Genomic DNA, 43,853 nt, shown 5'->3' with positions numbered 1-43,853 from the left:
TGGTGATGTAGCGCTCGAGGTTGGCCTCGTCGTACACGATCTCCATGCCGCGGCCGCCCAGCACGTAGGACGGCCGGACCAGCACCGGGTAGCCGATGGAGTCGGCGATGGCCTTGGCCTCGGCGAAGGACACGGCGGTGCCGTTCTTTGGCGCGACGAGCCCGGCGTTATCCAGCACCTGCTGGAAGGCGCCGCGGTGCTCGGCCAGGTCGATGGCTTCCGGCGAGGTGCCCAGGATCGGCACGCCGGCGGCCTTCAGCTCGGCGGCGAGCTTCAGCGGGGTCTGGCCGCCGAGCTGGACGAATACGCCCAGCACGCCGCCGGTTTCCTCTTCGGCGTGGATGACCTCGAGCACGTCTTCCAGGGTCAGCGGCTCGAAGTAGAGGCGGTCGGAGATGTCGTAGTCGGTGGAGACGGTCTCCGGGTTGCAGTTGACCATCACGGTCTCGTAGCCCTCGGCGCGCAGCGCCATCACCGCGTGCACGCAGGAGTAGTCGAACTCGATGCCCTGGCCGATGCGGTTCGGACCCGAGCCGAGGATGATGACCGACTTCTTCTCGTGGGCCGCCACCTCGGTCTCTTCGTCGTACGAGGAGTACATGTACGGGGTGAAGGCCTCGAACTCGGCGGCGCAGGTGTCAACGGTCTTGTAGACCGGGCGCACGCCCAGCGCGTGGCGGATGCCGCGGATCACCGACTCGGACTTGCCGGTGAGCTGGGCCAGCTGCGCATCGGAGAAGCCGTGGCGCTTGGCTTCGCGCAGCACGTGCTCGGGCAGGTGCTTGTTCGAGGCCACCAGCTGCGCGACCTCGTTGATCAGCTGCAGCTGGTCCAGGTACCACGGGTCGATCGCGGTGGTCTCGAACAGCTTCTCGATGGACACGCCGGAGAACAGCAGGCGCTGGACCAGCGAGAGGCGTTCGGTCGAGCCCTTCACGATCGAGGCCAGCACTGCTTCATGCTCGGCTTCCGGGATCGGCTCGAAGGACAGCTCGGAGCCCTTCTGCTCCAGGGAGCGCAGCGCCTTCTGCAGCGCTTCGGTGAAGTTGCGTCCCAGGGCCATCGCTTCGCCGACCGACTTCATGGTGGTGGTCAGGGTCTTGTCCGCGGCCGGGAACTTCTCGAAGGCGAAGCGCGGGACCTTCACGACGACGTAGTCCAGGGCCGGCTCGAAGGAGGCCGGGGTCTTCTGGGTGATGTCGTTCGGGATCTCATCCAGGGTGTAGCCCACGGCCAGCTTGGTGGCGATCTTCGCGATCGCGAAGCCGGTGGCCTTGGAGGCCAGCGCGGAGGAACGCGAAACGCGCGGGTTCATCTCGATGACCACGACGCGGCCGGTTGCCGGGTCGATGGCGAACTGGATGTTGCAGCCGCCGGTGTCCACGCCGACTTCGCGGATGACCGCGATGGAGATGTCGCGCAGCTTCTGGTATTCGCGGTCGGTCAGGGTCATCGCCGGGGCGACGGTGATCGAATCGCCGGTGTGCACGCCGACCGGATCGAAGTTCTCGATGGAGCACACGACCACGACGTTGTCGTTCTTGTCGCGCATCATCTCCAGCTCGTACTCCTTCCAGCCCAGGATCGACTCCTCAAGGAGCACCTCGGTGGTTGGCGAGTACTGCAGGCCGGCGCCGGCGATGCGGCGCAGGTCCTCCGGGTTGTAGGCCATGCCCGAACCCAGGCCGCCCATGGTGAACGAGGGACGCACGACGACTGGGTAGTTCAGCTCCTCGACGGCGGCAAAGGCCTCGTCCAGGGTGTGCACGATGACCGAGCGGGCCGATTCGGCGCCGCAGCGCTCGACGACGCCCTTGAACTTCTCGCGGTCCTCGCCCAGCTCGATGGCTTCGATGTTCGCGCCGATCAGCTCGACGTCGTACTTCTGGAGGGCGCCGGACTTGTCCAGCGCGATCGCGGTGTTCAGCGCGGTCTGGCCACCCAGGGTCGGCAGGATCGCATCCGGGCGTTCCTTGGCGATGATCTTCTCGACGACTTCGGGGGTGATCGGCTCGACGTAGGTGGCGTCGGCGAACTCCGGGTCGGTCATGATGGTGGCCGGGTTGGAGTTGACCAGGATGACCCGCAGGCCCTCCTCCTTCAGCACGCGCAGGGCCTGGGTGCCGGAGTAGTCGAACTCGGCGGCCTGGCCGATGACGATCGGACCCGAACCGATGACGAGAACTGATTTCAGATCGGTGCGCTTAGGCATTACTTGCTGTCCTTTTCTGCGGCGGAATCCAACGCGGTCATGAAGCGGTCAAAGAGGTAGGCGGCATCGTGGGGGCCGGATGCGGCCTCTGGGTGGTACTGCACGGAGAAGGCCGGGATGTCCAGGCAGGACAGGCCCTCGACCACGTGGTCGTTCAGCGAGTAGTGCGAGACCTCGACCTTGCCGAAGCGCTCGACCGGCGCGGTGACGGTGCCTTCGATCGGCGCGTCGACGGCGAAGCCGTGGTTCTGGCTGGTGATTTCCACGCGGCCGGTGGCCTTGTCCATCACCGGCTGGTTGATGCCGCGGTGGCCGAAGCGCAGCTTGTAGGTGTCGAAGCCCAGGGCGCGGCCCAGGATCTGGTTGCCGAAGCAGATGCCGAAGTACGGCATGCCGGCGTCGAGCACCGAGCGCACCAGTTCCACCTGCGCGGTGGCGGTGGCGGGGTCGCCCGGGCCGTTGGAGAAGAAGACGCCTTCGGCGCCGGTGGCCTTGATGTCCTCAAGGGTGGCGTTGTAGGGCAGCACGTGCACGCGCAGGCCGCGCTCGGCCAGGCGGTGCGGGGTCATCGACTTCATGCCCAGGTCGATGGCGGCGACGGTGTGCTTCGGCTCGCCGGTGTAGCCGTGGTCGGCCGGCTCGACGATGTAGGCGGTGTCAACCGACACCTCGGCGGAGATGTTGCGCCCGGCCATCGACGGCTGCGCCTTGACCAGTTCCACCAGTTCGGCGTCGGACTTCGCGGCGTCATCGCCGGAGAAGATGCCTGACTTCATGGCGCCGGCGTCGCGCAGATGGCGGGTCAGCGCGCGGGTGTCCACGCCCTGGATGCCGACGATGCCGTACTCGACAAGGTCCTCGTCCAGGGTGCGCTCGCTGCGCCAGTTGCTTGGTCGACGGGCGGCGTCGCGCACCACGTAGCCGGCGGCCCACATGCGGGTGGACTCGGGATCCTCGGAGTTCACGCCGGTGTTGCCGATGTGCGGGAAGGTCTGCACGATGATCTGGTGCGCGTAGGACGGGTCAGTCAGGGTTTCCTGGTAGCCGGTCATGCCGGTGGTGAAGACTGCTTCACCCAGGGTGGTGCCCACGGCGCCATAGCTGCGCCCGCGGAAGATGCGGCCATCTTCGAGTACCAACACGGCTGGTAGGTTGCTCAGGGAATTCACTTATTTGTCTCCTGCTCGGCTTACGTCGTCGTGCGACGCCAGCAACTGATAAATCTTGGGGGTGTCCTCGTGGTAGCGGGGACGGAATCCGGTGTCGAAGGTGAAGCCGTCCTTGTTCCAGGTGATGACGATCAGGCCGTTCTTCTCCACGACCTTGCCGATCATCCCGCTGCTGCGCTTGACCTCTTCGTAGTGCTCCCACGGGATGTGCACGTCGCGCGCTCCGGAACGGATCAGGTGCACGCCTTCGCTGCCCAGTTCCAAGGTGGCGTTGGTGCGCACGCCGAGCTCATGCACGGCAATGCGGTCCAGCCAGTCGTCGAATTTCGTGGTGACCACGTACATGCCGTCGAAGCTGTGCTCCACCTGGTCGGCGAACTCCTTGAACGGCTCGGGAATCGCCGACTGCCGGGCCTTGAGGTTGCGCCAGCCCAGCAGGATCAGCGTCACGGCAGCGACGACCGCGACGATCGTCCAGATGAGCGGCTGAAGTGCTCCCTCAGGCATTGATCGACCTCGGAGTTGCCAGCTGGCCATCGAGCACGGTGGCGTGCCCGTGGAAGAAGGTGGCGCGCACCGATCCGGGCAGCTCCATGCCGGCGAACGGCGAGTTGCGGCCCTTGGTGGCCATGGCTGCCGGGTCGACGATCCAGCGGGCTGCAGGATCCACCAGGGTGAGGTTTGCAGGCTCGCCCACGGCGATCGGGCGGCCCTGGTCGGCGACGCGGCCGATCTGCGCGGGCACTTCGGAGGTGATGCGGGCGACGTCAGCCCAGCCCATCAGCCCGGTGTCCACCAGCGTGTGCTGCACGATGGACAGCGCGGTCTCCAGTCCGGTCATGCCCATGGCCGCCGCGCCCCACTCGCAGTCCTTGGCTTCGGACGGGTGAGGGGCGTGGTCGGTACCGATCACGTCGATGGTGCCGTCGGCGACGCCGGCGCGCAGCGCCATCACGTCTTCCTCGCGGCGCAGCGGCGGGTTGACCTTGAACACCGGGTCGTAGGTGCGGACTTTCTCATCGGTGAGCAGCAGGTGGTGCGGGGTGACCTCCGCGGTGACCTGGATGCCGCGGGCCTTGGCCCAGCGGATGATCTCCACCGAGCCGGCGGTGGACACATGGCAGATGTGCAGCCGCGCGCCGACATGCTCGGCCAGCAGCACATCGCGGGCGATGATCGATTCCTCGGCGACCGCAGGCCAGCCGGGCATGCCCAGGATCGAGGAGACTTCGCCCTCGTTCATTTGGGCGCCTTCGGTCAGCCGCGGTTCCTGGGCGTGCTGCGCGATGACCCCGTCGAAGGCCTTCACGTATTCCAGGGCGCGGCGCATCAGCAGCGGGTCGAAGACGCAGATGCCGTCGTCGGAGAACATCTTCACCGCGGCACGGGAATCGGCCATCGCGCCGATTTCGCTCAGCTGCTTGCCGGCCAGGCCGACGGTGACCGCACCGACCGGGCGGACATCCACCCAGCCGGCCTTGCGGCCCAACTCGTAGACCTGCTCGACGACGCCGGCGGTGTCGGCCACCGGGGTGGAGTTGGCCATCGCGTGCACGGCGGTGTAGCCGCCGCGGGCGGCTGCCTGCGAACCGGTTTCCACGGTTTCGGCGTCTTCGCGGCCCGGTTCGCGCAGGTGGGTGTGGGTGTCGACCAGGCCCGGCAGCAGCACCAGGTCCTTCGCATCGATCACCTGCGCGTCGCCGGCGTCGGCGATGGTGCCCAGCTGGGCGATCTTGCCGTCGGCGATCAGCACGTCGGCGGGTTCGCCGCCGAGGATCGAGGCCTGCTTGATCAAGTAGTTCATGGTTTCTTCCTTCAGATCAGGTCGCCGGAGAGGAGCATGTAGAGGCTGGCCATGCGCACGGCCACGCCATTGGTGACCTGGTCGAGCACGGTGGAGCGCGGCGAGTCCGCGGCGGCCGAGGAGATTTCCAGGCCGCGGTTCATCGGGCCCGGGTGCATGATCAGGGTTTCGGCGCCCGAAGCGTCCAATTCGGCCAGGCGCGCATCGTCCAGTCCCCAGTAGCGCGAGTATTCGCGAGGGTTCGGGAAGTAGGCGGCGTTCATCCGCTCGCCCTGCACGCGCAGCATCATCAGCGCGTCGACGCCCTTGGCGATCATCTCGTCCAGGTCGTAGCTGATGGTGCACGGCCAGGATCCGGCGCCGACCGGCAGCAAGGTCGGAGGGGCGACCATCGTGACTTCGGCACCGAGGGTGTTCAGCAGCCACAGGTTGGAGCGGGCGACACGGCTGTGCAGGATGTCGCCGACGATCGCGACCTTCAGCCCGTCCAGGCCGCGGCCTGCCGGGCTGGCGCCCTCGCGCAGCGCCACCTGGCGGCGCAGGGTGAAGGCATCGAGCAGCGCCTGGGTGGGGTGCTCATGCGTGCCGTCGCCGGCGTTGACGATCGGCAGCCCGATCCAGTCGGTGGCCGCCAGCCGGGCCGGGGCACCGGAATCCGGGTGGCGGATGACCACCGCGTCGGCGCCGATGGCCAGCAGGGTCTGCGCGGTGTCCTTCAGCGACTCGCCCTTGGACACGCTCGATCCCTTGGCCGAGAAGTTGATGACGTCGGCGCTCAAGCGCTTGGCGGCGGCCTCGAAGGAAATCCGGGTGCGGGTGGAATCCTCGAAGAACAGATTCACCACGGTGCGCCCGCGCAGGGCCGGCAGCTTCTTGATCTGGCGGGTTCCCGATTCACGCATCTCTTCGGCGATATCCAGGATGGCGATGGCTTCGTCGCGGGTCAGATCCGCGGTGGAGAGCAGGTGCTTCATGCGGCGCCCTCGATCACTACTTCGTTGGTGCCATCGATTTCTGCCAGGTGCACGCGCACCTTTTCGCTCTTCGCGGTCGGCAGGTTCTTGCCCACATGATCGGCGCGGATCGGCAGTTCGCGATGGCCGCGGTCAACCAGCACGGCCAGGCGCACGATGCGCGGGCGTCCCCAGTCGGCCAGTGCGTCCAGGGCTGCGCGGATGGTGCGACCGGAATAGAGCACGTCGTCGACCAGGACGACAACCTTGCCCTCGATGCCGCCTGCCGGAAGGCGCGTCGGCGCCGGGGTGCGGGTGGTGGAATGGCGCAGATCGTCGCGGTACATGGTGATGTCGAGCTGGCCGACCAGCGATGCCGGGTCGAGATTGCCGTCGGCGGTGGCTGCGATGCGGGCTGCCAGGCGCTGGGCCAGCGGGAATCCGCGGCTGGGAATGCCAAGGAGGACCAGGTCGTCGGTGCCCTTGTTGGCCTCGATGATTTCGTAGGCTACGCGAGTGAGTACACGTTCGATGTCGTCGCCGGTTAATACCGTGCGCGCGGCATCTGGCACTGAATTCTCATCCATGCTGTGCACCTCTCCCTTCTCCGCCTCACGGGACGGGATTTAAAGGAATATTGCTAACTCAAATTATCACGAGCGCGAGGCGATTCCCTAGCGGAAACCTATGCATGACACTGAATAGGCCATGGGATCGATCACAAGGAACCAGCTGGCGGTTCTCGCCGAAGGGCACAACTACGCAGATCCCGTGCACCGACCCTGCCGCAGGCGCGGCAGGTGTTGCGATCGACACATGCGCAAGGTTGCTCGGGCCGTTGGAAGTGTGCTGCGCCATTGGCCCACCCGCCCGTCGATGCATTCGCGCAGCAGGTCTGCATGCCCGCTGTGCCTGGCGTACTCCTCGATGCGGTGGACCATCAGGTCGCGGATGACCACCTGCTCGCGTCCCGCGCGCTGGCCGAGGTCCTCGAAGCCGGCCAGCAGGCGGTCGGTGGCGTCTTGCTCTTCATGCAGGATGCGCAGCGCCTGGGAAGCCTGGGCGGGATCCGGGCGCACCGCCTCGAAATCGGATCCCGCCGGCCCGTAGATCCTGCTTGCAGGCTCGCCCGCGGTGATCCAGTTGCGCCAGTTCCGCTCCACTTCGCCGAGGTGGCGCAACAGGCCCAGCAGGCTGAGCGTGGAGGGCCGGGACCGGGCGCGAGGCCATCTGGGCCGCGTCCAGGCCCTGGCATTTGAGTTCGATGGTGAGCCGGTAGTCGCGCAGGTAGCGTTCGCAGGTGGCCCGCTCCCCTGCCGGGTCGCCCCCTGCCGGGTCGTCCCCTGCTTCCCGCGGATCCTGGTCGGGATCAAGCCACATGTCCGGCACGTTCACGGATTTGCTCCAGCGTTCGGGCTTCTGGTTCATGCACCCTAGCCTCGCCGTCGCACGCCCCGCGGGCAATGGCTGCGCAAAAAAGCCCGGGCCGGAACCCCGCAAAAGGGTTCCGGCCCGGGCTCGGAAACGTGAGGATCGAATTAGTCGACCAGGGTGTCCTTGACGCTCTGGATGCGGCCCAAAACGCCATTGACGAACTCCGGCGATTCATCGGTGGACAATTCCCGCACGTTCACCACGGCTTCGGCCACGGCGACAGCGTCGGGAACGTCATCGTTGTACAGCAGCTCCCACACGCCGATGCGCAGTGCGCTGCGGTCAACAGCTGGCATGCGCTCGATGGTCCAGTCCTTGACGTAGCTTTCGAGGACTTCGTCAATGCGGGCCAGGTGGGCGGTCACGCCTTCGATGATCGCCAGCGAGTACTCGTTGAGTACGATGTCCGAGTTTTCCCGTCGTGCGATGGCTACGGCCAGCGGATCTGCATCGCGGGCCTCGGCTTCGAACAGGAACTCAAGGGCTCGGCGGCGGGCTTTGGCGCGGGCTCTCACTAGTTGACACGACCCAGGTAATCGCCGGTGCGGGTGTCAACCTTCACCTTGGTGTTCTGCTCGACGAACAGCGGCACCTGGATTTCCTTGCCGGTTTCCAGGGTTGCCGGCTTGGTGCCAGCCGAAGAGCGGTCGCCCTGAAGGCCCGGCTCGGTGTAGGTGATTTCCAGGACGACCGATGCCGGCAGTTCCAGGTACAGCGGGCTGCCGTCGTACATGGCGATGGTCAGGTTCTGGTTCTCCAGCAGGAAGCCGGCGGCATCGCCAACGGTGGCGCCGGGAACGGTGAGCTGGTCGTAGTCTTCCAGGTTCATGAAGACGTAGTCTTCGCCATCCTGGTAGAGGTACTGGTAATCGCGGCGGTCAACGGTGGCCAGTTCGATCTTGGTGCCTGCGTTGTAGGTCTTGTCCAGGACCTTGCCGGAGATGACGTTGCGCATCTTGGTGCGCACGAATGCGCCGCCCTTGCCTGGCTTGACGTGCTGGAAGTCGATGATGGTCCACAGCTGGCCATCGATCTTGATGACCTGTCCATTCTTGATGTCAGTTGTATCCGCCACGTTTCCTCAATCCTCTATTTTCGCCAGCGGCAGCCGGCATTATCAAAAATCCATGTTCAAGCTTACCCTACGCGCCGTGGGGCACAAAGGGTTGGGCACGGTGGCGCGCATTACTGCGCGGCGCGTTCCTCGGCGATTTGCATGCAGGTGCTGGCCGCGTTGACCAGGTATGCGTCGTCGTCCAGCTCGATGCGCAGCTCCAGGGCCTTGCGGAATCGGGTGGCCGCCGCCTTGTAGTCGCCCTTCGCGAAGAAGGACAGGCCTGCATGGTAGTGCATCAGCGGCTCGTACGCGGTGCCGGCGAATTCCTCGGCCAGCTTGCGCAGGCGGTTGATCGCACGATCGAAGTCGCCCTGCATGCGGGTCAGCTCGGTGTCCAGGACGCGCAGGTGGGCGTTGGTCGGATCGACGAAACGCGATTCCGCGATCAGCTCGCCGGCCTTGGCCAGCTCGCCACGGGCGAGCAGCACCATTACCTGGTCGGTGGGCGAACCGACCAGCAGCTGCTGCTCGGCGGCCGCCTCGTCGGCAATGTAGGGCTTGAGCGTCTCGGGATCGATCAGCACGCCTTCAACAGCTGTGCCGACACCCTCGCGGTTTACCGATGCGACGTCAATGGCGTATGCGGTGTAGTCGACCATGTGCCTACTCCCCGATTTCCTGGTAGGCGGCGAAGAGCAGCGAGTTATCAGGGACTTCGTAGATGCGCGGCTTGCCGATTTCTTCCAGCACGACGAAGCGCAGCTGGCTGCCGCGGGCCTTCTTGTCGCGCTTCATGCCGTCGAGCAGCGCCGCCCAGCGGTCATTGCGGTAGGTGGTCGGCAACCCGAGGGACTTCAGGATCGCGACGTGGCGGTCGGCCACGGCGTCGGAGGTGTAGCCCACCGAGCGGCCCAGTTCGGCGGCGAAGGCCAGGCCGATGGACACGGCTGCGCCATGGCGCATCTGGTAGCGCTCGGCCAGCTCGATGGCGTGGGCCAGGGTGTGGCCGTAGTTCAGGAATTCGCGGTCGCCGGATTCCTTCAAGTCGCGCGAGACCACGTCGATCTTCACGGCGATGGTGCGCTCGACCAGCTCGCGCAGGCGGTCACTGGCGGGATCGACGGCATCGGCCGGATCCTCTTCGATCAGCTCCAGGATGCGCTCGTCGGCGATGAAGCCGCATTTGACGATTTCAGCCATGCCGGTGACCAGCTCGTTCTTCGGCAAGGTGGCCAGCGCGTCGAGGTCGGCGAGCACAGCGGCCGGCGGATGGAAGGCGCCGACGAGGTTCTTGCCCTCGGCGGTGTTGATCCCGGTCTTGCCGCCCACGGCAGCGTCGACCATAGCCAGCAGCGAGGTGGGAATATGGATGACCTTCACGCCGCGCAGCCAGGTGGCAGCGACGAATCCTGCCACGTCGGTGACGGCCCCGCCGCCCACGGAAATGACTGCATCGGAGCGGGTGAAGTCGTTCTTGCCCAGCACTTCCCAGCAGAAAGAGGCAACCTGGATGTGCTTGCCTTCTTCGGCATCCGGAATTTCCGCGGTCAATGCCTCCAGGCCGGTCTTCGCCAGTTCGTCGCGGACCACATCGCCGGTGGCGCGCAGGGCTCGCGGGTGGATGACCAGGACCTTCTTGACCCCGGGGCCAAGCAGGTCGGGCAGTTGGCCCAAGAGGCCGTTGCCGACCATGACGGGGTACGACTCCGCGGGGGTGCTTCCGGTGACCTTCATGGTGGTCGGTGCGATAGGCATCAGTCTAGCTTCCTCCTGATGGTGGTGATTTTTCTAGCGTACGCGTGAGCCCGGCCAGAAGTTGCATCTCGTGAGGCTAATCACAGCCGTTCCAGCTGCGGCAATACCTCGTCGAGAATTTGCGAAACGGACTTTCCATCCACGAGAACATGCACGTCAGCGAGCATTTCATAAATTGGGCGGCGCTTTTCGTAGACGGCGATCCAGCTCTTGAGGGCTTCGTCACCAGCCAGCAGCGGGCGGTGCCCGTCGCCCTTGATGCGCTCGGCGGCAGCCTGTTCGCCGAGTTCCAGGTAGATTACCGTGCCGCGCGAGAGCAGCTGCTGGTTCTCCTCGCGCAGCACCGCGCCGCCGCCGGTAGCGACCACGCCGGTGCGCAGCCGGCACAGCGCCTGGACTTCCAGGTCGCGGAAATGCGCTTCGCCATGTTCGGCGAAGATCTGCGCGATGGTTCCGTGGTGGGCGACGATGGCCGCGTCGGAATCCGCGAAGCTGGTAGAAAGGGCCGTGGCCAGTGACTTGCCCACGGTGGACTTGCCACTGGCCATCGGACCAATGAGGTAGATCATTGAAGCGTGCTTCCTAGACGCCGGTCGAACCCAGATTGCCCGGGATGCTGGCCAGGTAGGACTCGATATTGCGCTTGGTTTCGGCCACCGAATCGCCGCCGAACTTCTCCAGCAGCGACTGGGCCAGCACCAGGGCGACCATGGCCTCGGCGACCACGCCGGCAGCCGGCACGGCGCAGACATCCGAGCGCTGGTGGTGCGCGGTGGTGTCCTCGCCGGTGGCGGTGTCCACGGTGCGCAGGGCGCGGGGCACGGTGGCGATCGGCTTCATGGCGGCGCGCACGCGCAGCACCTCGCCGATGCTCATGCCGCCCTCGATGCCGCCGGCGCGGTTCGAGTTGCGCTTGATGCTGCCGTCTTCGGCGTGCACGATCTCATCGTGCGCGGCCGAACCGCGGCGCGCGGCGGTGGCGAATCCGTCGCCGACCTCGACGCCCTTGATTGCCTGGATACCCATCAGGGCGGCGGCCAGGCGCGCGTCCAGGCGGCGGTCCCAGTGCACGTAGGAGCCGATGCCCGGAGGCAGGTTGTAGGCGAGGACCTCGACGACGCCGCCCAGGGTCTCCCCTGCCTTATGCGCGTCGTCGACCTCGGCGACCATGGCTTCGCTGGTTTCTGCGTGGAAGCAGCGCAGCGGGTCGGCGTCCAGGGCGTCGACATCGGCAGCGGCAGGCAGCGGCGCATCGGCCGGGGCGGCCACGGCCCCGATGGCCGTGGTGTGCGAGACGAGCTGGATGCCCAAATCATTGAGGAATCGGGAGGCCACCGTGCCCAGGGCGACGCGGGCCGCGGTTTCGCGGGCGCTGGCGCGCTCGAGGATCGGGCGGGCGTCCTCGAATCCGTACTTCTGCATGCCGGTGAAATCGGCGTGGCCCGGACGCGGGCGGGTCAGCGGCGCGTTGCGCGCCAGCGAGGCCAGCTCATCGAGATCCACCGGATCGGCGTTCATCACGCGTTCCCACTTGGGCCATTCGGTGTTGCCGATTTCGATGGCTACCGGGCCGCCCTGGGTCTTGCCATGGCGGACGCCACCGAGGAAGGTGACCTGGTCCTTTTCAAACTTCATGCGCGCGCCGCGGCCATAGCCGAGACGGCGGCGTGCCAGTGCCTCCCGCACTGCTTCGCTATCCACCGATACTCCGGCAGGTAGCCCTTCAAGAATTCCAACGAGTGCCGGGCCATGCGATTCGCCCGCGGTCAACCAACGCAACATGTCATCTATTTTGCCATGACACGAACTGATTACTGGTGTCGGGCCAGACCCAAAGAGTCATACATCGCATTTGTGACGTCCCCGCGGCGCGATTCATCCCACGCTCCGGCACCGAAGAATCGCACTTGTTCCACGGCTTGGTGCACGAGCATGTGGATTCCGGAGATTACGGTGCCGCGCCAGGCTTGTGCCAACGCAGAGGGCCAGGGGTCGTAGGCGACATCCAGCAGGATGCCGTTGCCTGCGCCGATCACCGGCTCCCAATCGTCGGCGGCACGCGGCGGCAGCGTGGAGAACACGAGCGGGATGCGGTTCAGCGTCTTGGACAATGCCGCATCGATGCCCGAAATCTCGTGGACGGTCGTTTCCATCCCGAGCTGGTGGGCCAGATCGACGGCCCGGGAAGCCCGCGAGGCGGCACGCACGACAAGCGCCAGCTGGCGCACGCCGACTTCCGCGGCGGCCTCGATCGCTGCCAACGCGGTGTTGCCCGAGCCCAGGATCATCGCCTGCGCGCACTGGGCGAGCCCGAAATCGGCGAGGGCCTGGACCAGGCCGTCGACGTCGGTGTTTTCCCCGTAGAGGGTGCCGTCGTCGCGGACCACGATGGTGTTCAGCGCGCCGAGGCGCTGCACGCGTGCGGACAGCTCGTCCATCAATGGCACGAATGCGTCCTTCAGCGGCATGGTCACCGAGCAGCCGGCCCAGTTGCCTGCGCGAAGCGCGGCTGCATGCTCGGCAGCCTGGCCCGGTTCCATGTCGATCGCGCTGTAGCTGATCGGCGCGCCGAGCAGCTGGTAGGCGGCGCGGTGCAGCACCGGCGATTTGGAGTGGCTGATGGGGTGGCCGAGGACGGCTGCCTGCTTCATTTTCTTCATGGACTTCCTGCTGGTAATTGCCCGGCCCTGGGGGCGGCAACGCGTCTTTCGTTCGCGGGCTTGCGCTAGCAGACGTCTGGATGCTCGTCGCACCAGGCGTCGAATTCGGCCTTGTACCGCTGGTGCTCTTCGTAGGTCGAGGCGAACTTGGTCTCGCCGGTTTCGATGTTGACGGTCACCCAGTAGTAGTAGCCGTTGTCTTCCGGATTGGCGGCGGCCTCGATCGCAGGATTCGCTGGCGAGCCGATCGGAGTTGGCGTCAGGCCCTTGTGCACGTAGGTGTTGTATTTGTTCGACGCGTCCTGCTTCTCCTGCGCGCTGAACTGCAGCGAGTAGCGGCCCAGCCCGTAGATCACCGCGGAGTCGACCTGCAGCAGTCCGTGGGTTTCGCGGTTGCCCGGATCCAGCCGGTTCTCGATCGCTCCGGCGACCGTGGCGTAGTCCGGGGTGCGTGCCTCTGCCTGCAGGATCGAGGCGATCTTCAGGATGCGGTAGCCCTCGTCGAGGTCGGTGATGCCCGCCTGCTCGAGGGAAACCTTGGTGGCCTTGACCAGCTCGGCCAGGACTTCCTTGGTGCTGGTTTCCAGCGGGAAGCGGTACTCCCCCGGGTGCAGCCAGCCTTCGAGGTTCGTCACCGAGTCGGGCAGGCCGAACTCCTGCGGCTTGTTGGCCAGCGCCTGCAGGTCCTTCTCCTTCAAGCCCGAGCCCTTGGCGATTTCCTTGAGCGCGGCATCCATGCGCATATTGGCGTTCAGCGCGAAATAGAAGACCTTGTCCGGACGCTGGTTGATGAGCAGCTCCGCAGCGTCGGCCGCCGGCATCTGCTTCCTGAGCAGGTAGGTGCCGGGGTGGATCAGCTTGTTCTGCTCGTCGGAATTGGCGACGGCGTCGGAGAACAGGCCATCGTCGGAGACGACGTCGAGCTCTTCGAGCTTGCGCGAAATGATGTTCACGCCCCAGCCGTCTTCCACGGTGAATTCCACGGTGGCCCCGCCCGGGCCCGGGTAATCGTCGGGGTTGAACTGCTTGAGCACCGATTTGACGAAGAAGACCGAGCCGGAGACCACCAGCGCGAAGATCAGCACGGTGGCCAGCATCACCAGGTTGCGTTTGCGCTTGGTGCGCTTGCGCCGCTGGGCCTTGTAGTCGGCTGCCTGAGGGTCTTGGGGTTCGTCGCCGAAGACAACTGCCGGCTGTACGGCGTGCGCTTCCTCGGTGTAGTCCTGCTCTTGGGCGTCTGCAGGATCGTCGGATTCCTGCATTTCGGGGGCAGCGGCCGCTTGGTCGGGGAGGAACCTGGTGTGGTTGTCTTCCCCGCCCAAAGCGTCGGGTTCCGCGGTGGCCGCTAGCGATTCGCGGTAGTGCTCGGCGCCGGCCAGTTCCGGTTCAGAGGGTTGTGCGATCGGCACGCCAGTTCCGGCGGCAAAGCGTTCATATAGCGCGCGATGCGTTTCGCGTTGCCTTTCGCGGCGGGCTTCTTCTCGCATCAACTCTCATCTCTCGGGTCGTTGTGGAGCACTAGCGGTGGTGGGCTAGCGCAGCACAATCCGGCTGGCTTGCACGCGGACGTTGTTGCGCCGCATTTCCAGCACTTGCTGCAGGATCTCGGTGGCTGCGACCTGGTCGACCACCTTGCGGTGCTCTGCCATCTTCTTGCCCGAGGCGTGCAACGACCGATGCGCGTTGACGGTGCTCAGGCGTTCGTCGACCAGGAAAACCTCAAGCTCGATATTAGCGCTTGCGGCTTCTTCCGCCAAGGCAATCGCGTAGTCACGTGCCATTTTGGTGGATTCGGTCGAGTTGCCGGCCAGCGATTTCGGCTCCCCGACGAAGACCTCGGTGACGCCGCGATCGGCAATGATGCGCAAGAGCATCCGCAGATCCGAATTCTTCTTGGCATCCCGTCGCAGGGTCATCACCGGAGTGGCGAGGATTCCCGAGGGATCGGATGCGGCGACGCCGACGCGGGCCAGGCCCACGTCGACGCCGAGAGCGGCATTAGCCATTGGCCAGTGCCGCCTGGATGGCAGCCAGCGCGTCGTCGATCTTCGACGCGTCCTGGCCGCCGCCCTGGGCCATGTCGTCCTTGCCGCCGCCACCGCCGCCGAGCACGCCGGTTGCGGTGCGGACCAGGGCGCCGGCCTTGAAGCCGTTGGCGCGGGCCTCCTCGTTGGTCACCGCCAGCACCAGCGGACGGCCGTTGGACACGCCGATCAGCATGATGACTGCGGCTTCGGAGCCCAGCTTGCCGCGCAGGTCCAGCGCCATGGTGCGCAGCGCATCAGCGGAGTCGACCTCTCCGGCGTTGTGGGCCAGCAGGCGGGTGTCGCCGATGGTGACAACCTTCTGCAGCAGCGACGCGGACTGGGCCAGCATTGCCTGGTTCTTGAGTTCGGCAATCTGCTTCTCAGCGGCCTTGAGCTTGGCAACGGTATCGTTGACGCGCTCGGAGACCTGGCTGGATGGAACGCGGAACAGGCCGGAAAGCTCGGAGACCAGGGCGCGCTCGGCAGCGCCGTGGCGGAAGGCTTCCATGCCCACCAGCGCCTCGACGCGGCGGTTGCCCGAACCCACCGAAGCCTCGGAGAGCAGGGTCAGCTGGCCGATGCGGGCGGTGGTATCCACGTGGGTGCCGCCGCACAGCTCGCGCGACCAGGCGCCGTTCATCTCCACCACGCGCACGTCGTTGGCGTACTTCTCGCCGAACAGGCTCATCGCGCCCAGCTTCTTCGCCTCGGACAGCGCCATCTCGTTGGTGATGACCTGGTGGTTGGCGGCGATGGCAAGGTTGACGACCTCTTCGACCTCGCTGCGCGCGGCAGCGGACAGCGCCTCGGCCCAGGAGAAGTCGAAGCGCAGGTAGCCTGCCTTGTTGAAGGAGCCGGCCTGGGTGGCGGTCGGGCCAAGCAGCTCACGCAGGGCGGCATGCACCAGGTGGGTAGCCGAGTGCGCCTGCTCGCCGGAGCGGCGGCGAACGGCGTCGACCTGGGTGCGCACCAGTGCCTCGGCAGGCAGTTCGCCTTCGCGCACGATGACCTTGTGGACGCTCAGGCCCTTGACCGGGGCCTGCACATCGGTGACTTCCAGCACGAATCCGTCGCCGGTGATCAGGCCGCTGTCGCCTGCCTGGCCGCCGGATTCGGCGTAGAACGGGGTTTCGTTGAGCACCAGGTCGATTTCCTGGCCCTGCTCGGCGAACGGCACGACCTGGCCATCGCGGACGATGCCGCGGATGGAGGATTCGCCTTCGAGGGTGTCGTAGCCGGTGAAGTGCACGTTGCCGGCCTCGGCCAGCTTGTTGTACACCGACAGGTCGGCGTGGCCGGCCTTCTTGGCCTTGGCGTCCTTCTGGGCGCGGGTGCGCTGCTCGTTCATCAGTTCGCGGAAGCGCGACTCGTCGACGGACAGGCCAGCCTCGGCGGCGATCTCCAGGGTGAGGTCGATCGGGAAGCCGTAGGTGTCGTGCAGGGTGAAGGCGTCGTCGCCGGAGAGGTTCTTGCCTTCCTCCTTGGCGTGGTTCAGCGCCTCGTCCAGGCGGGTGGTGCCCGAAGCGATGGTGCGGCGGAAGGCGCGTTCCTCGGCGTAGGCGATGCGGGCGATGCGCTCGAAATCGGCCTCGACCTCCGGGTAGACGCCCTTCATGGCGTCGCGCGAGACCGGAAGCAGCTCAGGGAGCACCTCGGTGTCCACGCCCATCAGGCGCATTGCGCGCACGGCGCGGCGGATCAGCCGGCGCAGCACGTAGCCGCGGCCTTCGTTGCCCGGGGTGACCTGGTCGGAGATCAGCATCAGCGAGGAGCGGATGTGGTCGGCGATCATGCGCAGGCGCACGTCGGTGGCGTGGTTCGGGTCGGCAGGATCCTCGGTGGAGGTGTAGGTGACGCCGGCCAGTTCTGCTGCCTTGTCGAGCACCGGACGGACCTGGTCGGTCTCGTACATGTTCTCGACGCCCTGAAGGATCATGGCCAGGCGCTCCAGGCCCAGGCCGGTATCGATGTTGCGCTTGGGCAGTTCGCCGGCAACGTCGAAGTCGGTCTTGGAGCGCACTGCCGAGAGGCGGTACTGCATGAAAACCAGGTTCCAGATTTCCACGTAGCGGGTCTCGTCGACGGCCGGGCCGCCTTCAACGCCGTAGGCCGGGCCGCGGTCGTAGTAGATCTCCGAGCATGGTCCGCCCGGACCGGGCTGGCCGGTGTTCCAGTAATTGTCTTCCTTGCCGGTGCCCACAACGCGCTCGGTAGGCATGCCGATCTCTTCTTCCCAGATGCGGCGGGCCTCGAGATCCTTCTCGTCGCCATCTTCGTAGACGGTGACCCACAGGCGGTCCTTGTCCAGGCCGTAGCCGCCGTCCTCGACGGAACTGGTCAGCAGCTCCCAGGCGAAGTGGATGGCTTCCTTCTTGAAGTAGTCGCCGAAGGAGAAGTTGCCGCACATCTGGAAGAAGGTGCCATGACGGGCGGTCTTGCCGACCTCTTCGATGTCACCGGTGCGGATGCACTTCTGCACCGAGGTGGCACGGGAGTATGGAGGCTCTTCGCGCGCGGTGAGGTAAGGGATGAACGGAACCATGCCGGCCACCGTGAACAACAGCGAAGGGTCGGCCGAGACCAGCGAGGCGCTCGGCACCGCGACATGGCCCTTCGAGACGAAAAAGTCGACCCAACGACGGGCAATTTCCTGCGTTTTCATCGTGTTACGGATGATCCCTTCACTTAGCGGCGTCCACGCCCAAGGCGGAACGCAATTCTTCTTCGCGGGAGCTCATTCCCTGGCGGAAGGCTTCCCAATATTCCGAGGCGCGGTCGGCGTACTTGCCGACTTGGCGGTTTAGCGCCGCCCCGGACGAAACTTCAGCGTATTTCTTGGACGCGAGCACGCCAACGCCCACTCCAATCGAAACCCACAAGAGCTTTTTCATTCTAGTCTCCTTGGCGGCCACCAGATGGCCGTATCCTATTCAGCACGCCGATACGTGTTCGATCAAACAGCGTTACCTGCTTAGCGGCTGCGGCGTGCCTTGCCGCTTGGCTTGGTGTTCATGGCAGCCTTCACGCCTTCGGTGAATGCTGCAACCTTGATCAGCGGCTTGCCAACGGTGGCTGCTACCAGCGAGGACAGCGCGGAAACGTTGGCGGTGGTGTCAGAAACGTTGCTGGTGATGACGTCGACCTTCTTGAGCTGGTCATTGGTGGTCGCAACGGTGGTCGCAACTTCGCCGATCAACGGAGTGGTTCCGTCAGCCAGGTCCTTGATCGATTTGCGCAGCTCGTCGAACACCTTGCCCAACTTGATGATCGGCACTGCCAGCAGCACAACTAGTACGACAAACGCGCCGGCGGCGATGAGCCCTGCAATATCCGAACCCGACATGTGCTTCCTCTTCTGCTTTGGGTTTTTGGTGCCAGTCCACCTTATCGAAGTCAGAGCCCAGATAGGTAGTTAAGCGACAAGCCCGCAACCGTTTCCGGCTGCGGGCTTGGAACTAGCGCACGGATTTAGCGTGCGTAGTACTCGACCACGAGGTTCTCTTCGCAGGTCACTGGGATTTCGGCGCGCTCTGGGGTGCGCACGAAGGTAGCCTGGAGGGCTTCCAGCTTCACGTCCAGGTAAGCAGGAACAGCTGGCAGCACCTTTGCGTGCTCGCCGGCTGCAGCCATCTGGAATGGAACCATCTTCTCGCTCTTCTCGTGCACGTGGATCAGCTGACCCGGCTGCACCTTGAAGGACGGACGGTCTACACGCTGGCCGTTGACCAGGATGTGGCGGTGTACAACCATCTGGCGAGCCTGCTGGATGGTGCGGGCGAAGCCTGCACGCAGAACCAGGGCATCCAGACGGGACTCGAGCAGAGCCAGCAGGTTGCCGCCGGTTTCGCCGCCGAGGCGCTTAGCTTCCTTGAAGGCGCTCAGCATCTGAGCTTCGCGGATGCCGTACTGGGCACGCAGACGCTGCTTTTCGCGCAGACGTACTGCGTAGTCGCTGTCCTGCTTCTTACGGGCGCGGCCGTGCTGGCCTGGACCGTATGGACGGCGCTCCATGTACTTTTCAGCTTTTGGAGTCAATGCAAGGCCGAGCGCACGCGAGAGGCGTACGGTACGGCGGGCACGGGCGTTAGCCATGGTGTGTCCCTTTCGATTAGCGACGGTATCTACTGGCCTCCAGGAGGGAGAGTGTGTGGGCGTCGCGTCCCTGCTTCACTTCAACCTCGCTGTGCAGCCGATCACTCGAATGCACAGGCAAGGCTTGCCAGCCAAAGATCAAGTTTACACGAAATCGCCGTTGCTTTCGCTGAGTCCTAGCGCACACTTAACGCTTGCCCTTGGAGCGCAGCGGATCCTTGCCGCGGATGATCTCGCGCAAGCGTGCCAGGCGGGACCCAAGGTTTTTTTCGGCCCCATTATTGGTGGGCGTGTAGTAGTTGGTGCCCACCAGGTCATCGGGCAGGTACTGCTGGGTGGCGATGGAATGCGGCGCGTCGTGCGAGTAGATGTAGCCCACTCCGTGGCCCAGCGACTTTGCACCCGGATAGTGCGCGTCGCGCAGGTGGTCTGGAACCAGCGCGCCCTTGCCTTCTGATACATCGGCCAGGGCGGCATTGATCGCGTTGTAGGAGGCGTTGGACTTCGGCGCGGTGGCCAGATGCACTGTCGCCTGGCCAAGCATGATCCGCGCTTCGGGCATGCCGGTGAGCTGAACCGACTGGGCGGCGGCGACCGCGAGCGGGAGCGCGGTGGGATCGGCCATGCCGATGTCTTCCGAGGCCGAGATCATCAGCCGGCGGGCGATGAAACGGGGGTCCTCCCCTGCGGAGAGCATGCGGGCCAGATAGTGCAGGGCAGCGTCCACATCCGAGCCGCGGATGGACTTGATGAACGCGGAGATGATGTCGTAATGCTGGTCGCCATCCTTGTCGTAGCGCTGTACCGCCTGGTCCATGGCCAGCTGCACATGGCCTGCGGTGATGTGCACCGGTGGTGCGACATCCTTCCCGGCGGCGTTCCAGGCGACCGCGCCGGCGGCCTCCAGCACGGTGAGCGAGCGGCGCGCATCGCCCTGGGCCAGGCGGACAATCGCCTCGCGCTGCTCGTCGTCCAGGATCACTTGTCCATCGAAGCCGCGCTCGTCGGCTACAGCACGCTCGAGCAAGGTGGACAGGTCGCCGTCGGTCAGCGGGCGCAAGGTCAGCAGCAAGGAGCGCGAGAGCAACGGAGAAATCACCGAGAAGGAAGGGTTTTCGGTCGTCGCGGCTACTAGGACGACAACACGGTTCTCCACGCCGGGCAGCAGGGCATCCTGCTGGGCCTTGTTGAAGCGGTGGATCTCATCGAGGAACAAGACGGTGGTGATCCCGCGCAGATCTCGGTCGTCCTTCGCCTGTTCGATGACCCGGCGCACGTCCTTGACGCCTGCGGTGATCGCGGAGAGCTCGACGAACTTGCGGTCGGTGGCGCGGGCGATCACGTGGGCGATGGTGGTTTTGCCGATCCCCGGAGGGCCGTAGAGGATCACGCTGGCCGGGCCTGCCAAGCCGGTTTCCGGATGCTCGGCGAGCTGGCGCAGCGGAGAGCCGGGACCCAAGAGATGCTGCTGGCCAACCAGCTCGTCCAGGGATCGAGGGCGCATGCGCACCGCCAGCGGCGGACGCGGCCGGTTGACTTGGGAGGTGCTCCCATCGTGCTGATCATCGGACAAGGAATCGAACAAATCGCTCACCCCCTAAGCCTACCGATACTCTGGTAGTCGCGCGGCGCAAGCCAACACGTCGTCGCACTCACACAACGCCTCTTGAAAGGACTTGCTCCATGCGCGCCGTCGTCCAGGTCGCCAGCACTGCCCACGTCGAAATCGAAGGGGAGATCGTAGGCCGTCTCGCTTCCCCCGGGCTGGTGATCCTGCTGGGAGTCACCCACGACGACTATGAAGCAACCGCGCGCAAGGTTGCGGAGAAGATCTGGCGGCTGCGGATCTTGGAGGACGAATCCAGTGCCGAGTCCACCGGCGCTCCCCTGCTGGTGATCAGCCAGTTCACGCTCTACGGCTCGGTGCGCAAGGGCCGCCGCCCCTCGTGGTCCAACGCCGCGCCGGGCCCGGTGAGCGAACCGCTCTACCAGTACTTCGTTTCCCACCTGCGGGAGCTGGGAGCCCACGTGGAGACCGGGAGGTTCGGGGCGATGATGAATGTGTCGCTGGCGAATTCCGGGCCTTTCACGGTGATCGTGGATTCGGCCGATCTGGCCTAGGTTCCGGTGGATTGAACCAGTGCTGCCAGATTATCGAAACGGTCGCGCTGGCGGCCCAGTTCGGCGCGACCGGCGGCAGATAGCCCGTAGACCTTCCGTCCAGGACCACTCTGGCCTTCTTCCCACCGCGTGTCCACGAAGCCCGCGGCCTCAAGCTTGGACAATGCGGGATAGAGCGTGGCACCCTTGATCGGACCGAAACCCCGTTCCTGCAGGGATTTGGACAGCGCATAACCATGAGCCGGGCTGGTGGAGAGCTCTGCAAGAAGCAACATAGGCAGCATCGCGCGTTGCCAGCTACCGGGAAATGGCGCATCTTTACCCATCTTTTCCTTCTTCCAGCCCGCGGGACTGGGCACGCCTTTCGGCCAGCCTGTCCTCGACATAGCTTGCCCGGTTCGCAGGACGCAGTTCATAGAGTGTCACTGCAGCAAAAATCAGCATGCAGACCGCGAAGAAGATATCCCAACCGCTGCGTTCTGGAGCGATCACTGCCGGAACAAGGCTGATGCTGTACAGACCCACGACAGCTAGCGGAAACAGGCGACGAAGCAACCAGCGCCGCTTTAACGCTTTGCCGGTGTTGACTGACAGCCCGATGGCGAATTCGATCGGTGTGCCGAACTCATCGGAAATTCTGGCATTGCCGTCCTCCCTGTGCAGGGCTGACCAGTGTTCGCGGGCAGATTCAAGGGCGAAGTCCGCCTCTTTGCTCCGCATTCCATAGCGCCCGCGTAGTAAACGCGAAACCTCGGCAAACCAGGACTCAGGATCCACATCCACGCAGACCGCTTCTCGTTTCGCACCAGATTTCTCTGTGAACGGCAACCAAAAAACGCTGACAACCAGTGCAACGCCGATGATCGGCACCAGCCAGTTGGGCAGCGGCATCGCTTCCTCCGCGCCGAGTACTGCGATCAGCACGGCTGCAGCGGTGGCAGCAGTGGCTGCGGCAAGGCTGAGTATCCAGGATAGGGCGAATTTGCCCCTGACCCGATGCAACCACCACAGGTGTCCAGATACTGCCAAGCCGGCCCCGGCGGACAAAGCCGCCAGCTGCCAATAATGCCACGATGTCGCGGCCCATCCATCTCTGAATCCGATCCAAATACCGAACCCTGCGCATAGCAGCCCGACGACCAAGCCGGCACCAGCAATCAGCCCCCAGCTATTACTGACCGGCAGCTCCGAATCAGCCAGTTGCTGAGGGGTCAAGCGCGCATAAGCGCGGACTTCGCCGAATTCAGCGGGATCACCGAAGAGTTCTTCCGCGCTCTGCCCACTGTCGCGGATGGCATCCAAGACCTTCCCCAGTTCCGCTGCGCACTGGGAATCATTCAAGTCCTTCCACCACAGAGCAATGTTGAAGTCCCGCGCCCATTCGCGGTCGCTTTCTGGGTAGAGCTCAATAACGTCGTCGGGAAGCACTAACGACACGGGTTCTCCTGGGATCGAAAACTAGGTTGAAAACCAACCTAGTATTAAAATCGCCATTAATCTATTGCTTGGCCAACAAATACGCAAAAGAAGCCGGATGGAACACATGAAATGCGTTCCACCCGGCTTCCTTGAACAGCGAATGCCTACTTGGCTTCAGCCTTAGCTTCGCCCTCTTCGGCCTTCTTCTTTTCCGGCTTGAAGTCGATGCCGGCTTCCTTGCGCTGCTGCGGGGTAATTGGCGCAGGAGCCTGGGTCAGCGGATCGAAGCCGCCACCGGTCTTCGGGAAGGCGATGACGTCGCGGATGGACTCCGAGTTGGTCAGCAGCTGCAGCACGCGGTCCCAGCCCAGGGCGATGCCGCCATGCGGTGGGGCGCCGTACTTGAAGCCCTCGAGCAGGAAGCCGAACTGGGTGTCGGCCTGCTCCTGGGTCACGCCCATGACCTTGAAGACACGCTCCTGCACGTCGCGCTGATGGATACGGATGGAGCCGCCGCCGATTTCATTGCCGTTGCAGACAATGTCGTAGGCGTAGGACAGGGCCGAGCCAGGATCGGTGTCAAAGGTGTCCATGAACTCAGGCTTCGGGCTGGTGAACGCGTGGTGCACAGCGGTCCAGGCACCGGCACCCACTGCCACGTCGCCGGAAGCGACAGCGTCGGAAGCGGCTTCGAACATCGGCGCATCAACGATCCAGACGAAGGCCCAGTCGCCATCCTTGATCAGGCCGGTGCGGTGGCCGATCTCGACACGAACCGAGCCGAGAAGCGCGCGGGATTCGTTCTTCTTGCCGGCGGAGAAGAAGATGCAGTCGCCGGCAGAGGCGCCGGTGGCTGCGGCCAGGCCGGCCTTCTCCTCGTCGGACAGGTTCTTGGCCACTGGGCCTGCCAGCTCGCCATCTTCCTTGATCAGCACGTAGGCCAGGCCCTTGGCACCGCGCTGCTTGGCGAATTCCTGCCAGGCATCCAGGGTGCGGCGTGGCTGGGATGCGCCTCCAGGCATGACGACGGCACCGACGTACTCGGACTGGAACACCTTGAAGGAGGTGTTCGCGAAGTACTCGGTCATCTCCGTCAGTTCCAGCCCGAAGCGCAGGTCCGGCTTGTCCGAACCGTACTTGGCCATCGCCTCGGAGTAGGCCATGCGGCGGATCGGGGTCGGCACCTGGACGTCGATCAGGCTCCACAGCTCCTTGACCAGCTTCTCGCCGAGCGCGATGATGTCGTCTTCCTCGACGAACGATGCCTCGATGTCCAGCTGGGTGAACTCCGGCTGGCGGTCCGCGCGGAAGTCCTCGTCGCGGTAGCAGCGTGCGATCTGGTAGTACTTCTCGAAGCCGCCGACCTGCAGCAGCTGCTTGAATAACTGCGGGGACTGCGGCAGCGCGTACCAGGAGCCGGGGGTCAGGCGTGCAGGCACGACGAAGTCGCGGGCGCCTTCCGGGGTGGAACGGGTCAGCGTCGGGGTCTCGATTTCGATGAAGCCCTCATCGTGCAGCAGGTTGCGCGCGACGCGGTTGGCCTCGGAGCGCAGGCGGATGTTGCGTGCCGGGGTCGGGCGGCGCAGATCCAGGTAGCGGTGGCGCAGGCGCGCCTCTTCGCCGACCTCGACGTGCTCATCGATCTGGAACGGCAGCGGAGCGGCGGTGTTCAGCACGGTCACGGTGTCCGCGATGACCTCGATCTCGCCGGTTGGCAGGTTCGGGTTCTCGTTGCCTTCCGGGCGGCGCTCGACATTGCCGGTGATCTGCAGGACGAACTCATTGCGCAGCGGATGGAAGTCCTCTTCGTCGCGCACGACGACCTGGGCCACGCCCGACGCGTCGCGCAAATCCAGGAAGGCGACTCCGCCGTGGTCACGGCGGCGTGCGACCCAGCCGGTGAGGGTGACTTGCTGTCCAATGTGCTCGGCGTTCAAGACGCCCAGCTGATGAGTGCGTAGCACTACGATCCTTTCGGTTTGTGTGGAAAGTTTCTTCCCATGAAGTTTAGTGCACCATTACTGGTGTGCGGGCGGGCTGCTCAGCCCTGGGACTAGCTGATGGCGATCTTCAGATCTGCTTCGGCCGGCATCCAGGTGGCCGGATCGGCGGTCACCTGCTCGCCGGAGCGGATGTCCTTGGCCTCGTGGGTGCCGTCGGCGTGGGTGAACCACACGAACGGAATCCCGCGGCGATCAGCGTATTTGATCTGCTTGCCGAACTTCTCCGCGCTGGCCGCGACCTCGCAGGCAATGCCGCGCTCGCGCAGCTGCGCTGCGACATCCTGCGCTTCGTGCCAGGAGTCCTCGTTGGCCAAGGTGACGTATACCACCGACGGCACCGAACGGCTGGCGGTAACCACCTCTTCGGCGAGGATGCGCGAGACCAGGCGGGTGACGCCGATGGACAGGCCCACGCCCGGGTAGTTCTTCTTCCCCTTCGAAGCCAATGATTCGTAGCGGCCTCCCGAGCAGATCGAACCCAGCGACTCATGGCCCACCAGCACGGTCTCGTACACGGTGCCGGTGTAGTAGTCCAGGCCGCGGGCGATGGACAGGTCGGCCATGACCTTGCCCGGTGCGCGCTTGGACGCGGCGTCGATGACCTGCGCGAGCTCATCCAGGCCGGTGTCCAGCAGCTCGTGCGTCACGCCCAGCGCGCGGACCTGCTCGATGAAGGAGGTGTCCAGGGTGCGGATCTTGGCCAGGGCCAGGGCCGCGGAGGCCTGCTCGGCGGTGGCGCCGACTTCCTCGATCAGGATCTTGGCAACTGCGTCGTCGCCGATCTTCTCCAGCTTGTCGATGGCGCGCAGCACCGCGTCAGGATCCTCCAGGCCCAGGCCGCGGTAGAAGCCCTCGGCCAGCTTGCGGTTGTTCACGCGCAGGCGGAAATCTCCGATCGGCAGGGCGGAGAGCGCATCGGCGATGGTCAGCGCCAGTTCCACGTCGTAGCTGAAGGGCAGGGTGCCATCGCCCACGACGTCGATATCTGCCTGGGTGAATTCGCGGAAGCGGCCATCCTGCGGGCGTTCGCCGCGCCACACCTTCTGCATCTGGTAGCGGCGGAACGGGAAGGCCAGATGGCCGGCGTTCTCCACCACGTAGCGCGCGAAAGGCACGGTGAGGTCGAAGTGCAGGGCCAGCGCGTTCGGATCGCTCTTGTCATCCTCGGCGGCCAGGCGGGAGAGACCGTAGACTTCCTTGTCGATTTCGCCCTTGCGCAGCAGCTGCGCGCGGGTTTCCACGGCACGGGTCTCGATATTCGCGAATCCATGAAGCTCGAAGACATGGCGCAAGGTGTCCAGCACGTGCTGTTCGACAGCCCGTTCGGCTGGAAGCCATTCCGGGAAACCTGATAGTGAGGCCTTGCGTGCCATGAAACTCCTTAGTGCAAATTGGGCTACCTACCCATCTTATAGCCCGAAACCCGAGAAACCTGTGCACGTCGGCTTACTAAGAAGCGGAGGTCACAGGTAGAGTTGGCTAAAGCAAGTGCTCGTAAAGTGAAAGAGTTTCAGCGGTGACCACCAGTCAGCAATCCGACGACAGCCAGAAGACCCCCTTGCCACAGGCGCAGAAGCCTGCCGCAAAGCCGGTTGTAGCGCCAAGCGTCGCACACACCACTCCCCTCGATGAAGCGGCCAAGTTCGCCCGCGTGACCGAGGACGGCCACGTCTTCGTGATCATCGACGGCGCCGAGTCCCCCGTGGGCCAGTACCCGGACGCAACGCAGGAAGAAGCCCTGGGCTACTTCGTGCGCAAATACGACGACGCGCTCTCGCAGCTGATGCTGCTCGAGCAGCGTGTAGTAGCAAAGGCCCCGGCCGGCGAGCTCAGCAAGGCTGTGCAGGCGCTCTCGGCCACCGTCGCAGAACGCCACATGGTCGGCGACATCCCGGCGCTGGAATCCCGCCTGGAAGATGTCCGCGTCGCCGTCGAGGCATTGGCCAGCGAACAGCGCAAGGCCAACGACGAGGCTCGTGCCGAGCAGCTCGCTGCCCGCGAGGCCATCGTCGAGCAGGCCGAGGCCCTGGCCGCCAAGCGCCCGGAGCAGATCCAGTGGAAGACCGCTTCGGCCACCATGAACGAGCTGTTCGATGCCTGGAAGGGCGCGCAGCGTTCCTCGGTCCGTCTGCCACGCGCCACCGAGGATGCGCTGTGGAAGCGGTTCCGTTCGGCCCGCACCACCTTCGACCGCCACCGCCGCGCGTACTTCTCGCAGCTGGATTCGACCAACGCTGCAGCCAAGGAAGTCAAGGAAGAACTGATCGCCCGCGCCGAGGCGCTGCAGGGTTCGACCGACTGGGCTGCCACGGCCGCCGAGTACCGCAAGCTCATGGATGAGTGGAAGAAGTCGCGCCGCGCCTCGCGCAAGGACGATGACCAGCTCTGGAGCCGCTTCCGCGCCGCCCAGGATGTCTTCTTCCAGGCTCGCGCCGCGGCCAACGCCAAGATCGATGAAGAGTACGCCCAGAACCTCGTGGTGAAGGAAGCACTGCTGGAAGAAGCCCGCGCGCTGCTTCCGATCAAGGATCTGGCCGCCGCCAAGAAGGAGCTGGATTCGATCCGTACCCGCTGGGAAGAAGCCGGCAAGGTGCCGCGCAACGACCTGCAGCGCATCGAGTCGGCACTGCGCCAGGTCGAGGACGCGGTCAAGGGTGCCGAGGACGAGCAGTGGCGTCGTTCCAACCCGGAGACCAAGGCCCGTTCCAACTCCATGCTCTCGCAGCTGCAGGACACCATCGCCGCCCTGGAAGATGATCTGGCAGCAGCGCAGGCCAAGGGCAATGCCAAGCAGATCGCGGCAGCCCAGGAAGCCCTGGATGCACGCCGCATGTGGCTGAGCACCTTGGAGAAGTCGGCAGCCGACTTCCAGTAAGTAATCCACAGATCGCTTGCAACCCGCCAACGCGGCGGTGCGGACTGGTTCAGTAGCTCTATGGAAACGAGAAATTCCGCAGCTACCGGACCCCGCGCCGCCGCGTTGCGCATTCCCGGGGATCTCTGGATCGCCGGCGAGATGTTCACCCGCAATGAGTTGGACGCCATGGCTTTCAACGGCTTATTGCGCGAGGTGCTTGGTGATTACTTCCTGCCCAGCAGCATCCAGGTCAACGCCTCGGTGCGTGCCCGCATTGCGGGCTTCGCCTGCGGCCGGGAACTGGACCGCGATGCCGTGCTGGCGCGGCAGACCGCGGCCTGGATCCACGGGCTCTTGCCCTCCGTCTTCACCTTGTGCATCTACACCAAGAACTACCATCGGCCTTTTTATCCCGGGCACGGCCTGAAGGCCGAATTCGCCCAGATACAGGTGCCTGATACGCAGATGGTGTTCCGCAGCCGACTCAAGGTCACCACGGCATTGCGCAGCGTCTGCGATTGCGCCAAATATGATCCATTGCCCATTGCCAGCCGGGTGCTGGGCACCGTCATATCCCTGGCAGACCCCTACCTGAACTTGGATCAGATCCGGAAGGCGCTGGATAGCGAGGATCCGTCACCTGAACGATCCAGGGCGCTGCGCCTGGTGCAGTCCTTCTCCGGCACAGCACAGGCCGCATAGGCCGGCCAGGCAAGTTACCGGCGCGATCCCGCAGTGGTGCGGTAGACATCGTAGACGCCATCAATCCGCCGCACCTGGTTCAGCACGTGGCTCAGGAACTTCGGGTCGCCCATTTCGAAGGCGAAGCGCGAAATGGCAACACGGTCCTTGCTGGTCTGCACACTGGCGGACAGGATGTTCAGGTGGCTTTCGGAAAGGATCCGGGTCACGTCGGAAAGCAGCGATTTGCGGTCCAGCGCCTCGACCTGGATCTCGACCAGGAACACGCCGTGGTGCTTGGTGGCCCATGTGACGTTGACGAGCCGATCGGGCTGCTCGGCGAGCTGCGTCAGGTTCAGGCAATCCGTGCGGTGCACCGAGACGCCGGCGCCTCGGGTGACGAACCCTTGGATCTCATCTGGCGGCACTGGGGTGCAGCAACGCGCCAGCTTGACCAGCACGTCTCCCAGGCCTTCCACGATCACACCGGCCTCATTGCCCGTAGACGGGCTAGGAGCGACCGGGTGGATTACCGCTTCCTCATCGACCTGTTCGGCTTCTGGCGGGCCGATCAGAGCCGTTAGATGCTCGATGACGTTTTGTGCACTGGTATGGCCGTCGCCCACCGACTGGTACAACGCAGAAATGTCAGTGTGGTGCAGCTCGTTGGCTACCGCGGTGAGCAAATCGTGCGTCATCAGCTTCTGCAACGGCAGCTGGTTGCGACGCAGTTCCTTGGTCAGCAGCTCCTTGCCCTTTTCGATGGCCTCTTCGCGGCGCTCCTTGGAGAAGTAGCCGCGGATCTTCGCCTTGGCCCGCGGCGACTTGACGAAATTCTGCCAGTCCTGGGATGGGCCGGCGCCCTCAGCCTTGGAGGTGAAGACCTCCACCACATCACCCTGCTTGAGTTCGGTATGCAGAGGCACGAGCTTGCCATTGACGCGCGAACCGATGGTTCGGTGCCCTACGTCGGTGTGGATCGAGTAGGCGAAGTCCACCGGTGTTGCCCCCACCGGCAGGGACATGATGTCGCCCTTCGGGGTGAACACGTAGACCTCGGCGGAGCTGATGGTGTAGCGCAGCCCGTCCAGGAATTCTTCGGAGTCGGCGGTGTCGGCTTGCCATTCCATCAGGGAGCGCAGCCAATCCATGTTCTGCTCCGGAGAGAGCATGGAGTTGTCGGTCTGGCCATGCTTGTACTGGAAATGCGCGGCGACGCCGTATTCAGCGCGCACATGCATGTCATGGGTGCGGATCTGGATTTCCACGGGCTTGCCCTCGGGACCCATCACCGTGGTGTGCAGCGACTGGTAGAGATTCAGCTTCGGGATGGCGATGTAGTCCTTGAAGCGGTTGGGCAGCGGATTCCACTCCGCGTGCACGACGCCCAGCGCGCCGTAGCAGTCCTTGACGGTGTCGACCAGGATCCGCACGCCCATCAGGTCGTGGATGTCGTCGAAGTCCTTGCCGCGCACGATCATCTTCTGGTAGATCGAATAGTAGTGCTTGGGCCGGCCGGATACCGAGGCGTGGATGGCCACATCTCCCAGATCGCGCGAAAGGGTCTGGCGGATTGATGAAAGGTACTTTTCGCGCTCAGGGGTGCGGTCGCCGACCATGCGGACGATCTCCTGGTAGACCTTGGGATGCAAAGCGGCGAAGGACAGGTCCTCCAGCTCCCATTTGACCGTGTTCATGCCCAGGCGGTGTGCCAGCGGAGCGAAGATTTCCAGGGTTTCCTTCGCCTTGCGGGAGGAGGATTCCGGCGAGACGTAGCGCCAGGTGCGTGCATTATGCAGGCGGTCCGCCAGCTTGATCAGCAGCACGCGGATGTCGCGGGACATCGCGACGACCATTTTGCGCACGGTTTCGGCGGGGGCCGCATCGCCGTAGGTGACCTTGTCCAGCTTGGTCACGCCGTCCACCAGCATGGCGATTTCTTCGGAGAATTCCTTCTTCACCGACTCGAGGGAGTACTCGGTGTCTTCGACCGTGTCGTGCAGCAAGGCAGCGGCGAGAATCGAACCGGTCATGCCCATTTCTGCCAAGATCGTGGCGACCGCGACAGGGTGCGTGATGTAGGGGTCGCCGCTCTTGCGCTTTTGGCCCTCATGATATTTTTCTGCGACCTCGTAGGCACGGACCAGCAAATCCAGATCCGCCTTCGGATGCTTCGACTTGACCGTGCGCAGCAGCGGTTCGAGAGTCGGCGATGTGCTCGGAGTGCTCCCCCGGCCTGCAAAGCGCACCAAACGAGAGATAGAGCGTCGTTTCGAATTGTTCAGGTTAGGCGTATTCGCCATGCCCCGCTCCTTCCCGTTGCCGTTGGAATTTTCCCGAAGCCAGTATGGAGCCCGGTCAAATCCATCGGTAGTTTCGGGCCGCCAGATCACCGGTGGCCGTGCACCTGAAAAACACCTTCTTTAGTTCAATCGTTATAGCACGTTCGCGCGGTGACAACTAATTACGCATCTTACAGCTTAAGCGAAATGGTGCCCCCGGCCATCTGCCGGGGGCACCATATCCTAGACTTCAGATCGCGTTAGAGCGCTGCCATCTTCTTGTCGTGCGCAACCACGTCCTCGTCCTTGTGGCGCAGCCAGTGGAACATCGGTGCCTGGACGAACAGGGTCGACAGGGCCGAGACGATGATGCCGACGAACAGCGCCAAGGACAGGTCCTTGAGCGTACCGGCTCCCAGCAGGTAGGAGCCGATGAACAGGATCGCGGCCACCGGCAGCACGGCCACAACCGAGGTGTTGATCGAGCGGACCAAGGTCTGGTTCACAGCGAGGTTGACCAGCTGCTCGAAGGTGCGCTTGGTCTGCTGGGTGTAGTCCTTGGTGTTTTCGCGGACCTTGTCGAAAACCACCACGGTGTCATACAGCGAGTAGCTCAGGATGGTCAGGAAGCCGATGATCGCGCTCGGCGTGATTTCGAAACCGGTCAGCGAGTAGATGCCCGCGGTCACGATCACCACTGCCATCAGGCCGACGATCGCTGCCAGCGACATCTTCCAGGTGCGGAAGTAGGCTGCCATCAGCAAGCCCACCAGGACCACGAAGACGACCAGGCCAAACAATGCCTGGCGTGAAACGTCTTCGCCCCAGGTCGGGCCGATGAAGTTGCTGGTCACTTCGTCGCTGCTGACGCCGTAGTTCTTCGCGAGCTGATCGGCAATGGCCAGGGTCTGGTCATCGCTCAAACGCTCGGTCTGCACGCGCATGGTGCCCGGAGCAATATTGGTCACCGTTGCCTCAGATCCTGAAGCCACTGAGCTGACCGTCTCTTCGCCAATCGAGATATCCGTGTTCTGCACATCCGAAACGGTGAATTCAGAACCGCCGCGGAAGTCGATACCCAGATTGAAGCCGCCCTTGACCACCGGGATCAGGATGGACAGGATCACCAGGATGCCGGCGATCAGGAACCACAAGCGGTGCTTGGAGGTGAACGGGTAGGAACGCTTGCCGGTGTAGAGCTCGTTGCCCCAAGTGACTAGCTTATTCATTGTTCTCCTCCTGGGCCTTGGCCTGCGTGCTGCCAGACGCGTTCGAGCCAGCGGACTGCTCGGCCTGTGCGCGGCGGCGTTCGGCAATGGTCATGCGCTTCGCTGCCTCAGCCGATGCCTTCGCATTCTTCTTGCCGCGATTTGCCGCAACATTCTCATCGAAGCGGCGAACCTTGCCCGCGCCCTGGTACAGCGGCTTGACGCCAAGCAACGATGGATCCATGCCCGACATCGGGTGGCCGTTGGCGAAGAACTTGGTGCGTGCCAGCAGCACCAAGGTCGGGTGGGTCAGGCCGTACACGACGATGAGGTCGATGATGGCGGTCAGGCCCAGGGTGAAGGCGAAGCCTCGTACGTTGCCCACGGCAACGATGTAGAGCACGATTGCGGCCAGCACGTTCACTGCCTTGGATGCCAGAATGGTGCGCTTGGCGCGCTTCCAGCCGACATCCACGGCGCTTGCCAGCGGCCTGCCTTCGCGCAGCTCATCGCGCACGCGCTCGAAGTACACGATAAACGAGTCGGCGATGAGGCCGATGGCAACGATCAGGCCGGCGACGCCTGCCAGCGACAGGCGGTAGTTCATGCCCCAGCCCAGCAGCACCAGCGCCAGGTAGGTGAGCACGCCGGAAACCAGCAGCGACGCGATGGTCACCAGTCCCAGGGCCCGGTACTGGAACAGCGAGTAGATGAAGACCAGAACCAGGCCGATGATGCCGGCGATGAGGCCAGCGGTCAGCTGGTCAGCGCCCAGGGTTGCGGAAACCTGGCGCTCGGACTGGATGTCGAAGCTGATTGGCAGCGCGCCGTACTTCAGCTGCTCGGCCAACGCCTGCGAGCTTTCCTGGGTGAAGCCGCCGGAGATCTGCGGGCGGCCATCGGAAATCACTGCATTGGTGGTTGGCGCCGAAATGGTTTCGCCATCAAGCACGATCGCGAACTGGTTCTGCGAGCCCTGCAGGGCAATCAGACGCTGGGTGGTATCCGCGAAGAGCTTGGTGCCTTCGGCGTTGAACTCGATAACGACGACCCATTCGCCGGTCACCGATCCATTGACGCCGCGGGCCAACTGGGCGTAGGCGTCCTTGATCATGTCTCCGGAGATTTCCTGCGGGCCGAGGATGTACTTGACACCCCTACTGTGGTCGCAGGAGATCATAGGCTTGTCTGGGTCGGCGGCTTCGCCACCGCGATCCTTGAGTTCTACCTCGCAGTCGTAGCCTTCGAACTCCTGGAACAGCTCTGGGGTGATCCAGTTGGTATCCGATGGGTTCTCTGGCTTGCCGCTAGGCTTTGGCAGGTCTTCCTTGGGGGTGCGGTCTTCCTTCGGAGTGGCTGCGAAACCACCGGTGATCAGCACCGGGCGGAATTCCATGTTGGCCGAGGCCTGGATCAAATTGCGGGTGGTCTGGTCCGGGGTACCGGGCATCGAGACCACGACGTTGCGTCCGGACTGGGTGGTGATTTCCGATTCGGTGACACCGGAACCGTCCACGCGCTGGCGGATGATCTCCACCGCTTGGTCCAGCTGCTCTTGGTTGATCGCCTCGTCGCCCTGGACCCGAGGGGCCAGGATCATCTCGGTGCCGCCTTCGAGGTCGAGGGCCAGCTTCGGTCCCCATCCGGTTTTGCCGTTCACCGCACCACCCACCAACACTCCGGTTGCGATGATGAAGACGACCAGCAACCACAGCAACGCTTTGCGCGCCTGTTTAACAGGTCTGATTGATGACATCTATTGTGCTTTCTGGTTCGGGTGGCTTGGCCTTCAGGCCACCGCTATGCTGCCCGGGACTTAGGCGTTGCGCTCGTCCTTGCCCTCGTCGTTCAAGCGACGCAGGGACTCTTCCGGGGTTTCGGTTGCGTTGGAGGGTGCTGCTGGTTCGTCGGCAGCGGCCGGGGCTGCCGCATCCTTGTCCAGGAAGGTGGCGATGGCCTGGCGGTGCAGGGTCAGCACCACGCCTGGCGAAACCTCAACCTGTACGCGATCCTCTGCGTCTACACCGACGACGGTGCCGAAGATTCCCGAGTTGGTCATCACCTTGGCGCCTGGCACGGTGTTGTTCTTCAGCTTCTCCTGCTGGGCGGCCTGCTTCTTGCGGCCACGGAACATCATGAAGATCAGCACTGCAAACAGGGCGACCATCAGGATCAGCGAAGGGTTGAAGCCGCCACCAGCGGCCTGTGCGATTACGAGAGGATTCACGTATTTACCTGCTAACGATTCGTTGCGATTTGGTCTGGAGTTCTGGGATGCCGCTGCGCCATTTTCTGGCGCGAAACAGCAAAGACGCCCCACCTTACCCTGAATTGGGCACAGGTCGGGCGTCTTTAGTCTAATGGGTCACGGTGAACCGGCAGGCCATTTACGCGGGCAGTGAAGTAATGCTTGCCTAATCCTCATCGTTTTCATAGCTTTGCGCACTGGCGAAGATGGCATCCTTGGGCATGGCCAATCCCAGATGCTCCCAGGCTCCGGGCATGGCGATACGTCCTCGAGGAGTCCGGCCCATCAATCCTTCGCGCACCAGGTATGGCTCGGCGACGGTTTCGACGGTCTCGGTCTCTTCGCCGACGGCGATAGCCAGGGTCGACAGCCCTACCGGTCCCCCGCCGAATTTCGTGCACAGTGCTTCCAGCACTCCGCGGTCCAGGCGATCCAGTCCGCGCGCATCGACCTCGTACATGTCCAGGGCGGCAGCTGCTGCCTTGGCATCGATCTCTTCGAGCTTGTGCACCAGGGCCCAGTCCCGCACGCGGCGCAGCAGGCGGTTGGCGATACGCGGGGTGCCGCGGGAGCGCCCGGCGATCTCGGTGAATGCAGCTGAGGTGACGCTCAGATCCAGCATCATGGCCGAACGGCGCAGTACCAGCTCGAGTTCCTTGACCGCGTAGAACTCCAGGTGCCCGGTGAAGCCGAAGCGGTCGCGCAGCGGTCCGGGCAGCAGGCCCGCGCGCGTGGTGGCCCCGACGAGCGTGAAGGGCGGCAGCTCCAGGGGAATCGCGGTAGCGCCGGCTCCCTTGCCGACGACGATGTCTACGCGGAAGTCTTCCATTGCCATGTAGAGCATTTCCTCGGCGGGCCGGGACATGCGGTGGATTTCATCGAGGAACAGCACCTCGCCCTCGGTCAGCGAGGAGAGGATCGCGGCCAGGTCGCCGGCGTGCTGGATGGCCGGGCCGGAAGAGATGCGCAATGGCGCGTTCATCTCGGCGGCGATAATCATCGACAAGGTGGTCTTGCCCAGCCCGGGCGGGCCCGAGAGCAGTACATGGTCCGCGGTGCGTTCGCGGATCTTGGCCGCTTCGAGCACCAGCGAGAGCTGCTGGCGCACCCGGGATTGGCCGACGAAGTCGTCGAGATTCCGCGGGCGTAGGGCAGCTTCGATGACCCGTTCTTCGGGTTCGCTGCCGGCGTTCGTGAGCCCGGTGGAGTCATTCATGAAAAGTCGATCCTCTCGCAGACCGCTTAGACGCGGGTTCCGCTGGACATGCTGCGCAGCGCGGCACGCAGGATTTCAGCGACGTTGCCGGTGGCCACGACATCCGGATCGGCCTTGGACAGCGATTTCAGGGTGCTGGTTGCATCCTTTTCGCTCCAGCCCAGCCCGGTCAGCGCCTCGATCACCTGCGGTTCCCAGACGCTGGCGGTACCTCCGCCGGACACCGGCGCCACTGGCACGCCGGTCGGGACCAGCTTGCCGTTCAGTTCCAGCACGATGCGGCTGGCGCCCTTGGGGCCGATGCCGGACACCTTGGTGAATGCGGCGGTGTCCTTCGTGTTCGCCGCGATGCGCACTTCTTCGGGAGAATGCACGGCCAGGATGGCCAGGCCGGTGCGCGGCCCGATGCCCGATACGGAGATCAGGACTTCGAAGACATCCCGCTCCTCCGCGGTGGCGAAGCCGAAAAGGGTCATGGAGTCCTCGCGCACCACCATGGAGGTGAAGACCGTCGCCTCGCGCCCTTGATGCAGGCCGGACAGCGTTCCGGGGGTGGCGTTGACCAGCATTCCGAAGCCGTTAACGTCGATTACCGCGGTGTTCAGTGCAACCGCCTGCACGGTGCCGGTCAATGAGCTGATCATGCCACTCCTTGGGATGTATGTTCGATCGAACCCAGTTTATCGAAGATACCTACGAATATCGATCCTCCGTGTTTCCCGGTGGGTCGAGGTCATTTCACGGCCGCCGGCTAGCGGCGCACCGCTCGGCGCTTGGCTGACGCTTCGGCGGCGATCCATGCCTGCTGAGCACCTGTCAGCTGCGAGGACCCGCCGGCATGCACCGCAGAGGCCGAGGCGTTCGAGCCGGTGGCCGCTCCGCGCCAGCCGTGGGTGATCGCCAGGGCCACCGCGTCAGCGGCGTCGGCAGGCTTGGGCGGTTCATCAAGCCGGCAGATCTTGGCAATCATCTTGCCGATCGCCGCCTTGGTCGCCTGACCGGAACCGGTCACCGCCGCCTTCACCTCGGTCGGCGTATGCAGCGCGACGGGGATGCCGCGTCGTGCCGCGGCGGTGATCACCACGCCGGTGACCTGGGCGGTGCCGATCACCGTGGAGACATTCGCCGAAGCGAACACGCGTTCCAGGGCGAGCACGTCGGGCCGGTGCTGGTCCAGCCACGCCTCGATCGCGTTGGAGATCGTCAAGAGCCGGGCGTCGAGCGGGGTGCCCGGCGGGGTGCCGGCGACGGTGACGTCCACCAGTGAAACTTGCCTGTTTGCAGCGACGTCGACCACGGCAAGACCGCAACGGGTCAGGCCGGGGTCGACGCCGACAACACGTAAGGCCAAGCCCTACTGCTCTTCGTCCAATGCGGCGCGAACCTCATCGGAGAGATCTGCGTTGGTGTAGATGCCCTGGACGTCGTCCAGTTCCTCCAGCGCGTCGTAGAGCTTCAGGAACTTGCGGGCTCCGTCGACATCCAGGTCCACCTTCATCGACGGCAGGAATTCCATTTCGTCGGATTCGTAGGCGATATTGTTCTCGTCCAGCGCCGCTGCGACCGCGCGCAGGTCCGAAGGATCGCACACGATGGCGAAGTTCTCGTCCTCGTCCAGGATCTCGTCGGCACCGGCGTCCAGCACGATCATCAGCAGGTCATCTTCGGTCAGCTCGCCCTTGGGCAGGCGGACTACGCCCTGGCGGTTGAACAGGTAGGCCACCGATCCCGGGTCGGCGACGGTGCCGCCATTGCGGGTGATGCCCACGCGAACCTCGGAGGCTGCGCGGTTCTTGTTGTCGGTCAGGCACTCGATCAGCAGCGCCGAGCCCTGCGGGCCCCGTGCTTCGTAGATGATCTCGGTGTAGTCGACGACCTCACCGGTCAGGCCAGCGCCACGCTTGATTGCGCGGTCGATGTTGTTGATCGGCACGGAGTTCTTCTTGGCCTTGCTGACGGCAAGTTCCAGTGCAGGGTTGCCGGCCATGTCGGCTCCGCCGGCGCGGGCGGCAACTTCAATGCCCTTGATGAATTTCGCGAAGGCCTTGGCGCGCTTGGCGTCGATCGCAGCCTTCTTGTGCTTGGTAGTTGCCCATTTGGAGTGGCCTGACATGCTTTAAGCGTCTCCTCGCGTGAGATTGATGAAAAATTGATGGATAGCTGTGCTGCCGGTGACTTCCGGGTGAAAGCTGGTTGCCAACAATTTTCCCTGGCGTACTGCAACAATTCTACCCTGTCCGCCATTCGGCCCGGCTTGAACGGTGCTGATCACCTCGGCGTCCGGGCCGATTTGCACGGCTTCCGGGGCGCGGATGAACACCGCTTCCAACGTGTGCCCGTTGAAGTCCAGCTGGTGCTCGAACGAGTCGACCTGACGCCCGAAGGCATTGCGCCTCACCGTCATGTCGATGCCGCCGAAGCTTTGCTGCACCGCGCCATCCCGCGCGATGGCGGGGTTCTCGATGCGGTCGGCCAGCATGATCATTCCAGCGCAGGAGCCGTAGACCGGCATGCCTTCGGCGATGCGTTCCTTGATGGGATCGGCCAGCCCGTAGTTGCGGGAGAGTCGGTCAATTACGGAAGACTCGCCGCCGGGTAGCACCAGCGCGTCGACCTGCGCCAAATCCTCGACTGTACGCACCATCTGCGCACGTTGCCCAAGCCGTTCAAAAGAGGCCAGATGTTCGCGGAAATCCCCTTGCAGCGCGAGGACGCCTATTTTCGGCATGGTTCTAACCTTCATGGTGTTCGGTGGATGGCAGCACGGAAATGCGCCGAAACAACGTTAAACCCATGGCTGCCCTGCGCCGGTTTTGTTTCCCGGTGTGTCGTGGATTCTTCGATGCAACCTCCCGGCAGCCCGTAAAGCTTGGTAGGTTCGGGAACATGATTGCTGATATTTCTTCCCTCGAACTTGCCGGTGGCGTGAGCATGCCTTCCGTAGGCTTGGGTACGTGGCCCATGCGCGGCCAGGAGGCGGTCACCGCGGTTCGTTCGGCCCTTGACGTCGGCTATCGCCGCGTGGAGACGGCGGAGAACTATGAGAACGAGGACGCCGTCGGCCAGGCGTTGGCGCAGAGCAGGCTTGACCGCGATGAATTCTTCGTGACGACGAAGTTCAACAAGAAGTGGCATTCGGCCCTAGGCGTGCGCCAGGCCTTGGAGAACTCCCTGTCCCGCCTTGTACTCGACTATGTGGACCTGTTCTTGATCCACTGGCCAAACCCGCGGCAGAACACCTACGTCGAGGCGTTCACAGAGCTGGCAAAGCTCGTAGACGAAGGGAAGATCCGAGCTGCCGGCGTCTCGAATTTCAAGCCTTACCAGTTGCAGAATGTCTTGAAAACAGGGCACGTGCCGGCGCTGAACCAGATCCAGGTGGATCCTGAGCGTCAAAGCGCCGAATGGCAAGCTTTCAATACGGAGCATGGCGTGCGGACCGAAGCTTATTCCCCATTGGGACGGCAGAAGTCCGATTTCCTTTCACATCCGACTCTGGCACAAATTTCCGAGGCGCATGGCAAGAGCAGCGCGCAGGTGGCACTCCGCTGGCATGTCCAGTCCGGACGTGCGGCAGCACCGAAATCGGCCGATCCTCAGCGGCAACACGAGAACCTGGATATTTTCGATTTCAATCTCACCCAGGCAGAAATAGCCGCCATCGATGCCATGGATACTGGAGCCGGCCCCTTCACCGATTCGGATGAATTCGGGCATTAAGCCCTTACTGCCATGGTTTGACGCATCAGGAGGAACCGAGCATGCTCAGTGGCTACCAGCGGCCAGACAATAAATTCGCGGAGTACCTCGACGAGCTCGGTACCCCAATCCCCTATGGCGAGCGTTGGGATGGAGAGCCGGATCATGAAAGCTATTCGGTGACCGAACATCCGGAACGTTTTGCCCCCGTGCAGCATGTAGCCCGGGCGTTGCTGGGCTGGATGCAGGAGCAATTCCAGGTGCGCTGCTTCGAAGATCCCGGTCTGGCCACCGAACTGCGGATTCCACCGGACACAGTGATGTGCTCTATTCGGATCTTCCCGGTGGATTCGCGCTGCGCTCCATTGGGCATAGTTCTCACAAAATTTCCCGGGGTGCATCTGGAGCTCGGTGCGCTGTACCAAGCAATGTTCCCGGACTGCGGCTGCGACGCATGCGATGAGCACGTTCCCGACATGATTGAGGAACTGGAAGCCCAGGTGGGGGCCGCAGTGTCCGGAGCATTCGGCGAGTACCTGGTTCTTGACGCTGGCCGCCTCGTTCACCGTTTCGAAGTTGATGAGATGGGGTTCAGTGAGCGATCCGGCGGTCTCGATGACGTATCGCCGGCGCGGCTGGCCCGGGCGCGTGCCATTCTGCCCGAAAGCGGCTCCTGGGAGCCCTGGCCAATGCGATAGCTCAGTCCAACGCCCACTCTTGAAGCCCATCTTCGAATGCGCCGTAGGCATTCACCGTGGCTTTGCTGCGCTTCAACGAGGCTTTAGCATCAGCTTCCGGAACGCATCCGTCGGCATCGAAGACTTGGCACCACATCACCGGCGAGGTCGAAAGCTGGTGCGGGACCCAGCGCAGGTCGCTGACGTCCCATTCGCCCGACTCATCCTCGGTGAATGTTGCCTTCACGCTGATGCCTTCGCGGTTGAGGATACTTGGCGTTGCATGTTTGGCCACGGAGTTGCCCAAACCATAGACGATCCAGGTTCCGTCATGCTTTTCAATGGGCAATACCGAATGGGTGTGGTGCATGTAGATGAAATCGAAGACACCGGACTCAGCCAGAGCTCGACCTAGCCGTCTCTGCGACGCTGTCGGTTCCGTGGTGTATTCAGCTCCGTCGTGCACGGCAGCCACCACGATGTCAGCTCCCGCCTTGCGCGTTGCCTTGCCCCTTGCGATCAGTTGCTGCGCATCCACTCCGGTATCAACTTGCCAGTCGGCTTCTTCCGGCAGGCCGTTGAGCGAATAGGTACTGGTAACTACGCCGAACTTCACGCCATCGACATCCAGGATCGACGGTTTCCCGGATTCCTTTTCGCTGCGATAGGAACCGGTCGCGAAAAGCCCGTTCGCTTCCAAGGCATCCAGTGTCCGCTCGACGCCGGCAGTTCCGGCATCCACCGTGTGGTTGGTGGCGGTGGTGCATCCGTCGTAGCCTATAGCCTCAAGATCGGTCAGGATTTGAGCTGGAACCGTGAACCGCGGGTACCCCGAGTACGGAGGGGCACCAATCGGAGTCTCGAGATTGCATAGGGCCACATCCGCGTCCTGGACGAACGGTGCAAGACCCGCAAGCAGTGGGCTGAAATCGAAGTCCTCACCATTACCGGATTTAGCGCCAGCCGCTTGCTTCGCTTCGTCCAGCAGCTGAGGATGCAACAATACGTCGCCGGTAACCATTAGTGATAGTTCTTGGGGCACCAAAACCTCAGCAGGACTCTCATCAATGGGTGGACTCGACAACGGTTGCGCCGAGACTGAAGTGGACGATTGAACCGAAGGCTGCGGGGTTGCTGATTCTCGATTGTCGGTCGGAGCAGCAGAGCAACCGCCAATCAGCAATGCGGCCATCAGCGTTGAACCAAGTGGAAGTAATGCAGACAGAACACGTTGGGGCATGCATCGAGCCTAGCTCAGCTGGGTATGCAGGGTGTAAATGCAAGCTGAATCACTTTTTCCATGAAAACCTAGGCCTATGCAAAACCCTCTTCTGACTCCCAGCACCAGGCCCTACCAATGGCCAGCATTCGACCAGCTCACTGCTGAGCACTACCTGGAGGCGACCCGGATCGGCGCAGCCGAGCAGCGCGAAGAGCTGCAGCGCATTATCGACGATACGAAGGAACCCACATTCGAGAACACATTCCTCGCTTTGGAAGCCAGCGGGCAGACCCTGCGCCGTGCGTTGATGACGTACTTCTCCGTGATTTCTGCCCATGGGACGGAAGATCTGCGGGCGATTCAATCAGAGATTTCATCGATCTGGTCCGAGCAGGAAGACGAGATCTACCTGAACCAAACCTTGTATTCGCGTTTACAAGCCTTGGATTGTGCAAGCCTCCAGGGTGAAGACGCCCGCTTAGCGGATCAAACTTTGAAGAATTTCCAATTGGCCGGGGCAGGCTTGGGCGATGCCGAAAAGGATCGCCTGAAGGCACTGAACACGAAGCTGGCCGAACTTTCAACGCAGTTCGCTGACCTCGTGCTGAAGAATCAGAACGCCCATGCGGTGCACTTCGAGGATGCTGCGGAACTCGACGGCCTGTCCGGTCCAGCCATCGAGTCGGCAGCACAGGCGGCGAAGCAAGCAGGCCACGCGTCGGGCTACCTGCTGGCGTTGGTTTCTCCGACCCAGCAGCCGGTTCTGGAGTCGCTGTCCTCAAGCGAGTCCCGCCGCAAGGTGTTCAACGCATCAATGAGCCGTGGCACCGAGGAAAACGCGACAATTCACATTGCCGCCGAAATGGCGCAGCTTCGTGCCGAACGCGCCGCGCTGCTCGGATTCGCCAATCATGCCGAAACCGTGCTCGCCCAAGCCACCGCCCCTTCCACCGCTGCGGTGGAAGAGCGTCTCGCCGAACTGACGAAAGCTGCCACCGCAAACGCCCGGAGGGACGCTGAGGTGCTCGGTGAGATTTCCGGTGCTGAAATCAACGCGTGGGATTGGAAATACTTCTCCAATCAGGTCCTGCGTGATCAGTACTCGGTGGATTCCGAAGCGCTGCGCAACTACTTCGAGTTGGACCGGGTGCTCATCGATGGGGTCTTCGCGACGGCTACCAAGCTGTTCGGCATCACCTTCCAGGAACGGTTCGACCTGCCTGCCTACCACCCGGACGTTCGGGTCTTCGAAGTCTTCGACGCCGATGGCAAGCCTTTGGCGCTCTACACCGGAGACTATCTGGCCCGTGACACGAAGAAGGGCGGCGCGTGGATGACCAGCCTGCGCGATGCCGCTTCATTCCTGGAAGAACGACCGATCGTCACCAACACCTTGAACATCACCCCGCCTGCGCCTGGTGATCCAATCCTGCTGTCCATGGATGAGGCGAATACGCTCTTCCATGAGTTCGGCCACGCGCTGCACGGCATGTTCTCCAGTGGAAAATACGCTTCTCTTGCCGGCACCTCGGTCCCGCGCGACTTCGTGGAGTTCCCTTCCCAGGTTAACGAGATGTGGATGCTCCACGAGGATGTCGTCACCGGTTATGCAGTCCACCACCAGAGCGGCGAAGCGTTGAGCGAGGCGCTGATCGAGAAGATCCGCGCAGCTTCGCTATGGGGCCAGGGTTTTGCAACCACCGAGTACCTAGCTGCCAGCGTGCTCGACTGGGCCTGGCATACCATCAGCGCCGGGACCGTTATCGCCGATCCGCTGCAGTTCGAACAAGACGTGCTTCAGCAAGCCGGCTTCGATACCGAGCTGATTCCGCCTCGTTACCGCACCGGTTATTTCCAGCACATTTTCGCCAATGGATACTCCGCTGGCTACTACTCCTACATCTGGAGTGAGGTGCTCGATGCCGACACTGTGCAGTGGTTCGAGGAAAATGGCGGCTTGATGCGCGAAAATGGTAATCGGTTCCGCGAGGAACTGCTGTCGCGCGGCAATACGCGCGATCCCCTTGAGTCCTACGAGTTATTCCGCGGCCGCACCGCAGTGGTTGAACCGTTGCTGCGCCGTCGAGGATTGGTGAACGCAGAATAATGACCACTATTGCCTCCGCACAGGAAGCGCTAAGCCACTGGCATCAGGCACTGGCAGTAGCCACCGGCGGCAAGATCTTTACCACACACGGATGCTCATGGGCCTGGCAGCCGGTACGCAAGCGCCTGATCCTGTTGTTCCCCGAGCAGGCGGAGCAGGCGGGCCTGCGCCCGGCGCTGGCCGAAGGCCACCGGCTAGGCGCCCGGCGCGTGGAAGCATGGGTCAACTCAGGCGCCCACTCGGATGAGCTGAAGGCAGCAGGATTCTCCGATAATGCACAAGTCTCATGGCATGCTGGCCCGTTGGCCATTCCCATGGATCGCTGGAACGGAAAGATCCGTTTGGGCAATAATGTGCCTGAGGCCTCCGGCGCTGATGCGGCCGAGCTGAACGTGACGAATCTGTGGCGCGAGACCAGTACCCAGCTATCCAGCGGGCATCCGGCCTTGCGTCGTGTTGAGCATGCCTTGGCTCGCACCGACGAGGGAGAGATCGTCGGCCGGGGCTTTGCCCAGCAGGGCCTGAACGGACAGCTCATGGTGCATGCCCTGGCGGTAGGCAAGGAACATCGCCGCCATGGCATTGGCACCGCCTTGCTGCACGGCCTGTCGCGTTCCATGATCAATCCGCTGTCGCCTCCAGACGACGAGGTGCCGCAGGAGCTGCTCGCGGCGGCCACGCCGTCCAGCGCCGACTTCTTCAGCGCCAATGGGCTCAAGCTTCTTGGTCGCGGACGCCACATGGTGTTGCGCTCGTGGAACCAGTAGCGAACAGCTAAAACGGCGGGAACTTGACTGGCCACCGAATTTTCCGGTGGCCAGTCGAGTCTTTTAAAACTGTTTTCTCTCAGGACATCGGTAACAGTTCTGCCTCAGGACATCGGTAACACTTCAACATTTAAAGTGGTGACACTTCTCCCCGGGATTTAACGCCCCGAAGTACACAGCCCG

General features: G+C 63.6%; 42 protein-coding genes. 7 read left to right on the top strand and 35 right to left on the bottom strand.

Going from position 1 to position 43,853, the window contains the following annotated elements:
- The 21 genes from carB to EKH49_RS06840 form a co-directional block, all read right to left on the bottom strand.
- Nucleotides 1–2,212: carbamoyl-phosphate synthase large subunit (carB, locus tag EKH49_RS06940; protein WP_128470469.1), on the bottom strand; the 2,212-nt coding region annotated here is incomplete at its 3' end.
- Nucleotides 2,212–3,381, bottom strand: a complete 1,170-nt coding sequence (gene carA / locus EKH49_RS06935; RefSeq protein WP_128470256.1) for a glutamine-hydrolyzing carbamoyl-phosphate synthase small subunit — start codon at nucleotides 3,379–3,381, stop codon at nucleotides 2,212–2,214. The genes carB and carA, both read right to left, overlap by 1 nt.
- Entirely contained in the window at nucleotides 3,382–3,888 is a 507-nt protein-coding gene (locus EKH49_RS06930) for a PH-like domain-containing protein (protein ID WP_128470255.1), read from the bottom strand.
- On the bottom strand, nucleotides 3,881–5,185 hold the full coding sequence (locus EKH49_RS06925; protein ID WP_128470254.1) for a dihydroorotase: 1,305 nt from the start codon (nucleotides 5,183–5,185) through the stop codon (nucleotides 3,881–3,883). Before EKH49_RS06925 ends, EKH49_RS06930 begins: the two co-directional genes overlap by 8 nt.
- A gap of 11 nt (nucleotides 5,186–5,196) precedes the next feature.
- On the bottom strand, nucleotides 5,197–6,159 hold the full coding sequence (locus tag EKH49_RS06920; RefSeq protein ID WP_128470253.1) for an aspartate carbamoyltransferase catalytic subunit: 963 nt from the start codon (nucleotides 6,157–6,159) through the stop codon (nucleotides 5,197–5,199).
- Nucleotides 6,156–6,725 (bottom strand): bifunctional pyr operon transcriptional regulator/uracil phosphoribosyltransferase PyrR, encoded by a 570-nt coding sequence (gene pyrR / locus EKH49_RS06915; protein WP_128470252.1) that lies wholly within the window; start codon nucleotides 6,723–6,725, stop codon nucleotides 6,156–6,158. The genes EKH49_RS06920 and pyrR overlap by 4 nt, the downstream gene beginning before the upstream one ends.
- A gap of 171 nt (nucleotides 6,726–6,896) precedes the next feature.
- Entirely contained in the window at nucleotides 6,897–7,301 is a 405-nt protein-coding gene (locus EKH49_RS16845; RefSeq protein WP_236641069.1) for a mycothiol transferase, read from the bottom strand.
- A gap of 375 nt (nucleotides 7,302–7,676) precedes the next feature.
- On the bottom strand, nucleotides 7,677–8,087 hold the full coding sequence (gene nusB / locus EKH49_RS06905; RefSeq protein WP_038991129.1) for a transcription antitermination factor NusB: 411 nt from the start codon (nucleotides 8,085–8,087) through the stop codon (nucleotides 7,677–7,679).
- Nucleotides 8,087–8,647 carry an elongation factor P gene (gene efp, locus EKH49_RS06900; RefSeq protein WP_038991131.1) on the bottom strand — a complete coding sequence of 187 codons (561 nt, stop codon included), beginning with the start codon at nucleotides 8,645–8,647 and terminating at the stop codon, nucleotides 8,087–8,089. Before efp ends, nusB begins: the two co-directional genes overlap by 1 nt.
- Before the next feature lie 110 nt (nucleotides 8,648–8,757).
- The gene (locus EKH49_RS06895) at nucleotides 8,758–9,288 is read right to left on the bottom strand and encodes a tetratricopeptide repeat protein (RefSeq protein ID WP_128470251.1); all 531 of its coding nucleotides are present in this window, start codon (nucleotides 9,286–9,288) and stop codon (nucleotides 8,758–8,760) included.
- A gap of 4 nt (nucleotides 9,289–9,292) precedes the next feature.
- Entirely contained in the window at nucleotides 9,293–10,384 is a 1,092-nt protein-coding gene (gene aroB / locus EKH49_RS06890) for a 3-dehydroquinate synthase (protein WP_128470250.1), read from the bottom strand.
- Between the two features lie 80 nt (nucleotides 10,385–10,464).
- The gene (locus EKH49_RS06885) at nucleotides 10,465–10,953 is read right to left on the bottom strand and encodes a shikimate kinase (protein WP_066138479.1); all 489 of its coding nucleotides are present in this window, start codon (nucleotides 10,951–10,953) and stop codon (nucleotides 10,465–10,467) included.
- A 13-nt stretch (nucleotides 10,954–10,966) separates the two neighbouring features.
- Nucleotides 10,967–12,166: a chorismate synthase gene (gene aroC, locus EKH49_RS06880; protein ID WP_128470249.1), complete on the bottom strand. Its 1,200-nt coding sequence runs from the start codon at nucleotides 12,164–12,166 to the stop codon at nucleotides 10,967–10,969.
- A 29-nt stretch (nucleotides 12,167–12,195) separates the two neighbouring features.
- Nucleotides 12,196–13,044 (bottom strand): shikimate dehydrogenase family protein, encoded by an 849-nt coding sequence (locus tag EKH49_RS06875; RefSeq protein ID WP_128470248.1) that lies wholly within the window; start codon nucleotides 13,042–13,044, stop codon nucleotides 12,196–12,198.
- Nucleotides 13,045–13,109: 65 nt separating this feature from the next.
- A complete protein-coding gene (mltG, locus tag EKH49_RS06870) occupies nucleotides 13,110–14,531 on the bottom strand; it encodes an endolytic transglycosylase MltG (RefSeq protein WP_128470247.1) in 1,422 nt (473 codons plus the stop codon).
- Nucleotides 14,532–14,576: 45 nt separating this feature from the next.
- Nucleotides 14,577–15,050 (bottom strand): Holliday junction resolvase RuvX, encoded by a 474-nt coding sequence (gene ruvX / locus EKH49_RS06865; protein ID WP_066138484.1) that lies wholly within the window; start codon nucleotides 15,048–15,050, stop codon nucleotides 14,577–14,579.
- The gene (gene alaS, locus EKH49_RS06860) at nucleotides 15,043–17,733 is read right to left on the bottom strand and encodes an alanine--tRNA ligase (RefSeq protein ID WP_128470246.1); all 2,691 of its coding nucleotides are present in this window, start codon (nucleotides 17,731–17,733) and stop codon (nucleotides 15,043–15,045) included. Before alaS ends, ruvX begins: the two co-directional genes overlap by 8 nt.
- A 19-nt stretch (nucleotides 17,734–17,752) precedes the next feature.
- Complete coding sequence (locus tag EKH49_RS06855) at nucleotides 17,753–17,962, bottom strand: hypothetical protein (RefSeq protein ID WP_038991150.1); 210 nt, start codon at nucleotides 17,960–17,962, stop codon at nucleotides 17,753–17,755.
- Nucleotides 17,963–18,042: 80 nt separating this feature from the next.
- On the bottom strand, nucleotides 18,043–18,414 hold the full coding sequence (locus tag EKH49_RS06850; RefSeq protein ID WP_128470245.1) for a DUF948 domain-containing protein: 372 nt from the start codon (nucleotides 18,412–18,414) through the stop codon (nucleotides 18,043–18,045).
- Nucleotides 18,415–18,539: 125 nt separating this feature from the next.
- Entirely contained in the window at nucleotides 18,540–19,163 is a 624-nt protein-coding gene (gene rpsD / locus EKH49_RS06845) for a 30S ribosomal protein S4 (protein WP_038991153.1), read from the bottom strand.
- Between the two features lie 187 nt (nucleotides 19,164–19,350).
- The gene (locus tag EKH49_RS06840; protein WP_128470244.1) at nucleotides 19,351–20,757 is read right to left on the bottom strand and encodes a replication-associated recombination protein A; all 1,407 of its coding nucleotides are present in this window, start codon (nucleotides 20,755–20,757) and stop codon (nucleotides 19,351–19,353) included.
- 89 nt (nucleotides 20,758–20,846) lie between these two features.
- Between EKH49_RS06840 and dtd the strand changes: the two genes are divergently transcribed.
- Complete coding sequence (dtd, locus tag EKH49_RS06835) at nucleotides 20,847–21,284, top strand: D-aminoacyl-tRNA deacylase (RefSeq protein WP_128470243.1); 438 nt, start codon at nucleotides 20,847–20,849, stop codon at nucleotides 21,282–21,284.
- Here the strand turns inward: dtd and EKH49_RS06830 are convergent.
- The 4 genes from EKH49_RS06830 to hisS all read right to left on the bottom strand — a co-directional run bounded on the left by EKH49_RS06830 (nucleotide 21,281) and on the right by hisS (nucleotide 26,079).
- Nucleotides 21,281–21,559 (bottom strand): PadR family transcriptional regulator, encoded by a 279-nt coding sequence (locus tag EKH49_RS06830; RefSeq protein ID WP_236641068.1) that lies wholly within the window; start codon nucleotides 21,557–21,559, stop codon nucleotides 21,281–21,283. The two genes, dtd and EKH49_RS06830, sit on opposite strands and share 4 nt — an antisense overlap.
- 43 nt (nucleotides 21,560–21,602) lie before the next feature.
- Entirely contained in the window at nucleotides 21,603–22,721 is a 1,119-nt protein-coding gene (locus EKH49_RS06825) for a hypothetical protein (protein ID WP_128470241.1), read from the bottom strand.
- 146 nt (nucleotides 22,722–22,867) lie between these two features.
- Complete coding sequence (aspS, locus tag EKH49_RS06820) at nucleotides 22,868–24,667, bottom strand: aspartate--tRNA ligase (RefSeq protein ID WP_128470240.1); 1,800 nt, start codon at nucleotides 24,665–24,667, stop codon at nucleotides 22,868–22,870.
- An 89-nt stretch (nucleotides 24,668–24,756) separates the two neighbouring features.
- Nucleotides 24,757–26,079 (bottom strand): histidine--tRNA ligase, encoded by a 1,323-nt coding sequence (gene hisS / locus EKH49_RS06815; protein WP_128470239.1) that lies wholly within the window; start codon nucleotides 26,077–26,079, stop codon nucleotides 24,757–24,759.
- A 143-nt stretch (nucleotides 26,080–26,222) separates the two neighbouring features.
- Between hisS and EKH49_RS06810 the strand changes: the two genes are divergently transcribed.
- Both EKH49_RS06810 and EKH49_RS06805 read left to right on the top strand, forming a co-directional pair.
- The gene (locus EKH49_RS06810; protein ID WP_128470238.1) at nucleotides 26,223–27,581 is read left to right on the top strand and encodes a DUF349 domain-containing protein; all 1,359 of its coding nucleotides are present in this window, start codon (nucleotides 26,223–26,225) and stop codon (nucleotides 27,579–27,581) included.
- A gap of 60 nt (nucleotides 27,582–27,641) precedes the next feature.
- Nucleotides 27,642–28,265: a hypothetical protein gene (locus EKH49_RS06805; protein WP_128470237.1), complete on the top strand. Its 624-nt coding sequence runs from the start codon at nucleotides 27,642–27,644 to the stop codon at nucleotides 28,263–28,265.
- A 14-nt stretch (nucleotides 28,266–28,279) separates the two neighbouring features.
- On the opposite strand, the gene EKH49_RS06800 is transcribed toward EKH49_RS06805, so the two are convergent.
- The 9 genes from EKH49_RS06800 to pdxT form a co-directional block, all read right to left on the bottom strand.
- Complete coding sequence (locus EKH49_RS06800) at nucleotides 28,280–30,547, bottom strand: RelA/SpoT family protein (RefSeq protein WP_128470236.1); 2,268 nt, start codon at nucleotides 30,545–30,547, stop codon at nucleotides 28,280–28,282.
- Nucleotides 30,548–30,786: 239 nt separating this feature from the next.
- Complete coding sequence (secF, locus tag EKH49_RS06795) at nucleotides 30,787–31,755, bottom strand: protein translocase subunit SecF (protein WP_038991171.1); 969 nt, start codon at nucleotides 31,753–31,755, stop codon at nucleotides 30,787–30,789.
- The gene (gene secD / locus EKH49_RS06790; protein ID WP_128470235.1) at nucleotides 31,748–33,490 is read right to left on the bottom strand and encodes a protein translocase subunit SecD; all 1,743 of its coding nucleotides are present in this window, start codon (nucleotides 33,488–33,490) and stop codon (nucleotides 31,748–31,750) included. Before secD ends, secF begins: the two co-directional genes overlap by 8 nt.
- A 60-nt stretch (nucleotides 33,491–33,550) precedes the next feature.
- Nucleotides 33,551–33,961 (bottom strand): preprotein translocase subunit YajC, encoded by a 411-nt coding sequence (gene yajC, locus EKH49_RS06785; RefSeq protein ID WP_223308723.1) that lies wholly within the window; start codon nucleotides 33,959–33,961, stop codon nucleotides 33,551–33,553.
- Between the two features lie 187 nt (nucleotides 33,962–34,148).
- The gene (gene ruvB / locus EKH49_RS06780; protein ID WP_128470234.1) at nucleotides 34,149–35,198 is read right to left on the bottom strand and encodes a Holliday junction branch migration DNA helicase RuvB; all 1,050 of its coding nucleotides are present in this window, start codon (nucleotides 35,196–35,198) and stop codon (nucleotides 34,149–34,151) included.
- A gap of 26 nt (nucleotides 35,199–35,224) precedes the next feature.
- Nucleotides 35,225–35,842: a Holliday junction branch migration protein RuvA gene (ruvA, locus tag EKH49_RS06775; protein ID WP_128470233.1), complete on the bottom strand. Its 618-nt coding sequence runs from the start codon at nucleotides 35,840–35,842 to the stop codon at nucleotides 35,225–35,227.
- A gap of 107 nt (nucleotides 35,843–35,949) precedes the next feature.
- Nucleotides 35,950–36,549 carry a crossover junction endodeoxyribonuclease RuvC gene (gene ruvC / locus EKH49_RS06770; protein WP_128470232.1) on the bottom strand — a complete coding sequence of 200 codons (600 nt, stop codon included), beginning with the start codon at nucleotides 36,547–36,549 and terminating at the stop codon, nucleotides 35,950–35,952.
- A gap of 3 nt (nucleotides 36,550–36,552) precedes the next feature.
- Nucleotides 36,553–37,311, bottom strand: coding sequence for a YebC/PmpR family DNA-binding transcriptional regulator (locus EKH49_RS06765; protein ID WP_128470231.1), 759 nt, complete (start codon nucleotides 37,309–37,311; stop codon nucleotides 36,553–36,555).
- Nucleotides 37,312–37,314: 3 nt separating this feature from the next.
- On the bottom strand, nucleotides 37,315–37,926 hold the full coding sequence (gene pdxT, locus EKH49_RS06760) for a pyridoxal 5'-phosphate synthase glutaminase subunit PdxT (protein WP_128470230.1): 612 nt from the start codon (nucleotides 37,924–37,926) through the stop codon (nucleotides 37,315–37,317).
- A gap of 65 nt (nucleotides 37,927–37,991) precedes the next feature.
- Here pdxT and EKH49_RS06755 point away from each other — a divergent pair, with 65 nt between their 5' ends.
- Nucleotides 37,992–38,918 (top strand): aldo/keto reductase, encoded by a 927-nt coding sequence (locus EKH49_RS06755; protein ID WP_330857416.1) that lies wholly within the window; start codon nucleotides 37,992–37,994, stop codon nucleotides 38,916–38,918.
- A 41-nt stretch (nucleotides 38,919–38,959) separates the two neighbouring features.
- On the top strand, nucleotides 38,960–39,595 hold the full coding sequence (locus EKH49_RS06750) for a DUF6226 family protein (protein ID WP_128470229.1): 636 nt from the start codon (nucleotides 38,960–38,962) through the stop codon (nucleotides 39,593–39,595).
- 1 nt (nucleotide 39,596) lies between these two features.
- On the opposite strand, the gene EKH49_RS06745 is transcribed toward EKH49_RS06750, so the two are convergent.
- The gene (locus tag EKH49_RS06745; RefSeq protein WP_236641067.1) at nucleotides 39,597–40,766 is read right to left on the bottom strand and encodes a CapA family protein; all 1,170 of its coding nucleotides are present in this window, start codon (nucleotides 40,764–40,766) and stop codon (nucleotides 39,597–39,599) included.
- Between the two features lie 124 nt (nucleotides 40,767–40,890).
- Between EKH49_RS06745 and EKH49_RS06740 the strand changes: the two genes are divergently transcribed.
- Together EKH49_RS06740 and EKH49_RS06735 are read left to right on the top strand one after the other, a co-directional pair.
- Nucleotides 40,891–42,903, top strand: coding sequence for a M3 family metallopeptidase (locus tag EKH49_RS06740; RefSeq protein WP_128470227.1), 2,013 nt, complete (start codon nucleotides 40,891–40,893; stop codon nucleotides 42,901–42,903).
- Nucleotides 42,903–43,670, top strand: a complete 768-nt coding sequence (locus EKH49_RS06735) for a GNAT family N-acetyltransferase (protein ID WP_128470226.1) — start codon at nucleotides 42,903–42,905, stop codon at nucleotides 43,668–43,670. Before EKH49_RS06740 ends, EKH49_RS06735 begins: the two co-directional genes overlap by 1 nt.
- Nucleotides 43,671–43,853: the final 183 nt, after the last annotated feature.

It is taken from the genome of Glutamicibacter sp. HZAU, from assembly GCF_004100365.1.
GTDB classification, from domain to species: Bacteria; Actinomycetota; Actinomycetes; order Actinomycetales; family Micrococcaceae; genus Glutamicibacter; species Glutamicibacter nicotianae.
This window is presented reverse-complemented; position numbering and strand designations above follow the sequence as displayed.

Bases quoted from the DNA above. Each gene is read 5' to 3' on its own strand.
- EKH49_RS06930 (WP_128470255.1), bottom strand. From the start codon at position 3,888: ATGCCTGAGGGAGCACTTCAGCCGCTCATCTGGACGATCGTCGCGGTC.
- EKH49_RS06925 (WP_128470254.1), bottom strand. From the start codon at position 5,185: ATGAACTACTTGATCAAGCAGGCCTCGATCCTCGGCGGCGAACCCGCC.
- EKH49_RS06920 (WP_128470253.1), bottom strand. From the start codon at position 6,159: ATGAAGCACCTGCTCTCCACCGCGGATCTGACCCGCGACGAAGCCATC.
- pyrR (WP_128470252.1), bottom strand. From the start codon at position 6,725: ATGGATGAGAATTCAGTGCCAGATGCCGCGCGCACGGTATTAACCGGC.
- EKH49_RS06895 (WP_128470251.1), bottom strand. From the start codon at position 9,288: ATGGTCGACTACACCGCATACGCCATTGACGTCGCATCGGTAAACCGC.
- aroB (WP_128470250.1), bottom strand. From the start codon at position 10,384: ATGCCTATCGCACCGACCACCATGAAGGTCACCGGAAGCACCCCCGCG.
- EKH49_RS06885 (WP_066138479.1), bottom strand. From the start codon at position 10,953: ATGATCTACCTCATTGGTCCGATGGCCAGTGGCAAGTCCACCGTGGGC.
- aroC (WP_128470249.1), bottom strand. From the start codon at position 12,166: ATGTTGCGTTGGTTGACCGCGGGCGAATCGCATGGCCCGGCACTCGTT.
- EKH49_RS06875 (WP_128470248.1), bottom strand. From the start codon at position 13,044: ATGAAGAAAATGAAGCAGGCAGCCGTCCTCGGCCACCCCATCAGCCAC.
- mltG (WP_128470247.1), bottom strand. From the start codon at position 14,531: ATGCGAGAAGAAGCCCGCCGCGAAAGGCAACGCGAAACGCATCGCGCG.
- ruvX (WP_066138484.1), bottom strand. From the start codon at position 15,050: ATGGCTAATGCCGCTCTCGGCGTCGACGTGGGCCTGGCCCGCGTCGGC.
- alaS (WP_128470246.1), bottom strand. From the start codon at position 17,733: ATGAAAACGCAGGAAATTGCCCGTCGTTGGGTCGACTTTTTCGTCTCG.
- EKH49_RS06855 (WP_038991150.1), bottom strand. From the start codon at position 17,962: ATGAAAAAGCTCTTGTGGGTTTCGATTGGAGTGGGCGTTGGCGTGCTC.
- EKH49_RS06850 (WP_128470245.1), bottom strand. From the start codon at position 18,414: ATGTCGGGTTCGGATATTGCAGGGCTCATCGCCGCCGGCGCGTTTGTC.
- rpsD (WP_038991153.1), bottom strand. From the start codon at position 19,163: ATGGCTAACGCCCGTGCCCGCCGTACCGTACGCCTCTCGCGTGCGCTC.
- dtd (WP_128470243.1), top strand. From the start codon at position 20,847: ATGCGCGCCGTCGTCCAGGTCGCCAGCACTGCCCACGTCGAAATCGAA.
- EKH49_RS06830 (WP_236641068.1), bottom strand. From the start codon at position 21,559: ATGTTGCTTCTTGCAGAGCTCTCCACCAGCCCGGCTCATGGTTATGCG.
- hisS (WP_128470239.1), bottom strand. From the start codon at position 26,079: ATGGCACGCAAGGCCTCACTATCAGGTTTCCCGGAATGGCTTCCAGCC.
- EKH49_RS06805 (WP_128470237.1), top strand. From the start codon at position 27,642: ATGGAAACGAGAAATTCCGCAGCTACCGGACCCCGCGCCGCCGCGTTG.
- EKH49_RS06800 (WP_128470236.1), bottom strand. From the start codon at position 30,547: ATGGCGAATACGCCTAACCTGAACAATTCGAAACGACGCTCTATCTCT.
- secF (WP_038991171.1), bottom strand. From the start codon at position 31,755: ATGAATAAGCTAGTCACTTGGGGCAACGAGCTCTACACCGGCAAGCGT.
- secD (WP_128470235.1), bottom strand. From the start codon at position 33,490: ATGTCATCAATCAGACCTGTTAAACAGGCGCGCAAAGCGTTGCTGTGG.
- ruvB (WP_128470234.1), bottom strand. From the start codon at position 35,198: ATGAATGACTCCACCGGGCTCACGAACGCCGGCAGCGAACCCGAAGAA.
- ruvA (WP_128470233.1), bottom strand. From the start codon at position 35,842: ATGATCAGCTCATTGACCGGCACCGTGCAGGCGGTTGCACTGAACACC.
- EKH49_RS06765 (WP_128470231.1), bottom strand. From the start codon at position 37,311: ATGTCAGGCCACTCCAAATGGGCAACTACCAAGCACAAGAAGGCTGCG.
- pdxT (WP_128470230.1), bottom strand. From the start codon at position 37,926: ATGCCGAAAATAGGCGTCCTCGCGCTGCAAGGGGATTTCCGCGAACAT.
- EKH49_RS06755 (WP_330857416.1), top strand. From the start codon at position 37,992: ATGGCTGCCCTGCGCCGGTTTTGTTTCCCGGTGTGTCGTGGATTCTTC.
- EKH49_RS06750 (WP_128470229.1), top strand. From the start codon at position 38,960: ATGCTCAGTGGCTACCAGCGGCCAGACAATAAATTCGCGGAGTACCTC.
- EKH49_RS06745 (WP_236641067.1), bottom strand. From the start codon at position 40,766: ATGGCCGCATTGCTGATTGGCGGTTGCTCTGCTGCTCCGACCGACAAT.
- EKH49_RS06740 (WP_128470227.1), top strand. From the start codon at position 40,891: ATGCAAAACCCTCTTCTGACTCCCAGCACCAGGCCCTACCAATGGCCA.
- EKH49_RS06735 (WP_128470226.1), top strand. From the start codon at position 42,903: ATGACCACTATTGCCTCCGCACAGGAAGCGCTAAGCCACTGGCATCAG.